This is a genomic window from Candidatus Ozemobacteraceae bacterium, assembly GCA_035373905.1.
Taxonomy (GTDB): domain Bacteria; phylum Muiribacteriota; class Ozemobacteria; order Ozemobacterales; family Ozemobacteraceae; genus MWAR01.
Genome location: DAOSOK010000004.1, coordinates 115,343 through 173,013, shown reverse-complemented (window position 1 = coordinate 173,013; position 57,671 = coordinate 115,343). Strand labels below are relative to the sequence as shown.

The 57,671-nt window shown below is 61.9% G+C and carries 52 protein-coding genes (2 of these 52 running past the window's edge); 32 read left to right on the top strand and 20 right to left on the bottom strand.

The window, feature by feature from the left end:
• From hfq to PLU72_03200, 3 genes are all read left to right on the top strand, one after another.
• Nucleotides 1–225, top strand: the 3' portion of a protein-coding gene (gene hfq / locus PLU72_03210) for an RNA chaperone Hfq (protein ID HOT27172.1). It extends 3 nt beyond the left edge of the window; 225 of the gene's 228 nt are visible here — the last part of the coding sequence; its start codon lies off the left edge, out of view; the stop codon is at nucleotides 223–225.
• Between the two features lie 376 nt (nucleotides 226–601).
• Nucleotides 602–1,654: a polysaccharide deacetylase family protein gene (locus PLU72_03205; GenBank protein HOT27171.1), complete on the top strand. Its 1,053-nt coding sequence runs from the start codon at nucleotides 602–604 to the stop codon at nucleotides 1,652–1,654.
• Complete coding sequence (locus PLU72_03200; GenBank protein ID HOT27170.1) at nucleotides 1,654–2,028, top strand: hypothetical protein; 375 nt, start codon at nucleotides 1,654–1,656, stop codon at nucleotides 2,026–2,028. The genes PLU72_03205 and PLU72_03200 overlap by 1 nt, the downstream gene beginning before the upstream one ends.
• 15 nt (nucleotides 2,029–2,043) lie before the next feature.
• On the opposite strand, the gene PLU72_03195 is transcribed toward PLU72_03200, so the two are convergent.
• Genes PLU72_03195 through PLU72_03185 form a run of 3 tightly spaced genes read right to left on the bottom strand, consistent with a single transcriptional unit; the run spans nucleotide 2,044 to nucleotide 5,586 of the window.
• The gene (locus PLU72_03195) at nucleotides 2,044–4,338 is read right to left on the bottom strand and encodes a hypothetical protein (protein HOT27169.1); all 2,295 of its coding nucleotides are present in this window, start codon (nucleotides 4,336–4,338) and stop codon (nucleotides 2,044–2,046) included.
• Nucleotides 4,335–5,081: a prepilin-type N-terminal cleavage/methylation domain-containing protein gene (locus PLU72_03190; protein ID HOT27168.1), complete on the bottom strand. Its 747-nt coding sequence runs from the start codon at nucleotides 5,079–5,081 to the stop codon at nucleotides 4,335–4,337. Before PLU72_03190 ends, PLU72_03195 begins: the two co-directional genes overlap by 4 nt.
• Nucleotides 5,082–5,088: 7 nt before the next feature.
• A complete protein-coding gene (locus PLU72_03185; GenBank protein ID HOT27167.1) occupies nucleotides 5,089–5,586 on the bottom strand; it encodes a prepilin-type N-terminal cleavage/methylation domain-containing protein in 498 nt (165 codons plus the stop codon).
• A gap of 195 nt (nucleotides 5,587–5,781) precedes the next feature.
• On the opposite strand from PLU72_03185, the gene PLU72_03180 reads away from it, so the two are divergent.
• Together PLU72_03180 and PLU72_03175 are read left to right on the top strand one after the other, a co-directional pair.
• Nucleotides 5,782–6,546: a DUF2087 domain-containing protein gene (locus tag PLU72_03180; protein ID HOT27166.1), complete on the top strand. Its 765-nt coding sequence runs from the start codon at nucleotides 5,782–5,784 to the stop codon at nucleotides 6,544–6,546.
• Between the two features lie 11 nt (nucleotides 6,547–6,557).
• Nucleotides 6,558–6,932 (top strand): GIY-YIG nuclease family protein, encoded by a 375-nt coding sequence (locus tag PLU72_03175; protein HOT27165.1) that lies wholly within the window; start codon nucleotides 6,558–6,560, stop codon nucleotides 6,930–6,932.
• On the opposite strand, the gene PLU72_03170 is transcribed toward PLU72_03175, so the two are convergent.
• On the bottom strand, nucleotides 6,933–7,661 hold the full coding sequence (locus PLU72_03170) for a SagB/ThcOx family dehydrogenase (GenBank protein HOT27164.1): 729 nt from the start codon (nucleotides 7,659–7,661) through the stop codon (nucleotides 6,933–6,935). It lies immediately after the preceding gene.
• A 171-nt stretch (nucleotides 7,662–7,832) separates the two neighbouring features.
• Nucleotides 7,833–8,732: a carbohydrate kinase family protein gene (locus tag PLU72_03165; GenBank protein HOT27163.1), complete on the bottom strand. Its 900-nt coding sequence runs from the start codon at nucleotides 8,730–8,732 to the stop codon at nucleotides 7,833–7,835.
• 203 nt (nucleotides 8,733–8,935) lie between these two features.
• Here PLU72_03165 and PLU72_03160 point away from each other — a divergent pair, with 203 nt between their 5' ends.
• From PLU72_03160 to PLU72_03115, 10 genes are all read left to right on the top strand, one after another.
• On the top strand, nucleotides 8,936–9,484 hold the full coding sequence (locus tag PLU72_03160) for a rhodanese-like domain-containing protein (protein HOT27162.1): 549 nt from the start codon (nucleotides 8,936–8,938) through the stop codon (nucleotides 9,482–9,484).
• A 161-nt stretch (nucleotides 9,485–9,645) separates the two neighbouring features.
• Complete coding sequence (locus PLU72_03155) at nucleotides 9,646–10,893, top strand: metallophosphoesterase (protein HOT27161.1); 1,248 nt, start codon at nucleotides 9,646–9,648, stop codon at nucleotides 10,891–10,893.
• 150 nt (nucleotides 10,894–11,043) lie between these two features.
• Complete coding sequence (locus tag PLU72_03150; GenBank protein HOT27160.1) at nucleotides 11,044–12,378, top strand: M28 family peptidase; 1,335 nt, start codon at nucleotides 11,044–11,046, stop codon at nucleotides 12,376–12,378.
• A 199-nt stretch (nucleotides 12,379–12,577) separates the two neighbouring features.
• Nucleotides 12,578–12,901 (top strand): nucleotide pyrophosphohydrolase, encoded by a 324-nt coding sequence (locus PLU72_03145; GenBank protein ID HOT27159.1) that lies wholly within the window; start codon nucleotides 12,578–12,580, stop codon nucleotides 12,899–12,901.
• 9 nt (nucleotides 12,902–12,910) lie between these two features.
• Entirely contained in the window at nucleotides 12,911–13,279 is a 369-nt protein-coding gene (locus PLU72_03140; GenBank protein ID HOT27158.1) for a hypothetical protein, read from the top strand.
• Nucleotides 13,280–13,328: 49 nt separating this feature from the next.
• On the top strand, nucleotides 13,329–14,459 hold the full coding sequence (locus tag PLU72_03135; GenBank protein HOT27157.1) for an ABC transporter substrate-binding protein: 1,131 nt from the start codon (nucleotides 13,329–13,331) through the stop codon (nucleotides 14,457–14,459).
• Nucleotides 14,460–14,475: 16 nt separating this feature from the next.
• Nucleotides 14,476–15,705 carry a hypothetical protein gene (locus PLU72_03130; protein HOT27156.1) on the top strand — a complete coding sequence of 410 codons (1,230 nt, stop codon included), beginning with the start codon at nucleotides 14,476–14,478 and terminating at the stop codon, nucleotides 15,703–15,705.
• Between the two features lie 13 nt (nucleotides 15,706–15,718).
• Nucleotides 15,719–17,773, top strand: a complete 2,055-nt coding sequence (gene ligA, locus PLU72_03125) for an NAD-dependent DNA ligase LigA (GenBank protein HOT27155.1) — start codon at nucleotides 15,719–15,721, stop codon at nucleotides 17,771–17,773.
• Nucleotides 17,766–18,515 (top strand): 7-carboxy-7-deazaguanine synthase QueE, encoded by a 750-nt coding sequence (locus PLU72_03120; protein HOT27154.1) that lies wholly within the window; start codon nucleotides 17,766–17,768, stop codon nucleotides 18,513–18,515. The genes ligA and PLU72_03120 overlap by 8 nt, the downstream gene beginning before the upstream one ends.
• A 61-nt stretch (nucleotides 18,516–18,576) precedes the next feature.
• On the top strand, nucleotides 18,577–19,578 hold the full coding sequence (locus PLU72_03115; protein ID HOT27153.1) for a DUF2225 domain-containing protein: 1,002 nt from the start codon (nucleotides 18,577–18,579) through the stop codon (nucleotides 19,576–19,578).
• 14 nt (nucleotides 19,579–19,592) lie between these two features.
• Here the strand turns inward: PLU72_03115 and PLU72_03110 are convergent, their stop codons facing one another.
• Nucleotides 19,593–21,587: a hypothetical protein gene (locus PLU72_03110; protein ID HOT27152.1), complete on the bottom strand. Its 1,995-nt coding sequence runs from the start codon at nucleotides 21,585–21,587 to the stop codon at nucleotides 19,593–19,595.
• A 121-nt stretch (nucleotides 21,588–21,708) separates the two neighbouring features.
• On the opposite strand from PLU72_03110, the gene PLU72_03105 reads away from it, so the two are divergent.
• The 11 genes from PLU72_03105 to PLU72_03055 all read left to right on the top strand — a co-directional run bounded on the left by PLU72_03105 (nucleotide 21,709) and on the right by PLU72_03055 (nucleotide 36,897).
• Entirely contained in the window at nucleotides 21,709–22,461 is a 753-nt protein-coding gene (locus PLU72_03105) for a hypothetical protein (GenBank protein HOT27151.1), read from the top strand.
• The gene (locus PLU72_03100; GenBank protein ID HOT27150.1) at nucleotides 22,458–23,270 is read left to right on the top strand and encodes a hypothetical protein; all 813 of its coding nucleotides are present in this window, start codon (nucleotides 22,458–22,460) and stop codon (nucleotides 23,268–23,270) included. Before PLU72_03105 ends, PLU72_03100 begins: the two co-directional genes overlap by 4 nt.
• The gene (locus tag PLU72_03095) at nucleotides 23,231–23,647 is read left to right on the top strand and encodes a helix-hairpin-helix domain-containing protein (GenBank protein ID HOT27149.1); all 417 of its coding nucleotides are present in this window, start codon (nucleotides 23,231–23,233) and stop codon (nucleotides 23,645–23,647) included. The genes PLU72_03100 and PLU72_03095 overlap by 40 nt, the downstream gene beginning before the upstream one ends.
• Nucleotides 23,644–25,866, top strand: a complete 2,223-nt coding sequence (locus tag PLU72_03090) for a ComEC/Rec2 family competence protein (GenBank protein ID HOT27148.1) — start codon at nucleotides 23,644–23,646, stop codon at nucleotides 25,864–25,866. The genes PLU72_03095 and PLU72_03090 overlap by 4 nt, the downstream gene beginning before the upstream one ends.
• Entirely contained in the window at nucleotides 25,856–26,677 is an 822-nt protein-coding gene (locus PLU72_03085; protein ID HOT27147.1) for an ElyC/SanA/YdcF family protein, read from the top strand. The genes PLU72_03090 and PLU72_03085 overlap by 11 nt, the downstream gene beginning before the upstream one ends.
• Nucleotides 26,678–26,776: 99 nt before the next feature.
• Nucleotides 26,777–27,172, top strand: coding sequence for a single-stranded DNA-binding protein (locus PLU72_03080; GenBank protein HOT27146.1), 396 nt, complete (start codon nucleotides 26,777–26,779; stop codon nucleotides 27,170–27,172).
• 47 nt (nucleotides 27,173–27,219) lie between these two features.
• On the top strand, nucleotides 27,220–30,177 hold the full coding sequence (locus tag PLU72_03075) for an adenylate/guanylate cyclase domain-containing protein (GenBank protein HOT27145.1): 2,958 nt from the start codon (nucleotides 27,220–27,222) through the stop codon (nucleotides 30,175–30,177).
• Nucleotides 30,174–33,152: an adenylate/guanylate cyclase domain-containing protein gene (locus tag PLU72_03070; protein HOT27144.1), complete on the top strand. Its 2,979-nt coding sequence runs from the start codon at nucleotides 30,174–30,176 to the stop codon at nucleotides 33,150–33,152. Before PLU72_03075 ends, PLU72_03070 begins: the two co-directional genes overlap by 4 nt.
• Before the next feature lie 168 nt (nucleotides 33,153–33,320).
• Entirely contained in the window at nucleotides 33,321–34,208 is an 888-nt protein-coding gene (locus PLU72_03065; protein HOT27143.1) for a M48 family metalloprotease, read from the top strand.
• A gap of 137 nt (nucleotides 34,209–34,345) precedes the next feature.
• On the top strand, nucleotides 34,346–35,635 hold the full coding sequence (locus PLU72_03060; GenBank protein HOT27142.1) for a cyclic nucleotide-binding domain-containing protein: 1,290 nt from the start codon (nucleotides 34,346–34,348) through the stop codon (nucleotides 35,633–35,635).
• The gene (locus tag PLU72_03055; protein ID HOT27141.1) at nucleotides 35,632–36,897 is read left to right on the top strand and encodes an HD domain-containing protein; all 1,266 of its coding nucleotides are present in this window, start codon (nucleotides 35,632–35,634) and stop codon (nucleotides 36,895–36,897) included. The genes PLU72_03060 and PLU72_03055 overlap by 4 nt, the downstream gene beginning before the upstream one ends.
• A 126-nt stretch (nucleotides 36,898–37,023) precedes the next feature.
• Here the strand turns inward: PLU72_03055 and PLU72_03050 are convergent, their stop codons facing one another.
• The 7 genes from PLU72_03050 to PLU72_03020 form a co-directional block, all read right to left on the bottom strand.
• On the bottom strand, nucleotides 37,024–38,346 hold the full coding sequence (locus PLU72_03050) for a M20/M25/M40 family metallo-hydrolase (protein HOT27140.1): 1,323 nt from the start codon (nucleotides 38,344–38,346) through the stop codon (nucleotides 37,024–37,026).
• 193 nt (nucleotides 38,347–38,539) lie between these two features.
• A complete protein-coding gene (locus PLU72_03045; GenBank protein HOT27139.1) occupies nucleotides 38,540–38,785 on the bottom strand; it encodes a DUF2442 domain-containing protein in 246 nt (81 codons plus the stop codon).
• A 1-nt stretch (nucleotide 38,786) separates the two neighbouring features.
• Complete coding sequence (locus tag PLU72_03040) at nucleotides 38,787–39,056, bottom strand: DUF4160 domain-containing protein (GenBank protein ID HOT27138.1); 270 nt, start codon at nucleotides 39,054–39,056, stop codon at nucleotides 38,787–38,789.
• 98 nt (nucleotides 39,057–39,154) lie between these two features.
• On the bottom strand, nucleotides 39,155–39,637 hold the full coding sequence (locus tag PLU72_03035; GenBank protein HOT27137.1) for a glutathione peroxidase: 483 nt from the start codon (nucleotides 39,635–39,637) through the stop codon (nucleotides 39,155–39,157).
• Nucleotides 39,638–40,203: 566 nt separating this feature from the next.
• Complete coding sequence (locus PLU72_03030; protein ID HOT27136.1) at nucleotides 40,204–41,025, bottom strand: hypothetical protein; 822 nt, start codon at nucleotides 41,023–41,025, stop codon at nucleotides 40,204–40,206.
• 298 nt (nucleotides 41,026–41,323) lie between these two features.
• A complete protein-coding gene (locus PLU72_03025; GenBank protein ID HOT27135.1) occupies nucleotides 41,324–41,812 on the bottom strand; it encodes a hypothetical protein in 489 nt (162 codons plus the stop codon).
• A 111-nt stretch (nucleotides 41,813–41,923) separates the two neighbouring features.
• Nucleotides 41,924–42,382 (bottom strand): hypothetical protein, encoded by a 459-nt coding sequence (locus tag PLU72_03020; protein HOT27134.1) that lies wholly within the window; start codon nucleotides 42,380–42,382, stop codon nucleotides 41,924–41,926.
• 542 nt (nucleotides 42,383–42,924) lie between these two features.
• Between PLU72_03020 and PLU72_03015 the strand changes: the two genes are divergently transcribed.
• Both PLU72_03015 and PLU72_03010 read left to right on the top strand, forming a co-directional pair.
• On the top strand, nucleotides 42,925–43,989 hold the full coding sequence (locus PLU72_03015) for a class I SAM-dependent methyltransferase (protein HOT27133.1): 1,065 nt from the start codon (nucleotides 42,925–42,927) through the stop codon (nucleotides 43,987–43,989).
• Between the two features lie 5 nt (nucleotides 43,990–43,994).
• A complete protein-coding gene (locus PLU72_03010) occupies nucleotides 43,995–44,996 on the top strand; it encodes a DUF1848 domain-containing protein (protein HOT27132.1) in 1,002 nt (333 codons plus the stop codon).
• Between the two features lie 28 nt (nucleotides 44,997–45,024).
• Here the strand turns inward: PLU72_03010 and PLU72_03005 are convergent, their stop codons facing one another.
• Nucleotides 45,025–45,921, bottom strand: a complete 897-nt coding sequence (locus tag PLU72_03005; protein ID HOT27131.1) for a hypothetical protein — start codon at nucleotides 45,919–45,921, stop codon at nucleotides 45,025–45,027.
• On the bottom strand, nucleotides 45,918–46,364 hold the full coding sequence (locus PLU72_03000) for a hypothetical protein (protein ID HOT27130.1): 447 nt from the start codon (nucleotides 46,362–46,364) through the stop codon (nucleotides 45,918–45,920). The genes PLU72_03005 and PLU72_03000 overlap by 4 nt, the downstream gene beginning before the upstream one ends.
• A gap of 213 nt (nucleotides 46,365–46,577) precedes the next feature.
• On the opposite strand from PLU72_03000, the gene PLU72_02995 reads away from it, so the two are divergent.
• Nucleotides 46,578–48,161: a sigma-54 dependent transcriptional regulator gene (locus tag PLU72_02995; protein ID HOT27129.1), complete on the top strand. Its 1,584-nt coding sequence runs from the start codon at nucleotides 46,578–46,580 to the stop codon at nucleotides 48,159–48,161.
• Nucleotides 48,162–48,310: 149 nt separating this feature from the next.
• On the opposite strand, the gene PLU72_02990 is transcribed toward PLU72_02995, so the two are convergent.
• The 3 genes from PLU72_02990 to PLU72_02980 form a co-directional block, all read right to left on the bottom strand.
• Nucleotides 48,311–49,204 (bottom strand): hypothetical protein, encoded by an 894-nt coding sequence (locus PLU72_02990; GenBank protein HOT27128.1) that lies wholly within the window; start codon nucleotides 49,202–49,204, stop codon nucleotides 48,311–48,313.
• Nucleotides 49,205–49,301: 97 nt separating this feature from the next.
• Entirely contained in the window at nucleotides 49,302–50,678 is a 1,377-nt protein-coding gene (locus PLU72_02985) for a hypothetical protein (GenBank protein HOT27127.1), read from the bottom strand.
• Between the two features lie 233 nt (nucleotides 50,679–50,911).
• Entirely contained in the window at nucleotides 50,912–51,685 is a 774-nt protein-coding gene (locus PLU72_02980) for an outer membrane lipoprotein-sorting protein (GenBank protein HOT27126.1), read from the bottom strand.
• A gap of 190 nt (nucleotides 51,686–51,875) precedes the next feature.
• On the opposite strand from PLU72_02980, the gene PLU72_02975 reads away from it, so the two are divergent.
• Together PLU72_02975 and PLU72_02970 are read left to right on the top strand one after the other, a co-directional pair.
• Nucleotides 51,876–52,604: a hypothetical protein gene (locus PLU72_02975; protein ID HOT27125.1), complete on the top strand. Its 729-nt coding sequence runs from the start codon at nucleotides 51,876–51,878 to the stop codon at nucleotides 52,602–52,604.
• A gap of 15 nt (nucleotides 52,605–52,619) precedes the next feature.
• A complete protein-coding gene (locus PLU72_02970) occupies nucleotides 52,620–52,976 on the top strand; it encodes an NfeD family protein (protein HOT27124.1) in 357 nt (118 codons plus the stop codon).
• Nucleotides 52,977–53,032: 56 nt separating this feature from the next.
• On the opposite strand, the gene PLU72_02965 is transcribed toward PLU72_02970, so the two are convergent.
• Together PLU72_02965 and PLU72_02960 are read right to left on the bottom strand one after the other, a co-directional pair.
• On the bottom strand, nucleotides 53,033–55,906 hold the full coding sequence (locus PLU72_02965; protein HOT27123.1) for a SpoIIE family protein phosphatase: 2,874 nt from the start codon (nucleotides 55,904–55,906) through the stop codon (nucleotides 53,033–53,035).
• 3 nt (nucleotides 55,907–55,909) lie between these two features.
• Nucleotides 55,910–56,827, bottom strand: coding sequence for a hypothetical protein (locus PLU72_02960; protein ID HOT27122.1), 918 nt, complete (start codon nucleotides 56,825–56,827; stop codon nucleotides 55,910–55,912).
• A gap of 289 nt (nucleotides 56,828–57,116) precedes the next feature.
• On the opposite strand from PLU72_02960, the gene PLU72_02955 reads away from it, so the two are divergent.
• A protein-coding gene (locus PLU72_02955) for a hypothetical protein (protein HOT27121.1) crosses the window boundary here: on the top strand, nucleotides 57,117–57,671 show its 5' portion. Its footprint extends 177 nt past the window's final position; only the first 555 of its 732 coding nucleotides appear in the window; its start codon is at nucleotides 57,117–57,119; the stop codon falls past the right edge of the window.

The window sequence follows — 57,671 nt, the reverse complement described above, 5'->3', positions numbered from 1 at the left end:
CCGGCCATCAACATCCAGGACACCATTCTCCAGGTACTGAAGAAGCGCGCTGAACCCGTCAAAATCTTCCTGATGAAGGGCTTCCAGATTCAAGGAACGGTTCTCGATTTCGATACGTTCGTTATCCTGCTCGAAGCCGAAGGCAAGCGGCAGTTGATCTATAAGCACGCCGTTTCCACCATCCAGTTGCCTGACGATTTCGTGATGCCCCACGCGGAGGCCTGATCTCTTCCGGCATGATCGCCCGGAATCAAACCCGTATTGTGGTGAAAACACCCCGGTGTGGTATGCACCGGGGTGTTTTCTTCCTCGGCCGGGCTTCCCGCGCTGAGCAGGATTTGCACACCACCGACGCAGGAGTGTTGATTTTTTTTGCATCATCCCCTGCAACAGGCCGCCAATGACCACATTTTTGGCACTTTTCCCCAAAAAACACATGGCACAAGGCTTGCTTTCTATATATGTGAGCACTGAACGATCTTTCGTCAGTTGTCTTCAATCATTCCTTTCCTTGATTGAGCTGCATGCAAATGCAGCTTTTTTTTTGCCCGTCATAATCCATGGTATACATGAATATCTGAACGAACGGATGGATCGGTTCATGTGCAACATGTTCACTCGCTTTCGCCCCTTTCTCACGATGTGCCGGATCGCCTTGATTGTTCTTCTGGCGACGGTCGCCCCGACGGCCGAAGGCCTCTCGATTCCGGCCCTCTGCTACCATCAGGTCAGGCCTGGCGCGAACGGACAGTTCGAACTGACCCCGGAGGCGTTCCGCGAACAACTCGGCATCCTGAAGGCCCAGGGCTATCAAAGCCTCTCGTCGGCCGAACTGCTGGCCATTCTCGCCTCAGGCACGGTTCCGGCGAAGCGTTCGATCGTGCTTTCCTTCGATGACGGGTATGCCTCGGTCTATGATTACGCCTTCCCGATCATGAAGGAAATGGGCTTCACCGGCATCGCCTGCATCTACCCGCGGTTCATCGGGGCCGGCAACGCGATGTCCTGGGACCAGCTCCGCGAACTGGCCTCCGCGGGCTGGTCGATCGAGTCGCACTCGATGAGCCACGCGAACCTCGCGACCGGACACGGCACGCCGGCGTATGCGAAGATGCTCGAACTCGAGATCAAGGGTTCCCGCACCCTGCTCGAGAAACAGCTCGGCCTCCCCGTGAAATTCATGGTCTGGCCCTACGGCATCTACACCGAACAGGCTGAGCAGGTCGCGCGCGACGCCGGGTATGCCGGCGCGATGACCGTCGACGGCGGCGCAAATTACGCCGGCCTCGACCCGTTCCGCGTCAAGCGCCAGGTGGTGTATCGCAGCGATACCCGGGAAAAGTTCCTGATCCGGCTCGGCATGGCCTCAATCGAGGTGACCGACCAGCAGCCGCGGCCGGGCGAGGTGCTCTCCGCCCTCGCGACGGTCAGCTGCCGGCTGCCGGCTCTCGCCGACTACTCGCCCGAAACCCACGTCCTGAACGTGAAAGCCACGGACGGCAGCCTCGAGTTCCGGTTCGATCCGGCAACGCGGACCGTGCATGCCCGGCCGAAGGGCGCCCTCAAGCCGGGCCACCGGTTCATCGACGTTTACCTGCGCGACAAGCGCACCGGCATCACCGCGCAACACGGCTGGCTGTTCACCCTGCAGTGATGAGCGATCGGAAAAGCCCGGAGTTATCGCACGATCCTCCGCCGCCCCGCATCGATCCGTTCTGGATCATCCTCGCTCTTCCACTGGCTGCCGTCGTTCTGGCCTGCGTTCTTCATCCGGAATACGTACGCCCCATGGGACCGAGAGGCAACCGTGCCGTGACGGATCTTCTCGTCATTTCCCTGGGAGCACTTGGAATCTATAGCATCTCGTATTGCACCTGGTTCAGCGCGCTGCTCAGCATGAGCTCGATGACCGGGAGACAATCTGATGATACCCAGGCGGGATGCGCCGTCCAGATGATTCGCGCCGCCTGCGTTCTGACGCTGTATCTTCTCGCTTTTTCGGCACTGACCGGTCGAATGGCCCCCTGAACAAGGGGCGTAACGTCAGAACGAGTCGAAGGCGTCTTTCGAGATCGTCGATTCGGAATAGGTCAGCAGGTTGAAGGCTTCGGGCATCTCTTCGGTGCGGTAATCGGCCGAATACAGGCTCGTATCCCACAGGCGGCGGCGGAGAACGGCGTCGCCCGTGTATTTTCCGTCGATGAAGTAGCGGGGCTCGGTGCTCGCGAGCCGGATTTCCGAGCCGTAGACGCGCTGGATGAGGAAGCGAGGCTTTTTCAGATACTGCACGATCCCGTCGCTCTCGCCGCCGGGCGCGTTGCCGATCTCGTCGAACACCTTCGGGAGCGCCATGCCGACGCGCCATTTCGAGGCCCGCCGGGTCGAACTGACCAGCATCGCGTTGATCGTGATCTCCGGCGGCCACAGGCCGTCGGTCGGGCTTTTCTTCGCCTCGTCGAACAAAAACGCCAGCATCGACATGACCCCGCAGTCCGCGGACGGCTTCGCGAACTCTTCTTTCATGGCCTGGAGCATCGCCTGGTCGACGATGTCCCGGATCTCGGAGGGGTCGATCAGGCCGTCGTCGCGGCAGTCTTCGACGATCTTCGTGATCAGCTTTTTCCGCTCGACCTCGTCACGGATGCCGAAGTGCGGTTTTCCGTCGTCGCTGCCGGAGGGCGTGAACAGGGCGATCAGGTCCTCCATCTGGGGCGCGGCAAGGGGCCCGAACGGGTCGGCGCTGGTGTTCTGGCAAAGCCAGGCGATCGCCGCGAAGAAGGGAATCGGGACGCCGGTGTTGGGGTCCGGGATCCCTTCCCCGATGATGCTTTTGGGCTTCCCGTCGGCGGGGCAGAAGTTTTCCCGCAGCAGTTTCTCCTGCTCGGCGTTCACGGGATGGAGCGCGAGGCCGATCGCGAGCCGGAGGGCGGCCGCCGCCTCGTTCCTGGCGAACAGCGTCGGCCTCGACGTATCGATCAGCACGCGTTCCCGCGACATGACCAGGGCGTTGACCTTGTGATTATCGCCTCCCGACGGGGTCTTTCCGTTCATCAGCTTCGTTTTATAGTCTTGATAATACAAATCGGGGTAATCCTGCGGCGTGGCCGGGTTCTGGTTGAAATCACCGGCGATCACGACGTCTTTCTCGCAGCAGATCGTCACAGGCCTGTCGGGGCAACCCCAAATGCGCAGCGGCACCTTCGAATAGATGATGTATTTCCTGCCGCGCATTTTCGAGAGCGGCCCCGGGTCGTCGCACCCCTTGGGCGGCGGCGCCTGGGAGCTGTCCGTGCCGGAGGCGATCACGCCGACGTTGTAGCCGCCAAAATCCATCTCGTAGTAGTTCGACTTTTTGTCATAGGGGTTTTTCCAGGTGCTGAGCGGGAAGGTCTTCTCGTCGACGACCAGGCCGCCGCTCTTGAGCTCGGCCGCCTCATTTTTGATGCGCTCCATCTGCAGGTGCGTCAACTTGATCGGGTGCGCCCCGTGAGCCCCGTCGAGCACGTAGCCGTCCCAGGGCTTGAACTTCGAGAACGCCATCGAGTCGTTCGTGCGATCGATCGTCGTCTTCTTCTTGTCGACGAAGGTCACCTCGGTCGGCACGATCGAGCGGATCATGCCCGGCGTCTCGATCTTCTCCATCTCGGTCAGAACGCTTCCGCGATCGGCGCCCCCCGTCGTGTTCAGCACGATCCACTGGTAGCCGTACACCCTGCCGCGGCGCAGCTCGTTCGGCCTGTCGACGTAGGGGCCGTATGCCGTGTCGAGCATCTCGCCGTCGAACAGGATATGTTCGGCGGTCGGGAACCGGCGCTCGATGAGCCCGGTGATGCGGCGGTATGAGTTGTTTTCGGCCTTGGCGTCGGCCCCGGCCCGGGCGACCACGTCGTACTGGACGTAGATATTCTGTTCCTCGAGCGTGTCGGTGTCCCTGAAGCCCTTCGAGCCGCGGAACGGGGCGCACTTCAGCTTGAACTCGCCGAGCGGGGTCCGCCCCGTGTAGACGCCGGCGGAGATCCCGTCGAGATCGATTTCGCCGACTTCGCCGATGCCGCTCGCCCGGCTTTTGACGGGCGACTTCCAGCCCTTCTCCAGGTCCTTCAGCTTTCCGTCGTAATACCAATGAGTATAATACGTTCTATTATAATTGAGCTCGGCGATGACGCAGTTGAGCCCCGCCTCGGCGATCGTGGTCGCGACGTAGTCGCGCGCCGACTTCGACCGGAGCGTCTCGGCGCCCGAGCGGAGGCGCCCAATCGTGACGAAGAACAACGCCATCAGCAGAATCAGGATGGCAACGATCAGGAGGCCGGACCCGGCACGCGTTCTGAGGTTCACGGGTGCCTCCAGATTTCCTTGCCCCGTTTGTAGAAGCAGGTCTGCATCGGGAACCGAAACACCTCGCCGCGCTCGCCGCCCATACGCGTCCGCTCGAGAGTGACGCGCAGGTGCACCACGTCGTTTCCCGTGCCCTGGACCGATGCCGACTGCGGCTGGACGAGCCGGTCGCCGAGGGCGTCGACGTTGTGGGGCGGGAGGGGTTTCCTGATGGTCCGGAAGACGACCAGGTCGCGGACGTCGTCGCAGATAACGTGCCGTTGGGTCGATTCGCCGGACCGCCCATGTTCATCGATGGACTCGATACGCACGAGTCGGAATCTGGGAACCGAGGGCTCGAGGGGGTTGGGGTTGTCCTCGAGCTCGTAGACGATCGTGCGTCTTACGGCGATCTGACCGAGGCTGTCTTCGCGATCGAGCGTCGGGTCCTGTTCTTCCTTGGCGATGCGCATCAGGAGGCCGGCCTTGGTGGCGAGCGTCCGGGCATCCTCGAGGCGGATCGGCGCGGGTTCGTCGATACGGGTCGACTCGCGCACATCGTTTCCCATGAAGGCCAGGATTTTCCGGAAATCGTCGTTCACCTTGATCTCCTCGAGCGACTGGCGGACCATGCGGGTCTGCTGGAAAAACACCTTGTACGAGGCGAAGAGAATCAGGGAGACGAGGAACAGAACGATCAACAACTCCACGAAGGTGAAGGCCTTCGCGGTTCTCATCGCCTGCGGTGTTCCGGCTGCGCTCACGGTCGCCTCAGTTCAGATCGGATATAGCTGTAGATATAACATACGGATCGGGCTCCTCGCCCTCCGGCGTCTTCCACTTGACGGTCACCTTGACAAACTTGATCTTGAGCGGCGTGCCGAGGGGGCCGCCCGGAGAGGGGACGCCCGTCACTTCGACCTTCCGCTCGTAGGTGCTGCCGCCGGCCTTGAACACGGGCTCGTACAGATCTGCAACCCCGCCCGGGGCCCCGGAGGTGTTGAAGTCGGTCTCGGCGCTGAATTCACCGGCATCCTCGTCGTCAAGCGTGCCGAAGGGAACCGCCCGGAGGCCGTCGATCGCCTGCTGAGCGAGCCCGATCGCGGTTTCGTAATCCTTCACTTTGCGGGTCTGCCGCATGCCCATCGAGAAGACGATGCCCAGCGAAAACAGGATCGACAGCAGGAGAATCGTGATGAGAATCTCGGGCAAGGTAAACGCCCGGCGTTCCCCGCCGTTCAGCCGACCGAAACCTGGAGATCGTCTCACACGCCCCTCACAAATCTGGGATTCATTGTCAGCAGACATTTCAAGGATATCATGGTTCCCCTTCATACGCCAGAGAAGGTCTGCAGCGACTCCAAGAACATCGCCGATGAGAGCGCCGAACGAACACCCTTGCATTTTACTAGATTATTGCTTATTATGTTTATATTATAAATAAACATTCATCGGAGTTGTCGCATGAGCAATATCAACGAACTATTCTGGAACGCCTCGCTCACGGAGATCAAACAGGGATACGTCTACCGGGAGACGGATGAAGCATACACCTGCCTGATCTGCGGAAAGCGCTTTGCCTGCGGTATCATCCATCCCATGAACGGGACGCTGTATGAGTCGCGCAAGGCTGTCGAACGGCATATCGTCGACGGTCACGGCTCGGTGTTCGCATTTCTGCTGCCGCTCGAAAAGAAGCTGACCGGATTGACCGATCATCAGAAGAACCTCCTGGAATCCTTTCATGCGGGCAGAAGCGACGCAGATACGGCAAAGGCATTGGGCACAAGCACGTCGACGATCCGGAACCATCGTTTTCAGCTACGCGAGAGGCAGAAGCAGGCGAAAATATTTCTCGCCCTGATGGAGCTTCTGCAGGAAAAGAACCGGTCGCACGGCGACTTCATCACGATTCCACGGACGGCCCGCCAGGTCGACGAGCGGTTCGCCATCACCGAACAGGAGAACGCGGATATTCTCAGGGAGTATTTTCCGCAAGGGCCCGAAGGGCCTCTCCGAAACCTTCCTGTCAAAGAAAAACGGCGAGTCGCGATCCTCAGGCATCTCGTCGCGTTTTTCGACCCTGAAGTCAGATATACGGAACAACAGGTCAACGAGATCCTCAAGCGGTTTCATCCCGACTGCGCGATGCTGCGCAGGAATCTCATCGAGTACGGCTTTCTCGACCGCGTTGCCGACGGGAGCGCCTACTGGGTCAAAATGGCATGAAAGAGGACATCATGGACGCTCAAAAACGCAAGGAACTGAAGAAAGTCGCGAAAGAAGCGGTTCCGGCCATGGGAATCTACCGGATCACGAATACCGTCACCGGCAGATGCCTGCTCGGATCGAGCATGAACCTGGGCGGCACCGCCAACAGCTACCAGCACAAGATCGAGTTTTTCAGCCATCACGATGCACGGCTGAAAGTCGACCTGGAACGTTGCGGCATGGCGGCCTTCACGTTCGAGGTGCTCGAAACGATCGATCCTGCCGGCCTCGCCCCGGCCGAACGGGCCGAGGCCGTGCGAGAGCTCGAGAAAAAGTGGCGGGCGGAGTTTTCCACGAATGGCGGAACCGGCTACGACACCCCGGGAAACCCGGCGACCTCCTGATCAGGTCGGGCGGCCGACGGACGACATATAGACGACGCTCTCGAGGTTCCCGTCGAGACCGAGCAGGGCGTTCACCTCGTCGTCGAAGAGGGCGGCCATCTGGCAGGTGCCGAGGCCGAGCGAGGTCGCCGCGACCGCGAGGGCGTGGGCGACGTGCCCCGCGTCGAGATAGACGTAGCGGTAACTGCGCTGGCCGTATTTCCAGACGGTTCTCCCGAAGACGGCCGACCAGACGAACACGACGGGGGCCTCTCGGCACTGGTTCTGCTCGAGGGCGGCATGGGCGAGGGCATCCCCGAACCGCCCATCGGCAAGCCGCTCGAGGGAATGGGTGCGAACCGAGTAGTGGTACACGCCGGTTTCGAGACCGTCGACCGCGTTGACGACCACGTAGGTCTCGATCGGGTACAGCCCGCCCGCCGACGGCACCGTGCGACGCAGGAGTCCCGATTCGCGGCCACGCGCCCCGCCCGACGCCCAAAGCAGGAAGGAAAGCTGGGCGATCGTGATCGGCTTCGGCGCGTATGCGCGCACGCTGCGCCGTTTCTGAAATGCCTGTTTCAGCGAACAGGGTCTGACGCCGCCGGGTTCGGGCAAGGCGACGACGGGCTTGTCAGGATATTCCTTGAAGGGGGCCGGCATCTTCGAAAATTCCGGCGCACCGCGCATGGCCTCTCTGCGATACTTCGTCTCGCACTGGAACGCCTCTCCGATGTGCTCTTTCATCATCCTCACCTCGATCACACACAATACTATATTTTCATATATTGTCTCAGAAGTTAGACCGACAATCAATGGTACACTTCCGGATGGATCCTGTCAAAAGCCTCCCAGGAGGCAGTGGGAGCGGTGGATCTCGCTCCGCCCGGTTTCGCAGCCGGCAGGATGCGCATGCCCCCGTCAGGGGCGTCCGTAGAGGGAATCGAGTTCGGCGGCGGTCATCAACCCGGCGGCCCCGCCGCTCTCGCCGATCTTCCAGCCCGCGTAATACACGGCGCGAGCCAGGGCGGCGGAGGCGTCACCGTATCGCAGCCATCCGTCGAGAAACGCCGCGAAGAGGGCGTCGCCAGCTCCGATCGTGTTGACGACGGGACGCGGCGTGACGGCCGGGACGCGTTTCGGGGGCCGACCGCGCTCGGCGAGAAGAGCGCCCTCGCTTCCGAGACCGATCACGAGGAAGCGCGCGGGGAACCGTCCGAGGAGCTCCGGCGCGAACGCCTCGGGCGGGCAGGAAAGCCCTTCGTGGCTCATGAACAGGATGTCCGCCTTTTCGAGCCAGTCGCGGTTGTACTCGTCTTCGAGCGAGCCCAGCGCATGAAGATCCGCCGCGATCATCTTCCCGAGCTTTTTCGCCTCGCACAACAGCGGCCGCGCAAAGTTGATGTTGCACAAAACCGCGATCCCGGCGTCCCGCACGGCGGCAGCGAATCGATCGACGGGAAACGTCTGCTCCTGCATCTTCCGGAGGTCGAGGTTGATCTGCCGCCTGCCCACGCCATCGACGAGGATCGTCGAATGCGCGGTTCCTCCGTCGCTGGAGATGATATCGACGTCGTCGATGCCGGCGGCGCGGATTTCCTCCCGACAGATGCGGCCGGCGGGATCGTCACCGAGGATCGAGAGAAACCGGACGCCGTTTCCGAGCACGTGCAGGGCTCTCGCGACGTTGAAGCCGACCCCGGAACACGTGGCGCGAACGCCGTTTTCGACGTAACGCACCGGAACATACCCGATGGGGAACCCATCCACCCGGACGGTCATTTCGAGATTCGTCAACCCGCACACGAGCAGATTCGGCATAAGACTCTCCACGTAAGGCCCAGATTCGGACGCCGGCGGCATCACCGATACGATACCTCATTCCGGTTGTGAAAAAAATACTATTTGCCAAACCGGCGATTTTCACGTATATTCAAACTAGGTTAGATGAAGCTAATATTTGTTGTGTTGATTAACATTTATATATACATCTAATACTTCAGTTCATCCGAGGAGGCAACCCGATGAGAGCACTTATCGTATCGCTCATCATCTTCACCGTCGCCCTGTTCGTCATCCCCATCGCGAACGCAGGATCGGGATCGTGCGGCGATTGCACGTGCTGCGCACGCTGCGTATCCTCGCCCTCCCCCACCGCGAAAAGTTCCGACTGTCCCGGCGGCGTCTGCGCCGTCGAACCTTCCAAGACCGTCGAGGTGAAACCGCACGCGACGAGCGGTTCGATCATCACCACCGAGGGCCTGAAGGCGCTGCTGTCCTCCGGCGTCCCCCTTCACATCCTTGACGCCCGCAGCGGCAAATACGACGACGGCCGCAGGATCCCCGGCGCGAAGTCGCTGAACGCCGAAAGCAAGGTCAGCACCATTCTCAGGATGCTTCCCGAGAAGGAGGCGCTGATTGTGACATACTGCTCCAATCTCAAATGCCCAGCCAGCGGCAAGCTGTTCGAGCACCTGAAGTCTCTCGGATACAAGAACCTCATCGAGTATCCCGAGGGCATCCAGGGCTGGCTGAGCGCAGGCCACGAGGTCGAAACCATCCGCAGCGAGTGATTCCCTGAACCCCTCCTTCCTCATATTCTCCTCCTGATCAACGAAACCGCGTTTCTCTCCCGGGCTCCGCCCGGGAGTTTTTTTTGCCCGGAATCGCGGCGATGTAACTCTTCCCGGAAATTCCGGTAATATTGCAAGAACGCAGAGCAGAGGAGGAAGCCATGAAAACGCATCGGATCTGGCCGGCCATCATCATCGTCCTGACAATCAGCCTTGTATTTCCCCTCGGCGGTCTCGCACAAGACCCTCTCGAAATCCTCCAGGAACACGACGTCACGACGAGCGTCAATGAAGTCCCCGGAATGGGGGCCTCGCTGAACGTCGGTGATGATGCGGCTCCCGCTGCGACGGCGGCAATCCCAAAGACGGGTGATGCATACACGATCGGGGTTCTCAGCGATCTGCACATCCGGAAAGACAATCTCGACGGTCTCGAGAGCGCGATCAGGGCGATCAACGGCCTTGCGGGGATGAACGCCGTCGCCATCACCGGCGACCTCGATTCGAAAGTCGCCAGTCCCGACGAATTCGACCTTGTCCGGAAAAAGCTCGGAGAGTTCAACGTTCCTGTGTTCGCCGTCACCGGGAATCACGATTATATCTATGACGATACGATCGACAAGGACGGAAAGAAGAGTCGCGCGACCAAGAAGATCAGACGAGAAAAACTCGAGCGGTTCCGTTCCCACCTGAACCAGAAGGGAATCCGCTATTCCGTGAAAGCGGGCGGCCATCTCCTGGTCTTCCTCCCGCTCGACGCCCTCGAGGGAAAGCCTCTCGCCCAACTGTCGGACACGAGCATGGAATTTCTGAAGAAAACGCTCGCGGAGAACCCGAGGCTGCCGACGGTGATTTTCTGCCACGCCCCGCTCACGGGAAGTTACGAGCGGAAAACCGACCTGGGCCCGATTCACGGGAACATCCAGCCGGCCGACAAGATTCGCGGCCTGCTGAAGCAGAACCCCCAGGTGTTTCTCTGGGTGGCCGGCCACCTGCACATCCGGCCCGGATCGAAGGATTTCTCCTCGAAGTCGAACAAGGTCGACGGCGTCACCGTCATCCATGTCCCCAACATCATGCCGAAGGAAGCCTGGATCCAGACCATCAGGCTGTCCCCGGAGGCGGCCGTCGTTCGCACCTACAGCACCCGGGCGAAAAAGTTCCTCCCCGCCCACGACCGGATCTTCCGTCATACGAGGGCCACCACTTCTCCTCAGATTCCCCCGAAAGGCGGCGACACCCCGGAAAATGGCGCGGATAACGGCGGCAAGAAGGATGAAATCGGAAACCCCGCTTCCCCGCAGACGCTCGAGCAGAAGTTTCTGGTTCTCGTCCAGCGCATCGTCGACCGGTTGAAAACCCTTCTGAAGAAGATCCACACCCTGCTGGACAAGCTTCACAAAAAATAACGGCGCGGCGCCGGCTTCCATGCGTATTTCCCGCTTCGGCCGCACGGCCGAAGCGTTTTCATTTTCCTTCCTGTCCGGTACTGTTCGCCGGGAGACGGATTCTGGTATCATGGAAGCATACGAACCGATCGAACCTCGAGGGAGGGAAGCATGAATTCTCGCAAGACCGCATTCCTGGCAGGGGCTCTGGTTGCCGCGTTTCTGGGCTTTGCCGCCGTCGATGCCGCGGAGACCGAAAACCGCTGGGCGATCGGGTTGCCCACCGAGACCGCGAAATCCGTCATCAAGAAGGCCGACGGTTCCCAGATCGCCTGGACGACGATCGGGGCACAGACCGTCTTCGTCTGCAGAGGCCGTTTTGCGGAAAGCCTGGTCCGCCGCCACCCCGAAGCCACGGCGGTTCCCTTCCGGCCCGGCGAGGAAGCTTGGCTGCTGTCCACGAAAGACCCGGCGCTTCGCGGGCGCGTTTTTCCGGGCGTCCGAACGATCATGAGCAGGCAGGGTTATCATGTCATTCTGGCTGGCGAAACGGCTCGGATGGGGCTTTCTCGCTGGCTTTCGGAGTTCACCCGGCTCGACCCACTGCCGGAAGACACAGTCGTTCTGACCCCGCCGAGCAGGCCGGGGAGAACCGAGCCCGCACCGGAAGATCCGGTCGCGCTCTTCCTGAACGGGCTCGATCGAAGCGCCTTTGCCGCCGACTTGAAAGCGCTCGCCGACCTTCAGACGCGCTACACATACGCCGCGGGCGGCGCGAAAGCCCTCGATTACTGCGAAGCCTCGCTGCGTGGCATGGGCCTGACGGTCCGCCGGCAGGCGTTCGGAAGCGCGGGGGCGCCCAGCGCGAACATCGAAGCGGTCCAACCGGGATTCGACCCGGCGAACGCGGGCGAGGTCGTCATCCTCGGTCACCTCGACAGCACGTCGCCGAAGGCCTCGACGCTGGCTCCCGGCGCCGACGACAACGGGTCCGGCGCTGCCGGCGTGCTCGCCCTGGCGCGGCTGATGCAGGGTCGCAAGGGTCGGGCGACGGTCCGATACGTCGTCGTGATGGGCGAAGAGCAGGGGCTCCTCGGTTCGAAAGCTTACGTGGCCGGGCTCTCGCCGGCCGAGATCGCCGGCATGCGGGCGGTCATCAACATGGACATGATCGGCTTCGACGCGAAACCGCCCCTCTCGGCTGTTCTCGAGACGGCCGCGTTCAACCGGCAGATGGCCGAGCGGATGGCCGAACTCGCGGCCGCCTACACCACGCTTTCGACGCAGATCAGCACGAATCCATGGGGCTCGGACCACGTGCCCTTCCTGAAGAAGCAGATTCCGACGATGCTGACGATCGAATCCGAGTATGACGACAACCCGACGTATCACCAGGTCACCGACACGTTCGACCGCGTGAACCTCGATCTCGCGCACCAGATCCTCCGACTCAACGCGGCGATGCTTGCGGAGTCCGCATCGGTCGAACGCATGCCGCGCCCCTGACCGCCGCATCCCCTTCACAGCCATGCCGAAAAGAATCCCCGCCCACGCAGCTCCGAAAAAGAAATCCGCCCGAACGTCCGATGCCAAGCCGCGCAGGCAGGCGGCACCGAAGATCGTGACGTCGCGGCCAGCTCCGTCCCGAACCGCATCCGACGGGGAAGACGCGGCGTTTTCCGATTGCGTCACGACGGTCGAAGCGCTGAAAGACCTCGTTCGCGGCTTCATCAGCGAGCGGGAGTGGGCCCCGTATCACACGCCGAAGAACGTGGCCGCTTCGGTCGCGATCGAGGCGGCCGAGCTTCTGGAGCACTTCCAGTGGGAGCACCCGACCCCGGCCCAGCTTTCCCGGACCAAGCGCGGGGAAGTGGCCGACGAGATGGCCGACGTACTCGCGTATCTGCTGAGCCTCGCGAACGTGCTCCAGATCGACCTCTCGGATGCCCTGCACCGGAAGATGGCGAAGAACCGCAAGAAATACCCGGCCGACCGCTTCCGCGGGACGTGGGAAAAGGTCAGGTCCTGAGGCCGGCGCATGAAGGACTTTCTCTGGGCATGGCTGTTCTGGGCGGCGACGATTTTCTGCACGCTTCTCGCCGTGAGCCTGATAGCCGCGTGGCTGCTGTTTTCGACGGCGCCGCACCATCAGCACACCTGGATTTTCTCGGCCGGCTTCGGCTTCGCGTTCGGGTTCATCGGCATCGGCTCGCTCACGCTGTTTATTTTCGACCGGTTTTCCCGCAAGTTCCGGGAGAAGGAGGAAGTCGAGGGCGAGTTGTTCCGGAAAATCGTCCGCGAGACGCCGTTTTTCTTCTTCACCCTGTTTTTCTTCTTCGCGATGGCGCTCTACACCGGCATCCTACTCCTGATGCTCCCGTATATCAGGACGGCGGCTGGCGGTTGACGCGTCTCGACGAACGTATCCGAAAGCATATATCTGGGAGGAACCTGCGATGACCCGTTCGTTCGGCCTGCCGCAGTTCGTCGCCCTCGCGGTGCTCGTCGCCATCATCTGGGCGGGTTTCGGCATCGGCGGCAATACGCTCAGGATCGGCGTGATCGCGCCGCTTACCGGCCCAACCTCGATCTACGGCATCTCGATGCGGAACGGCATCCGCCTCGCGGCCGACGCCGTCAATGCGGAAGGCGGCATCGCCGGCCAGCGGCTCGAGCTCGTCTTCGCCGACGATGCGAACGACAAGATCGCGGCGGCGGAAGCCGCCAAGAACCTGATCTATCGCGACAACGTGAAACTGGTGATCGGAACGGTGAGTTCCGATGCGACGATGAACGTCCAGCGCGTCTGCGAGAAAGCGCGCATCCCGATGCTCACTTCGGTGAGCACAAACCCCTTCATCACCCGCGTCGGGTTCCGGTATTCGTTCCGTTGCCTGACGGACGACACGGTCCAGGCGTCGGAGCTGGCGTCGTTCGCGGTTCGCACGCTCCAACTCCGCCGCGTCGCGATTCTTCACGACTCGAACAAATACGGCTCGATGGGAGCGCGCGTGTATGCGGCCCGGGCGGCCGAGCTCGGCCAGTCGATCGTCGCGAACGCGGCGTTCGACGGCGGCACCGTGAACTTCACGAAGCATCTCGAAAGCATCAGGCCCCTGAATCCCGACGGTCTGCTGATCTGGGGCCTCGCGCAGGAATCCGGGCTGATCGTTCGGCAGGCACGCGAGCTTGGCATGCGCATGCCCGTCCTGGGCGGCGACGGCATGGCTCCGGCCGGCTTTCTCGACATCGCGGGCCCGGCCGCCGAGGGGGCCGTCGTCACGATGCCGTTCAATCCCGCGAAGGGCGGCCAGGCGGCCCGGGCGTTCATGGAACGCTACCGCGGCGCGTTCGGAAGCGATCCCGACTCGTTCGCGGCGCACGGTTTCGACGCCCTTCACCTGGCGGCCACCGCCCTCCGCTCCTCGGTGGAGCGCGGCATCCCCGTCCGGGACGCCCTCGCCGCGATCGCCTCATACGACGGTGTGACCGGGAAGGGCGGGTTCGACGCGAGCGGGAACGAGACCCGGCCCGTCGAACTCGCCCGCATCGAGGGCGGCCGGTTCGTGCCGGCGACGGGCCAGTGAGCACGGGAGGAGCATCATGAGTCCACGACACCCGCTGGCCCGAGACCCGAACGGCTCGAATCTTGCGTTCTGGGCCGGAATCATCCTGGTATTGACATTGATATATAGCATTCGTTTCACGCCGCCCCAGGCGGGCCGGACGCAGAGTATTCCTGCGGTTCTACCCATGCCGCAGGGTGCGGTCGCGCCTCCGCCGCTCCCCGCGAATGCCCCGATTCCGCGCACCGAGGAGCGTCTCCCCGTCGTGACGCCCGACGAGAAACCGCCGGTCGTGTCGCCGACGGAGCTTTCAGGTGCGGGCGCCGCCATCGCCCGGACCGTCCCGGCCTGGTGGCAGGTCGCGACGCCGCTTCCGCCGGTGAACGCGGTTCTCGTCGCTCCGGACGGCCTCGTCTGGGCGGCGACGGAAGGCGGCCTGGCACGGATCACGGCGGGGCAGGCCCTCCTGATGACGCCGGACGAAGGCAGTTTTCCTGCAAAACCGGCTACGGCCCTCGCGCACGACGGCACGTCGCTCTGGATCGGCAGTTTCGACGGCCTGTTCCGGAGTCAGGATGGCAGGCGGTTCCAGCGGTATACTGCGGCGGACGGCCTGGCCCACGACATGATCTGGTCTCTCCACTGGGACGGCGCCGTTTTGTGGGTCGGCACCCAGAACGGCATTTCGTTCCTGCTTCCAAACGGCCGGTTCGAGACGGTTACGAAGCGGATCTCGAACGGCGGCCTGGCGGATCTCTGGATCGGCTCAATCGGCAAGCTCGGCCACTATGCGCTGTGCGGGAACGACGACGGCCTGAGCATCTGGGACACCCGGCTGCCGGCGGCGAATCCCTCCGCCTGGTCGACGATCGACATGTTTGCGACGAATCTCGCGCACAACTGGATTCTTTCGCTGGCCGTCTCGCCGGAGGGAACGGTCTGGGCGGCCACGCCGGGCGGACTGTGCCGGCTCCGCACCCCCGTCGAGCGGGTCATGAGCGGCGCAACGGCGGACTGGGAAGTGTTCAACCAGTCGCGGGGGTTGCCGGCGGATCGGATCGACGCCGTCCTGCCGGTCGGCAACGACGTTTGGGCTGGCTGCACGGGCGGCCTGGCGCGAATCCGCAACGGATCGACGCGCGTCATCACCCCGGCCGACGGGCTTCTCGCCTCGGACGTTCGGTCTCTTGCGGCCGGCTCTGGAACGGTCTGGATCGGAACGTCGGGCGGCGTTCAGGCCTTGGCGCTCGACCTGTTCGACCGCTGACGAAGGGCGCAGGATGACGACGACCGACCCCGCCGCCCGCATCGAAGAGCTTCGTCGGCGCATCAGGCGTCACGAATGGCTGTATTACGTCAAGGGCGAACCGGAGATTCCCGATTCGGAGTTCGACCGGCTCATGGCCGAGCTCCGCAACCTGGAAGAGGCTCACCCCGAGCTGATTTCCCCCGATTCGCCGACCCGGCGCGTCGGCGGAGCCGCGAATTCGTTCGATACCGAGCGGCATCGCGTTCCGATGATGAGCCTCGACAACGCCTACGGCACGGGCGACCTCCGCGAATGGATCGCCCGGATGCAGAAGATCGCCGGGGAACACGTTTTCCCGATCGTGGCGGAACTGAAGATCGACGGGCTGTCCATCTCGCTGACCTACCGGGACGGACGGCTCGAGGCAGGCGTCACGCGAGGCGACGGCCGCGTCGGCGACGTGGTGACCGGGAACATCCGCACCGTCCGCTCGCTGCCGCTGACGATCGAGAGTCGATTCGACATGGACATCCGCGGCGAGGCGTGGGTCCCCCGCTCGAAGCTGGCCGAGCTCAACCACGAGCGGCTTGCGGCCGGCGAGGAGCCCTTCAAGAACTGTCGGAACCTCGCCTCGGGCTCGCTGAAGAACCTCGACCCGTCCGTCACGGCGGGACGCGGCCTGCGCGTCACGGTGTATGACATCGCCCAGGCGCGCGAACTCGGCTTCACCAGTCATTGGGAGTCGCTCGAGTTTCTGGGCCGCCAGGGGTTCGTCGTCAACGCGCCGGCCAGGCTGTGCCGAAGTTTCGAAGATATCGAAGAGTATATTTCAACCGCCGACCGGCTGAGGAAGGAACTCGACTTCGACACCGACGGCGTCGTTCTGAAGGTCGACTCGCTCGCGCTGCGGCGCGAACTGGGCGTGACCGCGAAGGCTCCCCGGTGGGCGATCGCGTACAAGTTCGCCCAGGAGCAGGCCGTCACGCGCCTCCAGTCGGTCGTCTGGCAGGTCGGGCGGATGCAGATCACGCCGGTCGCCGTGCTGGAACCGGTCGAACTCGGCGGCACCACTGTCTCGCGCGCCTCTCTCCACAACATCGACCAGATCAGGGAAAAGGACATCCGCGTCGGCGACCTCGTCGTCGTCGAGAAGGCCGGTTTCATTATCCCCTACGTCGTCGAGGCGCGGCGGGACGAGCGAACTGGCACGGAGACCACGATCGAGCCCCCGGAAGCCTGCCCGGCCTGCGGCGGTCCCACCCGGGTCTGCCGGGAGGCGGAGGAAGGCATTCCCGGCGCGGGCGAATCGACCGTCGTCCATTGCACGAACGCGGCGTGCCAGGGCATGCTCGCGCGGCGGGTGACCTACTTCGTGACCATGATGGAGATCGAGAACGTCGGGCCCCAGCTCGTCGAGCGGCTCGTCTCGGCCGGCCTGGTCGCCGAGCCCGTCGACCTGTTCCGCCTGCGCCGCGAGGACCTTCTCAGCGTCGAGCGGATGGGGGAAAAACTGGCCGAGAAAATTCTTGCAAATATAGCGAAAGCGCGGGCGAGGCCGCTGGCGAAGGTCATCGCGGCGCTCGGCATCCCGAACGTGGGGGCGGTATCGGCGGAGGACCTGGCGCACCGGTTCCCCACTTTTGCGGCGTTCAGGGCCGCCTCGGCCGATCAGCTTCTCACCGTTCCCGGCATCGGGGACAAGGTTGCCCAGTGCATCACCGGATTCCTGGCCGAGCCGGCGAACGTCGCCTGGCTCGACCGCCTCGCGGCGTGGCTGATCGAAACGCCGGCCAGCGAAGCGCCGACGCAGGCCGCACCGACTCTCGCGGGGAAAACCTTCGTCATCACCGGCGAAGCCAGCGTTCCGCGAAGCGAGCTCGAGACTCTGGTCAAGCGTCACGGTGGGCGGGTGAGCGGGTCGGTATCCGCGAAAACGAACTATCTCGTGATCGGATCCCTCGAAGGGCCCGGATACACATCCGGCAAGAAAACCAAGGCCGAATCGCTCGGCATTCCGATCATCGACGAGTTCGGTCTGCAGTCGATGGCGGAATCCGGGAACGCACCAGGAGGAGAGCATGCATGACACAGGCGCGAAGCTGATTGAAATATTTCCTTCGATCCAGGGAGAGGGCATGCAGGTCGGCCTCATGCAATTGTTCGTGAGATTCGCAGGATGCAATCTGCTCTGCCGCAACTGCGACACGCGACGCTCGTGGGATGCCGGACCGGGCTTCACGCTCTGGCCGTGGCCCGGCAGGCGTACGCAGCAGATCGCGAACCCGGTCTCCGCCGAGGTTCTGTACGACACGCTCACGAGCGAGTACCCGATGGGCGATTTTCACAGCATCTCCCTGACCGGCGGCGAGCCTCTCATGCAGGCCGAATTCATCGAAGGCTTCGCCCGGCTCTGCCGGCGGGACGGCCTGAAGATCTTTCTCGAAACGAACGGCAGCCTCGCCGCCCAGGCGGCCGGGATCGCCGAGTTCGTCGATTTCTGGAGTGTCGATCTGAAGCTGTCGAAGAACTGGGGCCTCAACGGCCGGCTGGCCGAGAAGCATCGCCGTTTCCTGAAGGCCGTGCCCCCGGAACGGTCGTATCTGAAACTGGTCATCGACGCAATCGACGACCCCGACGAGATCGTCCGGCAGCTCGAAAAGATCGACACGCACCGCTACGTCGCCGTCGTACAGCCGTTTTCGGCAAGCGCCTCGTCGATCGGCGACTGGGACAGCAGGCTGATTCTCGAATGGCTGCAGATGCTGCGCCCGCATTTCCGCGAAGTGCGCTGGATTCCGCAGGTACACAAATTGTTGCGCATCCCCTGACCGTGGTGTATCCTGCAAAGAAGCCTTTTCATTTTCAGGCGGCAGCATCAGGGGAACAGTCATGGTATTAAACGATAAACTATTTTTCCAGAAGTCGATCACCTGCCCGGTCTGCGAAAAGCCGTTCACGCGGTACACCCTGCGCAAGACGCAGTTCAGCATCGCGAAACGCGATATCGATTACCGCCCGATCTACGTCGGCCAGGTCAACCCGCGGCTATTCGCCGTGTGCGTCTGTCCCAACTGTTTCTATGCCGGCGAAGACAAGTTTTTCTGCCCCCGGATGAGCGAAGACGACCTGCGCCGCCAGGAGTATTTTCAGAGCCACAAGGCCCAGTGGGAGGCACAGAGCCGCGTCCGGGCGGCGAGTTCCGGCCAGCAGATCTGGAAGGACCTGGCCGCGGAGAAGCTGAAGACCCTCACCCCGGAAGACCTGGCGATCCTGCGGCGGATCTCCCCTCTCCTGCAGAAATCGGCGGCGGGCATCATCGCCAAAGGCAAGCCGTATAACGAACTCCAGAAGGAAGGCGATCTCGACGCGGCAATCCGGTCGTACGAACTGGCCGCCATCTGCTACAAGGCCCGCAAGGCGAACCACCGGATTCTCGGCTACACGTATCTGAACGGTGCCTGGGCGAGCCGCGATGCGACGGAGCAGTTCACCGACGAAGCCGCGCGGAAGCCCTTCAAGGAGTTCGAGAACGCGTTCCTGCGCGAAGCCATCAATTTCCTGACGATCACGAACAAGTCGACCAGCCTGGAAGACGCGTTCATGCCTGACGGCACGAAGATTCCCAAGGAGAACATGCCCGAGTCCCGCATTTTCGAGATTATGTATATTCTCGCGGGAGCGAATCGCATCGTCGGGAATCTCGAGGTCAGCAACAAGTTCATCGAGCAACTGCTGTTCGGCTCGTCTGGCGCCCAGGGCGTCATGCTGTGGTTCGCGAACCAGGCGCGCGACATGCGCAACGTCGGCGTCGGCATGGCATCCTCCTCGGCGGCGCTCGCCGCCGAAGAAGAATCCGACGAGGATGAAGAGGACGGGGACGACGAGGAGTAAGTCTCCTCTTCCACTCACGTCCCCGGCTTCAGGAGGCCCTCCAGAGCATCAAGCGTCATTCCGTGCGCGCGAAGCATTTCGGCGAGCGTTCTCGCCGATCCTGCCGGCCGGAGGGGCCCGAAGCGCGCAACCGGCGCTCCCGCCCGCGCGGCAAGCCACTCCGCGGGGCCGCCGGCCGGGAAATGGCTTTCAAGCACGATCGCGCGGCTCGCCGAGCGCGCGAGCCGCGCGATCTCCCCGTCGGGATCCGCATAGTCGAGGAAGCCGATCACCTCATACCGCCCGGCCACCGATTCCGGGCAGCCCGCAACCCACTCCAGCGCCATCGAGACCAGGTGCGGATCGGACGAGAAGAGGCGGATGCGGCCGGACTCGCTGCCGGCGCCCGTGCCATCGAACCGCCAGCGGCGCCAGCGCAGGGGCGCCTCTTCCGACGGTTTCGGCAGCTGGTCCGGGAGCGGCGTGCGATGCAGGCGGAGATACGCGGGCACCGACCGGCGGCTGGCGACCCGATCGTCGGCATACCGGTCGAGCAGGATTGCGAGAAGATTTCCGGCGTCTTCCGGCGTGAGCGGTTCGTAGACGTCGAAGCCGCCCAGGGCCCGGATCAGCCCGATATCGTTCAGTGACTGGTGCGACTTCCCGTCGGTATGATAGTCGATGCCTGCGTAATGGCCGGCGACGATGACGGGAAGCCCTTCTGCCGAGATCGCAAACAACTGGTCGAGCGCGCGCTTGTGGAATGCGGCATAGGTGTTCACAACGGCCACGCCGCCGCCGAGGGCGATGCCGGCGGCGATCGAGGCCATGTCCTGCTCGCTGATGCCCACTTCGATGAACCGGTCGGGAGAGCCGAGAGCGATGTCGGTCAGGCGGCAGGACTTCTCGAGGTCGGCATCGAGGACGAACAGCATCTTCCGGCGCGGCATCGCATCCTGTAGCGCGGCCACGAAGCCGGCGGCGGTCGGGCGGGAAGTCGCAGTCACGGCCGTCGCTGGCTCGGCGGGCGTCTCCCGCGCCGATTGGGGGGCGTGCTCGCGGCGCCATGCGGCGAACGCGTTCGTGATATCCGAATCGCCGAGCCGTTCGACGAGTTCGGCCGCCATGGCCAGATACTCGCCCCGGTCGGGGATGCGGGCGTGCCAGACGCCCCGACGACGCTCCGTTTGAGGCGTCATTCCGGTCAGCGAGGTCCCGTATCCCTTGACCGTTTCCGCGATCACGATCGCCGGGCGGCCACACTCGGCAGCGGCCTTGAGCGTCTGGTCGAGGGAGCGGACGGAATGACCGTCGCAGGTGAAGACACGCAGGCCGATTCCCGAAAACAGGCCATTCCAGTCGTGGGCATCCTTGATTTCGGCGCACCGGCTGTCGGACTGGAGGAAGTTCCGGTCAATGATGGGGATGCAGCCGGACAGTCCGAGCCGGGCGTGGGTCAGCAGGGACTCGAACACCTGGCCTTCCTGGAGCTCGCCATCGCCGAGAAGCACGTAGCAGTGATGGGAAACGCCCGCGCGGCGCCTGGCGAGAGAAAGGCCGAGCGCTTTCGACAGCCCCTGGCCGAGCGATCCGCTGTCGGTGTCGACGCCGGGAACCGACCGGTCGCAGTGGGCCGGCAAGCCGCGGATCGTCTTGTATTCGAGCAGTTTTCCGATCGGGAAGAGGCCGCAGGCCGCGAGAATCGCATACTGGGCCATCGCCGCATGGCCTTTCGAGAGGACCACCAGGTCGCGGCCGGCCCCCGGCAGCGCGGGGTCGCCGATGCGCAGGTGGTAGAGAACGGAGAGGATCTCGACCGCCGAGAAGCTTGCGCCGAGCCAGCCGTGGTTCGCGGCGAACAGCCCCGCGAGGGTGTTGATGCGATGAATCGCGCAGAGTTTGTCGAGAAAACCGTACCGGCAGTCGCCGGAGGCGTAGACGAGGGCGTCCGTGAGCCTGCCCATCATGTTTCGGTCGACGAGGAACGGGGTGAAGGAACCGGCCGCGGGCGCATCGTGAATGGTGTTCATGCTACCAGCATTACCGCACTCCGGCCCCGCGCGCAACCGGAATCGGGCGTCGCCCCCCGTTTCCCGAAAAACTCGAACTCGAGCCCCGCGGGAGTTGCAGGGAACGGGGGATGCGGCTATAATGGGGCCGATGAATCCGAACAACCCGAGAAACCTGTATTCGCCGATGTTTTCCGACTCGCGGAACCGTCGCGGTTCCATGGTTTTCATCGCCCTGATCGGCGTTCTGCTGGCCGCGGCGGCGGTGGTAACCGGCGGTCTGTATCTGCTCGGATCGAAAGCGCAGGGGCGATTCGACGGTCATCTCGAGGAAGGCCGTCTCGCCGTCGAAAAGGACCGCGGAGACCTGGCGCTCGCCGCGTTCACCAAGGCCGAGACCGAGTTCGGGATGCCTCTGAGGGTATACCGCAAAATTGCAGGACTTGCCGGCAGAACGTTCACGAGCGGAGAGGATCTCGACGCGCTAATCGTCGGCGCGGCGCTGATCCAGGCCTACGACTCGTTCTTCAATCTCAGGAAGGCCCCGGACGCCGTCGCGACGGCCGAAAAGCGCGCCGCGAAGCTGACGAGCCCGGAAGGCATCGAAATGAAGCGGGCCGCCGCAACCGCGCGAGAGGTGAACGGCCTGGTCGAGAAATTCCTGTCCCGCGCCTATACCGACGTGATGAAGGGCCTCCTCGCCGTCGAGAAGAACGCCCAGGCGAGCGACCAGGACTTCTTCATCACCGAGATCCGCCTGATGATCGCGTGCGGGAAAGCCATGAAGGAGCCGGCGATCATCGACCACGCGCGGGAGCTGCTGTTTTTCCTCGCATACGAGGCCGGCATCAAGAACAAGCGTATCGATCTCCTCTGGACACAGCTTGGCAAATGAGCCTCCGGTACAACCCGCACCGGATCGCCCGCGACGCTTTCCGTTGGTCCCCGACCTCCCGCTCGGAGGGGTCGTTTCGGGCCGATGTCCGGCAGCGCGCGCTTCAGGTCTGGAGCGGACGCGAATGCTGGCTTCCGGTCGACGTCATGCCGGTTTCCGACGTTCTGGAACTCGCCGCCGAGTATGGATATGATGCGATATGTATCGCCTCCCTGACCGCAGGCGACGCCCTTCCCGGCGAACCGTTGCTGGAATCGGCCCATCGCTGGCTTTCGATGGTGTATGAGTGTTCCGAAGCCGCCGTCGCGACGGCCCAGAAAGGCCCGGAGCGCTGCGACTGGGACGCCGCCCCCTGGTTGTCCGCGGCCTTCGCGGCGCGCGATCACCTCGTCCTGCGGGCGCATGCCTACCCCGCTCTGGCCGCGGTGCGCAAGGCCTGGAAGCGGGCGCCGGCCGGCCCCGCCGTTCCCGGTGAGGGCCTGCGGCTGATCTGGTCGCTGCTCCTGCCATTCGCGCCTCTGCTCGCCCGGTCGTTTCTCGAACGGACGGGCGGCTGGCCGGCGCCGTCCCTCGAGAAGCTCGCCGAGCCGTTTCTGCCCAGGCGTGCGGTGCGCGTGGCGCTCGAGCGGGGTGGCTGGAACTGGGTCGTCGTCGACGCACGCCGGTTCGAGACCGAACCCGGCCGGGAAATCGCCGGCATCGGCTGGATAGCGGAAGCCCTCGGAGACCGTCCCTGGACGGTCCGCAGCGAGGTGGAAGGATGGAGGGTATGTCTGAGCCGAACGCCGACGACCGCCGCCAATTCCTGATTCTCATCGTTGGCTCTCTTCTGATCAACCTCGTCGCGGCGTGGTGGTCGACGCATGCCGTCAGTCCTTCGGACGCGGTTCCCGCCGGGGAGGCCCTGATCGACACGCACGTCGATGCGAAGGGCCGTGTGTGGGGCGTTCCGATCGCCGAAACGGGGCGGCAGGCGCCGTCGAAGGTGATCGTCAACACGGCCGACCGGCCCGCGTTGCTGGCGTGCCCCGGCATCGGACCGATCATCGCCGACCGGATCATCGCCGAGCGGCGCGAGATGCCGTTCAGGAGCTGGGATGATCTGCAACGGCGGGTTCCGGGGCTCGGGCCGGCGAAGATCAATCAACTGCGCATCGACGGCGTGCGACTGGACGAGGAACCGTGAAACGACGACATCCCCCCCGGCCCCTTTCCGGAGGCGAATACGAAACCCTGCCGTTGTTCGTGGCGGGATTCATCATCGGTCTGCAGCTCGCCGACTTCGTGCCGGCAGCCGGTTCGTGGGTGTTTCTGGGGCTGGCCATCGGCGGGGCAATCCTCTCGTTCGTCCTGCCGCTCGGAGGGCGGGCGGCGTGGGCGCCGTTGCTGGGCTGTGCGATCGCCTGCGGTACGTTCGCGGGAACGGTCAGGTATGAGCCCCCCGCGACGCCCGCCGAACTGGTGCCCTTCGACGGCTCGAGCGGCCGTCTGACCGGCGTCTGCTCGGGCGATTTCAGGCCGCTGGCCCGCGGAGGCCTGTCGTTCACCATGTCCCGGCCGCTGTATGAAACGGCATCGCAGGAAATCGCCCTCTCGTGCGACGTCCGGATCGAGACCCGCCGCACCGAACTTCTGCCGGAGCCGGGGCAGCGGTATTCCGCGACCGGCACGCTGTCGTCCGGGGACGGCCGGCGTCTCGCCAGGTTCAAAGCGGCCGCTCTCGGCGAAGCCTCCGGTTCGGCCGCGCTAGCACCGACGTTCGGCTTTCTGCAGAAACACACGCGCGAGGCGATTGCCCGGCTTCTTCCGGAACGCCACCAGGGCTTCATGCAGGGGCTGCTGCTCGGCGACACGAGCCGGCTGAGCCGCGAAGACCGCCGCCTGTTCAGGGATACCGGCGTCTCCCATCTGCTCGCCGTCTCGGGTCAGCATCTCCTCGTTCTCGCATTTGTACTAACGGCTATACTTCACTGGAGCGGCATTCCGCCGGTCTCGCGGGCTCTGCTCACCGTCGCCGTCCTCGTCGGCTACGCGATGATGACGTCCGGCCAGCCGTCCGTCTGGCGAGCCGTGGTCATGTATATAGCCGTAGCTCTATCTTCTCTTCTCGAAGCCGATCCCGGCCCTATCAGGCCGATCGCGGCGGCGGCGCTGGCCGTCCTGCTGTGGGATCCCGCCTGGGTTCATCATATCGGGTTCCAGCTGAGCTTCGTCGCCGTTCTCGGGATCGTGCTCGGCCGGCCGCCGCTCGAATCCCTGTTCCTCCGCCTCCGCCTGCCCAGGGTGCCGGCGCGGTATCTGGCCGTGTCGACGGCCGCGAGCCTTTCGACGATGCCGCTGGTCGCCTGGCATTTCGGCATCGTTCCCCTGGCGGCCTTCGTCGTGAACCCGCTGGTCGTCTGGTCGTTCGATTTCATCCTGCCGATCGGGCTGCTGATGGTGGTCATGAGCGTGGTCTGGTTCCAGGCTGGCGTGTTCCTCGCCGCCGGTCTGGCGCTGGCGCTGGATGCGTTCATGGCGGCGGTCGGGGCCGGCGCCGCGCTGCCTCTCGCACTCGTCGACGTCGGAAGCGTCCCCGCGGGCGCGGTTGCCGCGGCGTATGCGGCCCTCCTGGGGATCGTCGCCTGGCATCAGCAGGTGTCGGCGGCCCGGCCAGCCGTGCGTTCCCCGGTCGTTTCGGAAGCTCCTGTCGTCGAACCCCGGGCAGGCGGGTCGACGGAGAAAAGCGTCGCCTCATCGGATGCCGCCCGTCCGGAAACGCGGAAGGATGGCCCGGCCGCTGAGCCGGTGCTGAACCCGCTCACCAGCGACAGCCTCGTGGAAGCGATCGACGCCCAGCTCGCGGTGTTTCCCAAACGGGCCCTCAAGCAGCAGCAGGGGCGCATCGAGACGATGACGTTTCCCGTACAGGCGCTGAGCCCGGAAAGCCAGAACATCTTTCACCGGATGGACGACTTGACGCTCGAAACCTTGCGCGGCCAACCGGACCGACTGCTCGAAGCGCACGTGTACTGCATGGCCCTGCTGGGGAACGAATTGCTGTCGCGCGTGGCCGTGAAGCTCGAACCGCCGCCGACGCCGGCCGACATCCAGGTGCGCAGAAAGGCGCACAACCGCTTTCTGGCGCTCGTTCTGACCTCGGAAGCGTTCTTCGACTCGCCGCTCCCCGGCCGTGCGACCCGCGCCGGGCTCGCCATGCTGATTCCGCAGGCCTACGAGCTTCACAAGGCCGGCTGCGGGATGCTGTATGCCTTTACGAAGTTGCGCGACGAGGGAAAACGGCTCGAACATTTCGAGTATCGCACGGCGGTTCTCGCCTGGTGCAGAAACCTGATTGACGCTCTCGCGGCGGACGAGAAGCGTCGCAGGCCGGCGACGAAGCAGGAAGACCCGCATGAATCCTGAAAAAGGCCGTTCCCGTTTCCTCGATGCCACCGCCGCCCTCGCCGTTCCGATTGCGACGTTCGTCGCGATCGTCGTGGTTCCCCAGTTTCGGGAGCCCGGGCGCCAGGCGTTCGCCGTCGGGATCGGCCTCATCGGCCTGTGGGCGCTCGTCGCCGCCGGCCGGAAAGCCGAGCAAAGCCTCCTCCTCTCGAAAACCCTCCAGAGCCTCGCGGCCGTCGGTACGCTCATGGTTCTCCTGACGTATCTTCCGATCGCCGGGTATCTGTGCAGACCTCTCCTGCTCCCCCACGCCGACGGAAACGCGGATGCGATCCTGGTCCTGGCCTCGGGGGTCTCGAAACAGGGCGAGTATACGTATGCCGGACTCCAGCGGGTTTTGCACGGCGTCGAACTGCTGCGGGCCGGGCGTGCTCCGCTGCTCGTCTTCAGCACGGGCGATCCCCTTCCGAACCGGCCGATTCCCGAGGCCGCCTGGGTTGCCTCGTTCGCCGCGTTTCTCGACCTGCCGCGAGGATCGTACGAAATCCTGAGCGGGGGCATCACGACGACGCGGACCGAGTCGCGGAAAATCGCGCAGGCCCTGCTTCCACGAGGCATCCGTCGTCTGCTGCTGGTCACGAACGGGCCCCACATCAGCCGCGCGGCCGCCGTGTTCGAGGCCGCCGGGTTCGAGGTGCTACCGGCGCCCGTCCAGTCGGAAAAAACGATCGACAACGCCTGCGAGAGCGACTTCAACCTGTTCTCCTACGCCATGCACGAATGGATCGGAACGATTGTGTACCGGCTTCGCGGCGATTTCTCCCGGCGCTGAGCAGGCGGCCGGAAAAAAGTTTTCCCCGACCCCGACTCCCGGATGAGGTATGGGCAGATGCGCACGCGCATCGATCACACATCCGCCGAGGAGGAACCCATGATTTCGTTGAACAAGATCGTCATTGCCGGCAATCTGACCCGCGATCCGCAGTCCCGACAGATCCGCGACGGCAGGACAAGGGTCGGGCTTTCCATCGCCGTGAACCACACCTTTCAAAACACCGACGGCCAGAGCGCCACCGAAACCAGCTTCGTCAACGTCACCACCTGGGGCACGACCGCCGACCGATGCCAGAAACATCTCCGCAAGGGTATGCCGGTGCTGGTCGAAGGCCGGCTCCGCGTTTCGAAGTTCGACGCAGGCGACGGCAAGCCGCGCTACTACACGGAAGTGGTCGCCGAGTCGGTCACGTTTCTCACCCGCCCGGACGAGACCGCCCAGCTGACCGGCGCCGGCGATTCCTCCCCGGCCGAATCGGGGATCGCCTTCTGATCGTTGGTGACCGCCGCGACGCGCGGGTGTATGATGGTTTCACGTTCATGGAAAAGAGACGACGGCATCCGCACCCGGAATCGCGCCGCGGCGCCATTCCCACCTACCTCCTGACGGCCGTTCTTGCGCTGCTGACGCTGGTTTCGATATATATCGGCAACCATCGAACGAACCAGCGTTCGATCGAAGCTCAGAAACGCCGCCAGGAGGAACAGGCCCGACGTATTCTCGACGCGATGTCCCTTCATTGGCGGCTGCGCGATCAGATATCCATCCATGCCTCACGGATCCTGGCGAAGCTCGAGGACCTCACGCGCGAGCAGAGGATGCAGATCGCCTGGCCGTCCCTGTCGTCCGAGGTGCGCCGGCGATTTCAGGGTTCGCGCGTCTGGATGTTCGACTTCCGGCATGCGCCGCCTGGAACTCCCCCGCGCATCGTCGATGCGCCAGCCGGTGGCCCCATCGGCCGACAGGCGATGCTCCAGGCGTTTCATCATATCGTCAGGCACCACGCCGGGCAGCGCGGCCCTGAGGCCGAGGAACGACGCAATGCGAAACTGCTGACCACGCTATTCGGCAACGACATGGATGTCGTCCCTCTCTCTCAGAGCCTTCGGGGAATTCCGATCAAGGTGATCACCGGACGGGTTCAGCAATATCTCGTCTGGGACATGATCGCAGACGGCACCACCCCCGTCGCCGGCTTCGTCATTCTCGTCCCTGACACGACACAAGCCGCGGCAACGGCGATGCGAATATCGGCGGCGGCCGTCAGAAGCGGAACCGTCCGATGGAACGGTTTCGTTCGCGCCCATCCGTCTCGGATCGGGGATCTGTTTCCTCGACCTCTTCCGAAGTCCCGGGCGCTTCAGGCCTGGTGTTCGAAGTATCGTGCCATCCCGTTCCGTGAACGGGAGCACGCCTTGCCGCCCTGGGGGGAATTCGTCGGCAGATACAGAATCTACACCCGAGCGATGCTCAATTCCTCGCATATTGCGGCAGTTCTGTTGCCGGTCGAGTCGCCGCCGGCGTTCCCGCTTCCGCTGAAGGCGGTCGGCCTCGCGTTCGGCGTCGGCGGGGGACTTCTCCTCGTCCGGGGGCTGCTTCTAGGAACATGGCCCGCCATACCCCTCGCATGGCGTTTCGCCGGCCTGTATTTTCTTGCCTGCGCATTTCCGCTGTCGCTGGCGATACAGACGTGCTCCGGGTATGTGGATGAACGCCGGGAGACGTTGATGCGGAGTCTGGAGCGAAGGCTTTCCTCGACGCTGTCGACGATCGATCAAAGCAAGGGCGAGCTCGAGAACAGGTATCTTGCAACGTTTCTGCGTATTCTCGCCTCCGACAAGTGGCGTAAGGCGGTCGCTCTTCACGGCATCCAGGCTCCGGGCCTCGCCGAGTGGATCGTCGGGGAGTTCGCGAACGCCTCTCCCTCCCTTCCGCTGTCGGCCATGTTTCTTTTTGACATGCAGGGAAACGAACTCGCAACTCGCAGCAGCATGCTGACCTCCGAACAGGTCGACGGGATCCATCGCTTTTACCGGATATCGCTCGTGAACGTCCTCAGGAAGCGATATCAGCTCATGTTTCACCGGCCGCCGGCCGGCGACGATCCTCTCTCGCCGCGGGACGTCCTCTTCTGGAACGCCTTCACTCAAATCACCAATTCAAATGTCATGCAGCATATGGAAATTCGGCGCAGCGTCCCCGAGTTCATCAAGGCGGGAAGCCACTGGCTGGTCAAACTTCATGAATTCGTCACGACAGACGCGGGGGGAATGATCGCGTTCGTCGTCGCCTGGCACGACAAGTTTCTGGAAAAAGAGGCTGTCAGAAGCGCGATGATCGAATTCTCCCGCATGATTCCCGACGGGATGTTTTTGGCGTACCGGAAAGAATACGATCGGCTTGTCCCGCTCACGCCGGCCTCGAGCCTTCAGCGACGCGTTCTCGAAGGCCCGGCCCGAGTCGCGATGGAGCAGGGCGGAGTGTTCGCCACATCCGCCGTCGCACGTGACGAATGGTTCGTGCTGGCTGGCCCCTCCCGTGCCATGCGGGACGTCTGGCTTGCCGCGGCGCTGCCCGTCAGACCGGAATTTGCCGCATTCGAGGCAAGGCGGAGACAGTTGCTCGGATTTCTTCTGCTCAGTCTCACGATCGTCATCTTCCTCGGCGTGGTCACGGCACGACACGTCGTCCCATCGATACAGTCCGTGAAAACCGGTCTCATGGCGGTCACCAGCGGGGACCTCGACATCCGCGTGAAACTGGACAGGCCGGATGAGCTCGGCGTTCTGACGCAGGCGTTCGATGAGATGACCGACGGGCTCAGGCAACGGCAACGGCTCTCGACCTTCGTTTCCGGGGCCGCGCTCCAGGCGATATCCGCGGGAACGACCGAGAAGCCACGACGCGGGCCGGGAATCGTCCTGGTTTCGGATATCCGCTCGTTCACCACGCTGTGCGAAAACCAGCCGGCCCCAGCCATCACGGGCATGCTGAACCGCCATTTCGACCTGATGGCCGAGATCGTTCACCGGTTCGGGGGCCGCATCGACCGGTTCATCGGGGACGCCATCCAGGCCGTCTTCGAGCCCAACTCCTCCGACGACGGGAGTCTCGAACGGCGAGCGATCATGGCAGGGCTTTCGATGCTGGAGCGGATGGACTCGATCAACGACGATCGCCGCGCCGCCGGCCTGTTCCCCTACGCCATCGGCGTCGGGCTGAGCCGGGGCGAACTGCTGTTCGGAGGCATCGGCGATCCCGCCCTCAGGTTCGAGATCTCGATAATCGGCAACGCCGTGGCGGAGGCGACCGGGCTCGAAACGCTCTCCAAATCGGCTCCCGGCCTCCCCCTCGTCATGACCCCTGAGATTGCGGAAGCAGGAGGCGCGCTCACGGCTTCGGCCGTTCCTCTTTCGGGCCATGATTCCCGCGCGTTCGTCTATCGGGGCGACGTCACGGCCCGCAGCCTCCTCCGTCCACAGGGAGGAGGCGCGTGAGCCGCTTCGTGAAGCAACTCGTTTTTATCGTCGGAACCCTTCTTCTCCTCCTGCCGCCCTGGCTGATCAATGCGACGCTTTCCGAAAGCGAAGCCCTCGAGCGGGCAAGACATCGCCAGACGACCTCGGAACTGCTCGACACATCCCTCCACCTGGCAAAGCACCAGGACCTGGGCCGCCTTCTGCTCGTCGATCAGCTCGAGGAGGAGATCCAGAGATTCACCGGGCGCGTCATCTCGAACGAACACATCGACCTCGATCGCGAACTGCGCAACGCGGTGGCCCGCCTCGAAAGGGCAGGTTCGCCGCCTCTCTTCACGATATGCGTGCTCGACAAGGCGGGGCGGGTCGCCGCCCATGGCGGATCCACGCGCGCGGAGTTCGCGTTTTTGCATCGTTTCCTTCAGATGAATGTCCGGAATCTTTTTGAGGAGCTTCCCGCCAGCGAGACGCAGGAGATCTCCGGCATCATTCCCGACATTCTCGGATCGATCCAGACCTTCGGCTATTTTCATGACGAACTCCGCGGATCCGCCGCCCAAGTCGTTTTCAGAGGGAAGGAGGCGCTTCTCTTCTGGAAGCCTCTCATCGACCGGCGCCGGGCCGACGTTCTCCTCCGGTCCCCCATACCGGACGGCTCGTTCGAACCGGGCACGTCGGCACTCGAACCGCATATACGGCGGCAGCTTGTCTGCGGAGGCATCCTGTTCCTCATGCCTTTGCCTGCCGTCGGAGAGCGCAGCATCGTTTCGACGATCCACAGGTATGCCTCCCGCGGGATTCGGCTCGCATTCGTATCTGAAGACGGGAAATCGAGATTCGCTCATCCCTCGTGGCGCAAGCCGCCTCTCAAGACATGCCTCGAAGGGGCGCCGCCGCCGCAGGGCTGGGCCGTCAGCCGCGGAACGGCGATTCTCGGCAGGCGATACACGCTGTTCGGCGCCATGAAGCAACCGGAGACGGGGCCCGGCCAGAACGGAAGCCTGGTCCGGACATGCTGCTGGGCGGCCGCCGCCATGGCTATCCTCACGTGGTTTTCGACGCTGTTCCGTGGCGGCGGCGTTTCCCGGAGCCTCGGCCTTCAGCTCGCCGCCGGTTTTCTCCTTGCGGCGCTGTTTCCCTTGTCGACCATGTTTTTGGTCATCGGGCCGTATGTCTCGGAGCGGCATGAGGTCAGGGTCCAGGAAATTCGGAACGATCTTCGGCGATCCATCGGTCTTCTCGAACTCCAGGCCTTCACGCACCGTCCACGTCTCTGGAGCCTGATCCGGCGTATGTTCGACGACCGGAGGTTCCTCGACGTCGCCAGGCGGGATGCCGGCGGTGACGATCCGGCGGCCAGGGTCGATCTCCAGAACCGGCTGAAGGATAAATTTCTTTATTTATATAACAAGCCGATCAATCTTTCCCTGCGAAAGATCGCCATAGGCGGGATGAACAACTACGTGCGCGACCAGTCGCGCCTTTTCGACCCCAGCGACGGCTCCGGGATGCTTACGGAGCTGCTGAGGTTTACGGCGAACGCTGCGATAGCCGCACGAGGCGGAGAGGCGACGCCCCAAGTGGCCATGTCTCTATCTAACGACCTAGAACGGGGATCCGTCCAGGCGACGAAAGGTGAGATGCTGTGGGATGTAGGCCGTGAAATTTTTCTCTCGGTTCTCGGCCCCGAAACGTTTTTCGATTGGCTGAACGGGAAGAACGAGCCCATTCTGCTCGAAGTCGGCATCGGCATGGCCATGCTGTATGAGATCCTTCTCCCGAACTCGACCCGACCGGAGTTCCTCGTCTCTCTCCTCATCAAGAGCGAGTTCCACGAGAACAACGCCATGGGGCGGACTGTTTCGGGACCATGGCGCGACGGGCCCGTCTTCGCCTTCCAGAGAGATCAGATCGGGAGAATGGTTCACCCGGAATCCGGCGAGCGGCACCCCTTTCTGCGTCGCATCGCCCGCCAGGTGGACGCATCGTCGAAGTCTCTCAGCCTGAGCCTGAGCGACGGAGGCACGAGGTGGCTGATCGAAGGCGCACCGGGAGCGTGTTCCAGGCAGTTCGTCTTCGTCGCGCTCGCCGACGAAGCCCCCCTCCTGGCTGAAACGGCCGCGTTCAGGCGCAGGCTGACCGCGTTGTTTCTGGTCGCTGCGCTGATAACGTTGCTGCTGGCCGCAAGCGCGACCCAGGACATCGTCTCCCCCGTCCGGAGTCTGATCGTCGGCATCCAGGCTGTGAGCGAAGAGGACTACTCCCACCGCGTGCCGGCGGATCGGTCTGACGAGCTCGGCGAACTGGCCGACGCGTTCAACAAGATGGCCCGGGGGCTGGAGGAACGGAATATCCTCAGGAAAATGGTATCAAGCTCGGCGCTGACGGCGGCGACATCGGGCGACGACGAGCGGAAAGCCCGTGAAGGAGCCCGTCGCGAGTTCATCGTCTGTTTCGTCTCCTTCACCGGCATCGAGGCCGCCATGTCATCGATGTCTCCGGAGGCGGCGCTCGAACTGCTCAACCGGCACGTCGTCGTCGTCTGCCGAATCCTGCACGCCGCCGGGGCCGACATCGACAAACTGCTCGGCCCAAAGATCCTCGCCGTCTTTCCTCCGGAGCTTGCCCTCATCGCCGTGAAAACCGCCCGGCGGCTCCAGGCCGCCCATCAGGAAGGCGCTCTCTCGTTCCGGCCCGCGGTCGGAATGACGATCGGCTCGGTCGTCACGGGCATCCTCGGCTCGGGCGGCAGACGGGACCATACCATCATCGGCGACACGGTGAACCTTGCGGCACGGGCGGCCGCGCTGGCCGAGCGATTCGATCCCGTTGCGGTCGTCCTCGACGAGGCACTCAGGCAGCGCGCGAAAGATATCGGAAGCTATGAATCTCTCGGCGAAACGCATGTCAAGGGAAAAGCGCGTCCCGTCCGGCTCGTCCGCCTCGTCGATCAGAAACGAAAGCGCCCGTTTCCCCCTCCGCTCCGCTCTTGACGGAGTCCCGCCCCGAATTTGGACGCCGGAACGCCGGATGGGGTATAGTGGGGTATGTTCATCCCGCCCGTTTCGATCGTTCGGTCGCGGTGCGGAACCTGAGCGGCGTGAGGCGGTGAAACGCCCGTCGGCGTCCCCACATCCGTCGTGGGAAAGAAGGAGCCTGATATGAAGAATCGCCTTTTCATCCTCTGCCTCGCCCTGCTTCTCGGATTCACGGAGTTCCTGCCCCTTCCCGCCAGGGCCGAAAGCGTGCTGCTCAAGGCAATCCAGCCGCGAGTCGAAGAGTCCGGCGATGCGGCGGAACGGGCGGCGCGGGACCTTCTCGAGATCCTGCCCGAGCCGGGCCCGGTGGCCGCCAACCCAACCCTCGGGGACGCGAAGCTCAAGAAGGCCTTCCGCCTGATGCACGCCTTTTACACGTCTTCGGCCCGGCGGATCCTTCCGCAGATCCCGCTCGACCTGGAGAAGAAGTTCGCCAACGAGTTCTTTGACGGGTTCTTCGCCGAAGGCGACAACCCGCCCGAACTGGTCGCAAAGATGAACGGCGTCATTGCACGACTTTCCCCGTTCATTTCGAGAAAAGATCTGAAGGCGAAGGTCGGCATTCTCGGCGGCGGCGGGATCATGGGATTCGCCAAAGGCGGGGAATGGATCGTCATCACCGACGAGATGGCCGCCTGGCCCCCCGATCAGATTGCCGGGATTCTTGCCCACGAACTCTGTCACCTGGTGAAGCGCGACTTCGTGAAGATCCTTCTGATCCCCTGCCTGAACAAGGCGCTGACCGCTCGAATTCGGGAAGACCTTCGGCCGGATTTCGGGAAACTGACGGCCTTCTTTCTCGCCCGATTCCAGCGATTTTCCGAATTCGAAACCGACGTTCAGGCCGCCCGCCTCATGAAACAGGCCGGCTTCTCTCCGCAAGGACTCGTCGAGGTTTTGCGCCGGATCGATACCGGACCTGTCGATCCCAGGCAATATCTCGTCGCCGACCATCCGACATGCCGCGATCGGATCGCCGCTCTCGAAAAATCCGGCGTGCTCGGCAACTGACCGGGTTGATGACGCCGCAAACGCCGTTTCTCGCCTTCCGGATGGGCGCATGGGATGAGAAAGAGAGAAAAGCGTGTTGGATAAATCGACCGTGCGGAGTATAGTGGCGTGAGATATAGAGGCTGCGAGGGGAATCGATGAGGCAGCTCCCGTTGATCAGCGGCAACTCATCGCTGATATCAGACGTCGAGCGCCTGCTGCCGGAAGAGAGCAGGCGAAATTTCCGCCTCAGTGTCATTCCCGATTTTCAGACGGCGCGCGAGTACATCACCCTCGAAATGCCGGAACTGATCCTGCTCGACTTTTCGCACCCCGATATCAGGCCGTTCGAGCTCCTCCAGTTCATCATGACCGACTCCTGGCTCGTCCCGGGCGGCATCATCGCGTTCCACGACAACGACGGGGAGATCCGCCGGCTCGAATCGATCCGCGAGGCGAACTTCATCGTCATCGTGCATGAGCGCAACCTCGAAGACTACCTGCCGCGCATCATGAGCATCATTACGCGCAACCGCCGGATCCTGTTCCAGCACAGTCTGGGCGGCGGCCTGCTCGCAAGCCTTTCCGGCTCGTTCACGCTCGAGAATCACGTCATCGAAGCCCGCTGCTACGCCAACCTGCTGTGCAACTTTCTCTTCTCCTGCGGCCGGATCGACCTCGAAGGGAAGAACAACCTCGCCTTCTCGATCTTCGAACTGCTCATCAACGCGATCGAACACGGCAACTGCGGCATCTCCTTCGAGGAGAAGAACGCTTGGCTTGAACAGGGCGGCTCGATGATCGACCTGATCGATCGCCGCAGCGGGGAACCCGACGTCCGCGACCGGCGGGTGACGTTCGAATACCAGATCTGCACCCCCGGCTCGAAGTTCACGATCATCGACGAGGGAAGCGGCTTCAACTGGAAACAGTTTCTCGAGCGCGGCTCCGACGAGTCCCAGTTCCGCCTGCACGGGCGCGGCATCATCCTCGCCAGCCGCTTCACCCGAAACATGTCGTACAACGAGACCGGCAACGCAGTCACCTTCGAGATCAACCACGCCGCCGACTCGGTCCCCCTGCCGCCCAGCCTGTTCCGGAACCTCGAACCGATCGCCATCCGGAAAGGGGAGTTCCTGTTTCGCGAGGACGACCCGAGCACCTACCTGTACTACATCGTGAAAGGCCGCTTCGACGTAATGAACGACGGCGTCGTGATGACGACCCTCACGCCGGACGACATCTTCCTCGGGGAACTGGCATTCCTGCTCGGGAAGAACCACTCGTCCGCGGTCCGCGCCCAGACCGACGGCGCCCTCGTCCGGATCTCGAAACGCGAATTCATCGAAGCCGTCAAGCGGCGCCCCCACTACGCCCTCCTGTTATCGCGCATTCTCGCCCAGCGCCTCCAGCGCATGAACGCCCGGCAGTCCCCCCAGACACGATGAACAAGCACACAGAGATCAACCTGTTCGACTTCCTCAACTGTCTCTCCGACGTCATGGACTGGCTCAGCCCGGCCCTCACGAGCCATCATCTCCAGGTCACCCTGCTCTCCTTCCGAATCGCCGAACAACTCGACTGGTCGCGAGACGGCCTGAATGACCTGATGATGGCGGCCATGCTGCACGACGTCGGTGCGCTGTCTCTTTCCCAAAGGATGGAGACCCTCTCGTTCGAGGACCAGACGGGCCAACGCCATGCCGTGACCGGCGCCGCCCTGCTCAGCCAGTTTGGGCCACTCTCGCAGGCTGCGGAGATCGTCAAGTTCCATCATGTTCCCTGGAACGACGGCAACGGTCTGGAGCATGGCGGCGAGAAAGTTCCGCTCGGAAGCCACGTCTTGCACCTTGCCGACCGCGTGACTCTGCTCATCGACCGGAACGGCGAAGTTCTCGGACAGACGGATTCTATATTGGGCAGAATACGAGAGCACGTCGGCACGATGTTCCATCCGGAACTCGCCGACATCCTGTTCAGGCTGGCGGCGAACGAGTATTTCTGGCTCGACCTCACCTCGCCCCTGCTCGGTAAGGTCCTCGCCCGCGCCAGCAGGCTCGGCACCATCGTCCTGAATAACGAGGAACTGCTTTCGTTCGCAAATATATTCAGGCGTATTATAGACTTCCGCAGCCCGTTCACCGCGACCCACTCGAGCGGGGTCGCGGCCAGCGCCGAACGTCTCGGGCGGCTCGCCGGCCTTTCCGCCGACGAGTGTCTCCGGATCCGCATCGCCGGGTATCTGCACGACCTCGGCAAACTGGCCATTCCCACCGAGATCATCGAGAAGAAGGGCAGCCTGACCACCGAGGAATACAACGTCATGCGCAGCCACACGTTCTGCACATACCGCACGCTCGAGCAGATCGACGGTCTGCAGGACATCAACCGCATCGGTTCGTTCCATCACGAGCGGCTCGACGGCAGCGGCTATCCTTTCCATCTCAAGGCCGATGAGATCGAGACGGCCGCCCGCATCATGGCCGTCGCCGACGTCTTCACCGCCCTGACCGAGGACCGGCCGTATCGCCGCGGCATGCCGTCCGAGAAGGTCCTCGCCATTCTGCTCGACCACGCCGCGAACGGCAAGCTCGACCCGAAGCTGGTCGAGACCGTCAGACAGAACTACGCCGACATGGACGCCGCCCGCGCCGCGGCCCAGTCAGCCTCCGTCCTCGAATACCGCAACTTCCTCGAAAATATCGGCTGACCCGCTGCACATCTTCTGTGGGGGCGGGCTTGAAACCCGCCCTTCACGGCACAACCGTGAGAATTGAATTTGAACGACCTGTTATATATAGATTACTTTATATCTGAAACCGCGATGATTCACAAATCATTTCATGAAAGGCAGTAGGCTGTAGACGACCAGCGCGTCGGCCACGTCCCGTTCCGCGACCCACTCGTCGACGATGTGACAGGCGTCTTCGCGGCCGGGCCCGTAGCCGAGGGTCGGGATCTTCTCCTCGCCGGCGCTGAGCACGCCATCGGTCGAGAACGGCCAGATCTTGTCGGGCGGAACGGCCCTGCGCACGCTCGAGGCGGCAGCCCGAAGCAGTTCGGTAAATCGATGGTCCCGCGGTGTTTCCCAGGCGAGATGGATCGAGGGCCAGTCGGCGACTTTGTTCGTGTATGACGGGCCGCGGTAGACGACGGGCTCGATCTCGACGTCGGGCCAGCCGGGCCGGCCCTTCAGGCGGGCAACGATCGACTCGTAGTCTTGACCGGCCGCGAGCCTGACTGTGACGTCGGCCGCGGCGCCATCGGGAACGCTGCTGGTCGTGAACGGCTCGGTGCGAAGCGTCGTGACGACGAGCGTCGACCGCTCCAGGACACGCTCCGGCGAAGGACCGACGCGCGTGTATTCCTCGCGGTCGAGCTCCCCGACCTCGATCGCGGCCCGGGCCAGCTTGTAGGCCGCGTTGTCGCCCACTTCGGGAACCGACGTGTGGGCCCGGCGGCCGCGGGCGCGAATGACGAACTGCATCTTTCCGCGCTGGCCGCGCGCGATCTCGAGCTGCGACGGCTCGCCGAGCAGCACCCAGTCAGGCCGAATACCAAGGTCACGAATGATCTCGGCCAGGGCCAGCCCCTCGGCGCCCTCCTCCTCGGTCACGAAACACCCGAGAATAGCCTGTTGCAGCGGGTGTGATGCCGACAGCCGCGCGCTCGCCACGAGCGAGACGGCCATCGCCGCGACCGCCCCCTTCATGTCGCACGTGCCGCGCCCGTAGAGTTTCCCGTCGCGCCGCGTCATCGTGAACGGCGGCACGCTCCAGGCGACCAGGTCGCCCGCCTCGACGACATCCATGTGGCCGTCATACGCCATCACCGGCATCCCTGCCGTTCTCGCACGTTCTACGGCCGTTTTGATCCGTTCGAGCCGCGCCGAATCGCCGCCGGCCCCCATCTCGGGCTTCATCTCCGGCGGAACGACCAGCGCCAGTACGCCGCCCCGCGGAAGCCGGCACGCCGGGATCCCCTGCCCGTCGAAATACGCGAGAAGCAGGTCCGCCTGCCCCCGTTCCCGCCCGGTGAATGACTCGATGGCGATCGAGTCCCCCAGCAGATTCAGACACTCCGGAAACAGCGTTGCCGCCTCATGCTTCACCGCGCTCGCCAGCTCCGCCGGCGGCATTCCCAAAATATTCTCACTCATATCGTATTCTCCATGACTCCGTCGATGATAACGGGATCCTTTCCCAGGGGGCCCGGACACCATCTCGATGACCGAGTGTAACTCAAACCAGGCAGAACAGGAGCAAGCGCAGAGGCCGGGGTCGATTCCCCCCTTGTCGGGTCATCGGGCAGGGCCCAACGCCAGCGATGAGCGGACGCCGAAAGGTTTTCAGCTATACAGACTTTATTGCTTTTGACTCGATATATAGTGTGTCAGGGCAGAAATCCTGTTCATGGGGCCATGAAACAGTGCCCATTTGAACAGTTGCTTTAAAAAAATAAGGTAATTCTTTTAATTCTTTAAAGACTCCAATATCCAAGTAGGGCCGACAATCAAAAACCCTCTCTTCACCATTTTCGAAAAACAGATTCAGGGTATAGTCTTGATTCGCCTTTACACTTTTTATTCTTGGATTCATACTATTTTAAGGGCTCAATTTTATATGGATTTTCGCCCCTTGAAGCGAGGTCCCAATCAGCCATTAATTCATCTTTATGAATCTCAATCCAGGCTAGGACAAGCCGCATTTTATTGTTCGGAATTTGCCCTTCAAGAATTTGCCCATCAGGAATTGAAATCACTGCCTCATCATCCTGGAACTTTACATGAATATGGGGTAATTTGTGTTTCTTGTTATCAAGAAAGTACATTGCAACGATTATGCCATAAAACATTGAAATTACCGGCATCTGCGAGGCTCTCCCATTTTTATGTTCTCTTATTTTACATTTAACTGATTGAAAACACAATCCCGATAATGAATGGGAAACGCTGACTGAGGGCTTTTTTATCGGCATAACGCCCGCTCGATGGCGCCAACGATCTCGTCGCTCTCCGGCTCGACGCGGCTGCCGAAGCGGCCGATGACCTTGCCGGCGCGATCGACGAGGAACTTGTTGAAGTTCCAGGAGATGGCCCCGCCGAAGCCCGGGTGGTGCACATCGTCGGTCAGGAAGCCGTACAACGGGTGCTGATCGGCCCCTTTGACGGAAATTTTGGCGAACACCGGGAAGGTGACCCCGTAACTCGCGCGACAGAACGAAGCGATCTCGGCGTTGGTGCCGGGCTCCTGGCCGAGAAAATCGTTGCTGGGAAAACCCAGGACGGAAAACCCGCGTGCCGCAAACCGTTCGTGCAGGCGCTGCAGGCCGGCATACTGGCCCGTGAAGCCACACCGGCTCGCAACGTTGACGACGAGCAGAATCTGCCCGGAATACGAGGCAAGCGCCACGGGCGTGCCGTCGAGCAGGGGCAGGGAAAAGGCATGCAGGGTGTCAGGCCCCGAACCGAGCGGGTGCCGTGCCGCATCGACCGTTCCCCACGACCGCCAGAGCAGGAAGCCCACCACGGCTAGGGCGAACCCACCCAGCGTCATCAGGCGTCGCATCATGATCGTCTCCTCCCCTGAACCGCGTTGAGAACCTCGAACCATCTTGCACCCAAGGTACACCACCCTGCCCTCGAAGGGAACGAAGATCATGTCAAATCGTTTTCCTCACTTTTTCGTGGAGGGCTCTTGCCTGAAGCACGGCAAACGCGAACGACGTCAAGACCTGCCGCATACTAACCGATCGTTCGCCCTGAAGTATCGAAGGGCGAGAGACACTTCGTGCTTCGATACCTCAGCACGAACGGTATCTTGTATGCGAGCACATTGTCGTGTCCCTTGTGAGATGAGGAGGAACGAGAATCAGATCGAAAGGGCGCTGTGATTCAGCGGTTGTGAAAATCGATGCGCCTGCCCTGCGGCGGCATTTGTATTCGATTCGATATGAAAAAGCATAAGAGAGCCAGGCCCAAGCCCGACTCTCTTGCGTGAGACTGTTTCGGTGAATCTTACTTTTCGAAAGGCCTCCGGGAAGCCAGGGCTTTGGCGGTGGCGAGATCGTATTTGACACTCTTTGTCTCGCCGTTCGTCATGAGAGCGCTGAGGGTGACGATGTTCGTGCCGTTGAAGGTGATGCTCGCCGTTCCCTGTCCCGAGACGTTCAGCTGAAGGGTTCCACTCAGGGGATACTGCTTGCTCGAGTTCACGACGACCTGGTTCAGATCAAGCCGCACGACCCGAGCATTGTTGGCGTTTCCTTCGGCATACCCCGTGACGGTGATCTGGGAGGGGTTCTTGATGCCCTCGAAAATATAGTTTTCGGTCAACGAAACCAGGCTTGAGCCCTCGTAATAGTTGATCATCGAGCAAGCACCGAACTTGCTTACGAGGGGCGAACTGTCCAGATACGGGTAATGATTGTAACTGTCGTCATAAAATGTGAAGACGATAATCGAACAGGCTTCCAGGTATCCGGGAATATAATAGTTCCAGTAATATCCGGTATTCGTTGCATCCCACGTCCAGGATCGAATACCCCGCGCGATACTGGCCTTCACATTGGCGGCGAATGGCGAATCGCTCGTGGCTCCCAGAAGCGGCTGGTAATTCTGGTAACTGACGACGAACTGGTCGACCTGCTTTGTGAACGGAGTCACGGCGGCGAGATCGGCGGCGGTCGTCGTTCCCGTGGTTCCAGTAGTGCCAGTCGTGTCCGTCGCGGCGACCGGGTTGGAGCCGCCGCCACCTCCTCCTCCGCCGCCACAACCGGCCAAGAGCGACGTCACGACGGCGACGAGGGCGACGAGCGCGAGACAGCGATACGTTTTCATGTATTCCTCCACGATTGAATGTATTTTGGTATAGCTTTCAGCTATATCTACGCCTTGTATTCGCGATTATTAAAAGTTCCCCTATTATTCCTTCCTCCAGTCCTCCAGGATCAGCATGGAGTCAGCGCCTGAAGGGATATCGCGCATCGCCCGTTCGTCCTGAGGTATCGAAGGGCGAACATTGGCAGCAATGGGCGAGTGCCGGTTCGTGCTTCGACACCTCAACACGAACGGAGCCAACAACCGGCTTTCGATGAACAGGAATCACCACTTTCGCTTGCGGGAGAACCGCATCTCATCATGCCTGAAGGTAGACATACCCGAACACCTGCTGGACGAGAATTTCCCGGATGCACTGGGAAAGGGGGCGTCGCCATCTTCCCGCGCAGGCTTCCAGGTCCCCGCACGTGTGCTCGGCCAGCCAGATCTTGATGTTCTCGGAGTTCTTCCCCAGTTCAGGCGTCGTCGCCCGCCCCGTGCGGGCATGAAGCGCCGACCCCGGAAAGAGGCGGCGGCGCGTCGTCCGCTTCACATGGGTGCTCTGCCCGGTCAGGGCATACGAGTATCCGTAGAGGAACCCGTGAATGAAGAACCGGATGACGCCCGACCTCGACAGCCACAGGTGGTCGCCCACCTCATCGAGCCGCTCCTTGAGAGGTTTTGGAATCCAGATCTTGATTGGAATGGTCCCGGCATCCAGCCCTGGAGAAGACTCCTTCAGCGAAAGCCTCTCGCCAAGCCAGAGAAGTTGTTTGTCCACGCTGTGCTTGTCATGTTCGTCGCTCATGTGGTTGATCCTTTCCGTGACTGCGTGCCCCGAACCAAAGCGAGAGGATGTGCGCGACAACCCGCAAAAGGTGAGCTTCAGATTCGATGTCGGGCGATGCGATGCCCGGTGTCAGTGAGTCAGCCCGACCGATACCGGAACGTCGCTGTTCACTCCCCAGCCGGCAACCGCTAGCGGCTGGAGATGGCTTTCGAAAATGACCAGACGAGCGTATAGTGCCCGGGCCTCATGACGGAGCCGATACCATTCCGCAGGAATCAGTTCTCTTCCGAGGTCGAAATCAAGACGGGTTGCTTTCGCAAGCTTTCGGGCAACCAGTCTCATCGAAGGACACTCGCAGAAATATTCTGGGTAAAATGCGATGCAGGCGTCGAGGAGAGCATCGGGGTCATCCGGTTTCGCAGGAATGACGATCCGGATATTCCCGATCGGCCGCAATCCCGAAACGTGATAGCAGGCCTCGAGCCACTGCCTGTCCGACTCCCCCTGCAGAATCAGGAACTTCACGTTGCTGATGCCGTCATAGGAACGGCTGTGGCCGACGCAAAAAACTTTCGAGAAACCAGCCATATTTTCCTCCTTGAGCGCTAGGATGACGACACATATTGCAACCTATATGCCAGGTTCCGAAACCATGGCCTGCACGCTCTGTATCCCGCTGCTGAAGCCACTCTCATGGAAGTTCAACGCGCGGCAGGGAATACGAAGGCATAACAACTCTTCTCTTTGAATAACTTTCCTTCTACATGGGCATGACACGGTCGAGAAGACGGTATCCTCATGTTTTACCCGGATATGAGCCCCCCTTCTCAGTCCCAAATACAAAATCATGAAATCGTTCATATTGTGAAAGGAGCGTTACCGAGCAGACGGCCCAAGCAATACATTTACTTATTGAGTCATGCAGAATGAAAACCAACCGTTCGCCCTGAGCCTGTCGAAGGGCGAAATGAGGAACCATCGGCAACCTGGCGAAAGACTCATAAATAATTTTATATTTCGAGCAACTATATTTATGTCGCTTTTGTCGTATTTCTCCCACATTCCCCTGCCAGCATTCATCAACAGAGCGTTTTCATGCATTGGCATTTCTCTTGCGATATATCAGCGTCATGACAAACAACAATTTGAGCAGAGAGGCCGAAACGTCGTTCCACGTGATTCCAGAGCATCTGGATCGCTTTCTCTTCGAGAAGGCGTCTGGCCTCTTTGCCCCGGATCACGAAGCGGTCCGGGCAAATCTCTATGCCGGTGCGGCAGAGGTGCAGCGCTACCTGGGCACCTACTTTCCCAGAAGTTTCATGGAAGGCCGTGTCCTGGTGGCCAGAAACCTGTCTCACCCCGCTTTCGACGCAGCTTTTCGCAGGAAAAGCCCCATTCGGATCCTGGACCTCGGCTCCGGCACGGGAGGGTTCGCGGCCGGCCTCGCGTGGGGTCTCCGGGAGCGTGGGATCACCGCTCCCATCACGATTCAGGCCGTCGATGGCAATGAGAAGGCGCTCGAGTACCAGGAGGCCATGTGGAAGACGATCCACCAGGGAGTCGCCTTTCGCCCCGTCCATTGCATCCTGCCGAAACGCGACTGGTCGCTTTCGCTGATGGATCTCGAGGGGGATTTCGATTTCGTCATCGCATCGAAGTTCCTGGTCGAAATGCTCCCAGAGCCGCTCAACAGCACGACCGGGGATTTCGAGATGGTTCCTCTCGAGTTCCTGACGCTGGCCGAACAGCTTCTCCGGTCTCCCGGGCTGGCGATCATCAACGAACTGACGATGTCCGTTCAGATCGGGGCAAGCGCCAGGCCCTTTCTCCCGGAACTGCTCAACCGCGCAGCGTATCGGCACGCCGGCCGGCAGAACTCGCAGCTTCGTATCGTCCTGCCGGTTCCATGCGCCCTCTTCGGGAGGAGTTGCGATTCGCTCGATATCTGTTTCCAGCAGGTTGCTGCGGAGGTCGTCCACTCCCGGAAACCCGGCGGCGACGTGTCGAAATCGGTTCCCCGCGTCTGGGCGACGCCGGACCTTTCGGACAAGCTGCTGAAGGGCATCGGGCCGTCAGAGCCGTTCACCGTCGCCTCGTTTCGCGACAGACGGAACATCTGTATCGGCGGCTGTCTCAGGCGGGACAAAACCTTCACCATCAAAACCCGCAACGGGTTTATACTGTCGCAAGGATGAATCCCATGAAGAGCCAGAACCGCGAGCATGTCGCCATCGAAACGCCCGAAGGGCCGCGGCAGGCAGTGGCGCCCGTCATCATCTCTGCGAGCCGGTCGACGGACCTGCCCGCCTTTTACGCGGAGTGGTTCGCCCGCCGCTTCCGGGCCGGCTGGGTCCGGTGGGTCAACCCGTTCAACCAGCAGAGCCAGTGGGTCTCCTTCGAGCGGGCCAGGGCCATCGTCTTCTGGTCGAAGAATCCGCGCCCCCTGCTCGCGCATCTCGATACCTTCGCCCACATGAGCTGGTATCTGACCTTCACGCTCAACGATTACGTCGCGGAAGGCCTCGAACCCGGCGTCCCCCCGCTGGCTGAGCGGCTGGAGACCTTTTCGAGATTCGCCGACCTCGTCGGCCCCGACCGCGTCATCTGGCGCGCCGACCCGTTACTGCTCCTCGACGGCCTCAGTATCGGCGGGCTTCTCGCCCGCGTGCGCGCCGTCGGCGAACAACTCCGGGGCAAGACCCGCCGGCTCGTCTTCAGCTTCGCCGACATCGCCGAGTATCGGAAGGTTGGAAACAACCTGAAAAAATTCGGCATTCCCTTCCGCGAATGGAACGAAGGCGACATGATCACGGCCGCGACGGGGCTCGCGGAGATCGGAAGGGACCTTGGCATCGAGGTCGTATCCTGCGCCGAAGCGATGGACCTCTCATCCGTCGGAATCCGGCACGGCCGATGCATCGATGACGAACTCCTGCATCGCCTTTTTCCCGAAGTCAGGGAGTTACAGCAATACCTCGGCTACATTCCCGCCCAGCCGACCCTCACAGGCTTCGAGAGCAACCGCCCTTCCCTGAAGGACAAAGGCCAGCGAAAAGCCTGCGGCTGCATCGTCAGCAAAGATATCGGTAGTTATAACACCTGCCCTCACGGCTGTCTGTATTGCTACGCCAATACGTCTCCCGACCACGCCCGCCGACTGGCCGCAGGCCACGATCCCGCGTCCGACTCGCTCGCGCCCTGAATATCGGCGCACGCCGGGCTTCAGCGGATCAGGGTCGCGAAAAGAGCCTGTATATCTCCCCATAATCCTTCCGATGGAGATGATAAAACGTGATCTCTTTCGGGAATTCCGCCGTCCAGTTTTGAATTTCTGACAGGATGGGTTCATAGCGGTTGTCGGCGAAGGGCGTGAAGGCGATACGTCGATACCCGTTTCGCAGGGCATCCTCGAGATACGGTGTGATCGTCGGGTCAGCAGAATGTTCGATCGGTTTCACCTTGTTAGAACCCGATGGCTTCAGATAGTGTTTCACCGCCTTGCTCAGCTCGAATGATAAGGGCCGGCGATAATCAATACATCTCACGAACGCCGCATCGAATCTGTCGATGTGGTTCCAGATCGAGTCATGGTGAAGAGTCACCTGGATTCCGCCAAGGTGCTTCGTGACCGGGACAGAAAACCCTTCAAGGATTTGCCACCCATGCATGGGCCCCAACGCATCTGAATGTCTATCAAACAGCGCGAGGTAGGCGGGAAGAGCCTTGAGCCTGGCAATAGCCTTCGGAAGCCCTGACCTGCAAGAAACGAAACTATGGTCGTAGAAATACTCGAACCCGGGCTTGATCAGGGGCATCAGACGGCCGAAGAAGCTCAGCCCACCGGCACACTCGTAGTTTCCACCTTCCGCACAGCCGTCACGCATGATCACGAGGGCATCGAGGCCAATCGATTCGGCTTTCAGGATGCCCAAGAGCTCGTTGTTGTCAAAGTCCAGGCAATAGACCTTGCCGATTTTTTCCCGATGGCGTCTGAAACAATTGGAATTCAGGATCACATTGTCGAAGGGAACATCCTGGAAATCTTCATGATACAAGCATGAAGACGGATACAGGATGGTCTTCCCCTCCCGTTTGAAATCGTGAAATATATCGTATTGTTTATTCATTTCCTCTCTCTTTGAGCGCAAGTTTTCGTAGCGGCCACTTTCCGGGAAGCAGAAGTTTTGGGCGCGGCAACCATGCCCCTCAGCAGTTTCAGCATGAGGGTGCGGCAGAAGCCGGGGATGTCCTCCCAGAGGATGTCGAAGTGGGCCGTTTCGGGGAACAGCCAGGCAGGCGCGCTGTTCGGGGCATGCGAACGGCAGCTGCAGGGGGTCTGGTTGACGCGATGGTTGACGTCGACGACGGTGTTGTCTTCGCTACACATGACATACAGCTCATAGGCGAACGCCCCGGCCTCGTGATACTTCCGGTGCTCTTCGATGTTCCGGGGCTGGAATCGGAAACCATACACGACGCCCTTTTCCTTCGTATGCCCGATGACCTTGACACCCAGGCTCTCGACATCGGTTCTGACGCGCTTTCCAATGATATCCGCTGCGGCTTTCATGGTGGTCTCCTTTCACGCCTTCCCGGCGGTTGCATTTTATAGCAAGCCTGATGCCAATGTGAACCGGGTTTCGGGAGGGCGGGTTTGAAACCCGCCCCTACGGGAGATGATAACGGGCAATGCATACCAATAGACCGGCGAGAATATCGGGAGGGGATTGGCAGGGGGATAAAATTGTGTATAGTGGGAGAAACTTTTTTCCGGGGGGTCGGGATGGGCAGTTCGAAGGAAGCGAGGCGTATTCTTTTCAGCTGGCTGGGGGAAGGGGAACTGCTCAGCGCGGACCTCAACTCATCGGGGCTTGCACGAGCCATCAAGGCCAGGAAGTTCCACGAGGTTCACCTGCTGGCGAACGTGGATACGACGCGCGAAGTGAAAAAGAACGGCACCAATTACGGCAAGGTGTACACGCGCCCCTTTTTCCAGAAGGTGAAAGAGCGACTCGAGAGCATGAAGATCGCGCGGGTGACGATCCATGAATGCCTGCTCACCAGCCCGACGCGGTTCTCCGAGATATTCCCCGCCGCGCAGGACACGGTGCGGGATGTACTCGAAGTGCAGAGCGGCCCCGTCGATCTGACCTACCATCTCAGCTCCGGAACGGCCCCGATGATCGCCGTCTGGGTGCTCATCGCCAAGACCCGCTTCAAGGGGGACCTGATTGAAACGCGGTTCCCGGAAGACGTGCGGAAGAAAAAAGAGACGACCTTCGCGGTGGAATCGGTCGACGTTCCGTTCGAGATTTCCGCCGACTTCCTGCCCGAACTGATCCGGACGACCGATCAGGCGCTCGGCGCCCGACTGATCAGCGCCCCGAGTTTCGAGGCGATCAAGCATCGCAGCCCGAAGACGAAGGAAGCGATCCGCCTAGCCCAGATGGCGGCCCAGCGTGACGCCACCGTTTTGTTATTGGGCGAGTCGGGCGTCGGGAAGGAGTTGTTTGCGCAGGCCATCTGCGACGCCAGCCAGCGAAAAAACAAGAAACTGCACCCATTCAATTGCGGCGCATTACCGGAAAATCTCGTCGAATCAGAACTGTTCGGATACAAGAAAGGCGCCTTCACAGGTGCCGATCGAGACAAACCTGGGCTGTTCAAGGATGCCGACGGGGGAACGATCTTCCTCGACGAGGTCGGGGAGTTGCCGCCGACTACTCAGACCAAACTTCTGAGGGTCTTGCAACTCGGGGAGATTCAGCCCGTGGGCAGCACGAAGACCGAAACAGTGAATGTGCGGGTCATTGCTGCAACAAATCGGAACCTGATAGACGAGGTGAAGAACGGCCGCTTCCGGGAAGACCTGTTTTACCGGCTGGCGGTGATGGTCATTCGCATTCCGCCGCTACGCGATCGCGAGGAGGATATTCTTCCGATTGCGGAGCACGTCTTCGCAAAGCTCGCCGGAAAATTCGGGATGACGAAGAAGCACCTCTCGCCCGAAGCGAAAAACGTTCTCAAATCCCATTCATGGCCGGGCAATGTGCGTGAACTCGAAAACGTCCTGACCCGCGCCATGCTCTGGACCGAACACGATCGGATCAGCGGCGAGGATCTGCGCCGGGCAATCCTGATATTCCCTGAGCGCGTTCAGGCGACCGTCCTCGACCGCCCGATCGACGGATCGTGGCAATTGGAAGCCATTCTCGACGACGTTTCACGACACTACCTCGATCGGACCATGCAGATCACGCACGGCAACAAAACCGAAGCTGCCAGACTTCTCGGTTTCAAGAATTATCAAACTCTGAACAACTGGCTCACTCGCCTCGGCATAGAAACAACCGGTCGAGATGCATAACCCGTTGCATTTCAGCAAAGGCGGGTTTGAAACCCGTCCCTCCGGCCACAGGGGTTCGGCTGCTGTCGCATAGGAGCATATCGCAATGCGCCCGGGATATGCACGGGTTCGTTCTATATCCTTTGAGATAGTAGTTTCGCCGGCGTCGGTCACCAGTCGGGGTGGCAGCGGCGGCAGACGCTTTTGTCGGTGTGGCAGGCGGCGCACTTGTCGGGGTTGGTCTGGGCGGCGATGCCGTGGCGGCGCTTGACCCAGGCGAGGGTGTGGTCGCGGGGGCGGCGGCTGTGGCAAGCGACGCAGCTTGAGTCGGTGTGGCACATGCCGCATCGCTGGGGGTCGTTGCGGTAGGCGATGCCGTGCTTTTTCTCGTAGTTGCGCACGTGGTCGGACGGCCAGGGGGTCGGGCTGTGGCACATCGTGCAGTTTTTCTTCGCGCGCAGGCCGTCGTGACACTCGAGACAGGACTCCATCGACGTCCGGCAGTGCGAGCCGTCGAGCGAGTCCCAGCCCTCGACGAGCGGGTGGCAGACGATGCAGTCGTTCTTCGCGTGAGCGGTGTGCGAGAACGAGACGCCGTGCTCGAGGCGCGTCCGGTCACGCTCGGTCCTGGCCGGTTTTCCGAGATGGCACAGGCCGCAGTCGCTTTTTTCGCGGGCCGCGAAATGGCATTTGAGGCAGACTTTCTCGGGAGGCCGGCCGAACGACGGCGGGTCCTCGGCCGCCTGGACGATCACGGGCGCCGAGCCGGGCATCGGAGGCGGCGCTCCGGGCACGATGCGCGACGGGCGCAACGGCGCGAAGCCCGACGGCACGTCGTCCGGCAGAACGGCTCCCTCGACGACGCGATGGCACCGCTCGCACCGGATCCGCTGCTCGCTATGGGTCTTGTGGGAAAAGCGCAGGCTGGCCTTTACCGGCGGCGCATCGGAAGCGGCGGAGACGACCGCCCCGCCCGGCCACGCGACGAAGACGGGCACGAGCAGGATCATCGCCAGCCACAGGCCGGCAACGGCCGTTCCGAACGATTCGCGAATGCGGTTCATGACGTCTCATACGATACGCCATTTCGCCCCGCCGTACAAGACGGATGAAAAATGCGGCCTTTCCTCTCCTGGTTCCGCGTTTTGCCCCCTTCGGGCTTCAAAAGATGATCTGGGTTTCGAGGAAGGGGGTGTTGTTCTCGTCGAACTGGCCGACGGGGCCGAGGGCGTCGGTCGATTTGCCGTTCACGTGGACGCCGCCGACGAACTTGAGGAAATCGCCGCGCTGGAGCGACATCTGCGGGGTCAGGATATATTCGCCGGTCGAGAGGTTGCCGACGCCGTTGAACTCGATGAAGAACGTCTCGCTTTTGAAGCCTTTCTTCAGCTGAAGCGCCGTCATGAACTCGGTCGGGTTCAGCTGATACGGCGTTTTCGTCTTCATGTCGGAGATGTGCGAGACGATGCCCTGCACGTTGAGATAGAGGTTGTTGCGATACGTCTTGTCGGTACCGAGCAGCATGCCGAAGAAGTTGCTCTGGAACCGCGGCCCGATGCGGCCGTCCTGCCACGATGCGAACGTCTTCGTCGGCGACCAGGCCATCTCGTAGCGCATCAGAAAATCCTTCGACAGCGTCACGTTGCCGTCGACCGCGAACGTCTCGTCGATCGGGTATTCCGAGCGCAGGGTGCCGCGCGGCGTCAGGTCGATCACTGGCAGGCGCTCCTTGAGCCAGAGGTAGTGGTATCGTATCTCGTAATTTTTGAACGCGCTGTTGAAGCCGAGGTGATACTGCTCGCGCACGCGGGTGTCGTCCTCGCGCACCAGCGGGGTGCCGAACAGGGTCATGCGGGCGGCCTCCTTCTGGAAGGCCGTCGCCCAGCGGCTGTAGATGCTCGGCAGTTCGCTAGCCTGGAACACCGGCATGTAATGGAAGTCCCAGCTCATCTTCTTGTTTATATAGTAAGTGGTTTTTATAGCGGGAACTTCTTTTTTGTCGCGGTTGTAGTCGTTGGCGAGGCCGTTATGGTAGCGGCGCGAATTGATCTTGTCGACGAACGAGACCTTGTCGCCGCTGCCGAGGGTATCGACCAGCAAGCCGCTTTTCACGTCGAAGTTGCCGGCCTTGAACTTGTAGTAACTCTCGCCGAGATACGAACTCCAGGATTTGTTGTCCTCCTCCTGGTAGTAGAGGCCGTTGATGCTGACGAGCGCCTTCTGCCCCTTCGCGCCTTCCTGCTCGAGATCGATGCGAAGCTGGTCGTAGGAAGAGAACGTGTTGTATTTCCAGGAGTGCCGGCCGGTGATCGTCGGCCGCTTCACGGGCTTTTCCTCGGGCTCGGGCGCGACCGGCGCGACGACCGTCGGGGGCGCTCCGTCGTCGCCCTTCTCGATGACGATGCGCGGCATCTGGAACACCTCGCGAGCGCCCGGCACCGTCGAAGCCATATCCGCGCCCGTGGCGGCGATTCCGGCAGAAGCGCGGATACCGACCAGCGCGGGCAGCACGACAACCAGAAGGGCGCAGAGAATCACGGCAAGCCGTTTCCCCGACCGGCGGCTACCGGAAATGGCTGCGCACCGCCGTTCCGAACGGTGCGGACCGGCGAATGGAACCAACGACACGTCGAGCGTGGTCTGCCTCCAGAGTCTTTCTCACCTCTCTCATCGGCATTTCTCCCCAGACTCCGAAATTCGCCGAAACGGACGGAAAGAAAAATCCCAACCGTGCCGTCGGGCGCGATCGGGATTGGGGGGCGGAACGGGAATCAGCTTTTCTTCATGTTGCGTTCGCTGAAGGTTTCGGCGTCAAGCTGGATGTCGTATTTGATGTCGTTGATCTTGAGCTGGGTCGAGGTGTTCTTGCGCAAGTCCTTCATCTCGACCAGCCTGGGCGTCCAGATGTCCTGGATCTTCTCGAGATTCGACGCGACCATTTCCTTGATCGCCTTTTCGGGGTTTTTCTTGTCGTACATGACGGCTTTCAGGATGACCATCTTGTCTTTCGAGACATAGAGGTTGGTCTTCGCGTAGCTGGTCTTGCCGTCTTTCTTCACGGTGTCGATGACCCAGACGGCCTCCTCGCCAAGCTTTTCCTCGCGCAGGTTCGAGCAGGCGTAGTCGGAGGCGTGGATGTCATCCATATCTTCGTAGGTGAAGTCGCTGGAAACGAAGGCCATGCCGTAATCGTCGGAAACGATGCGCCGGATGTTCTTCATCGCCGAGAGGTAGATGCGCTTTTCGCGCTGGCGGTTCTTCTCGTTCACGAGGTAGGTCGTGTCCTTGATGTCGGCCGGCGACAGGAAGTGGATGAAGTTGTCCTTGTTGTCGTTGTCGGCCTTCTGCCGGTAGATGTCGAGCTTGCGGGTCCGCTTGCCGCCGTCGGCGGAGATCAGTACCATGTCGGTGTCGGCCTTCGATGTTTTGCCGACGTACCGGTCCTCGACGCCCTGCAGCACCTCGTCGGCCGTCATGGCCCAGAGGCTTTGTCCGAAGAACATCACAGCCGCGACCAGGATTCCAGCGAACCACAACCGTTTCATACTCGCTCCTTTCAAGCGACGCGCCCGAGCGTGCGACCGGCGCCGGGCCGTTTTCACAAACGGGGCAATCCTCCTACGGATTGCCCCGGCCGACGTCTTATTGTATCAAATTCGCCGCCGCCGCTGAAGAGGCCTGTTGAGCAGGGCCAGAAAACGGTCTACAATGGCGGAACGGGGAGGAACGGCACGGATGCAGATACCATCGAACAACCAGGATCTTGACACCCTTCTCCCGAAAACGGTGAAGGTCGACCTCGACACCCCTCTCGAATCTGCCTGGACGGCCCTGGCATTCATGTCGGGCGTGGGCTGCTTCTTCATTCTCCAGATCGGCTTCATCGGCGGCAAGCACACGCCGCCCGACCCGACATTCCTGAAGTATCTGCCGACCGGGCTTCTCGCGCTCGGAGTCTTCATCGCCCTGCGCAAGTTCACCGACAACTTCTACATCGTCGATCGGCAGCGGAAGGCGGTCTTCTATCATTTCGAGCTTGCCATGATCCGCTCCGTGACCGAGTATCTCCGGTTCTCCGCCATCGACGCGGTCGTCGTCAATGGTTCGATCCATCACTCAAAACATTCGCGCTGGTATGAATACCAGATTTTGCTCGTCGACCGGGGCGGCAAGATCCATGCGTTCAGCGATTCGGTCCGGGAATCCGAACTCGCCGCTCTGAACAAGCGGGCCGAGACGCTCGCGAAGATCATTGAGTGCCGGCTGGTTCCGGGAACAGCGGAACATATTCATGACATCACGCCGGGAGTGGCAGGCAAGGTGAACATTACTTCGGCGCATCGCCCATTGAACGCCAACGCCGCGGACCTTTCGAACATTCAGATTCCGGGCTGGGTCGCCCTGCTCGTTCTCATGCTCGTGCTCGCGTTCTTCGGCTTCATCGCCTGGGCGGTTCTCAAATGATCGCGGGCTCCTGAGATGGACGGGATGTTCTGGCTCGAGGTCCTACTCGTCACGACGCTTCTGGGAAAATGCTTCACCATGTTCGTCTTTCCCCGCGTCCTGTCGCGCTGGCTTGCCCTCAATCACAAGATGACGAGCGAAGAGGGCTACGTGGCCGCTCCCGATCTGTCTTCCCTTCTGGGATGCGAAGGCGTCGCGGCCACGGACCTCCGGCCGTCAGGGAAAGCCGATTTCGATGGGCGGAAGCTGGATGTCACGACCCGACAAGGGTTTCTGAAGAAGGGCAGTCGCATCAAGGTCATCGAGTGCTGCGCAGGGAGCCTGTACGTAGAGGAAACCGGCGGTCCCGATCGGGAATCGGCCCGCCCCTGATGAAGATCGCCCCGACGCGGCGCCGCTTTTCCGCCGGGGAACTGGCGCAATGAACCTCAGGAAGCGCGTTCCGAAGAAGGGGCCGCACGCTCGAGAATGACGATGGTGAAGTCGTCGGGTTGTGCCGCGCCGGTCTTCGTGAAGGGGTGCTCCTGGAGGAGTCCCGAGCAGGCTTCGTCCAGCGGCCGCCATGCCTGACCGGCAACGAACTTCTGGAATTCGATGAACAGATCGTTGCCGACGCCGGTCCCCAGCGATTCCACAAGGCCGTCCGTGTACATCACCAGCCGTTCGCCGGGATTCAACACAACGGAAACCGGCTGAACCTTGAACGTCTGCCCCACCCCGACTGGCAATCCCTTCGCCTCGACGATCTCCGCCGTGCCGTCGGGCCGCCACAGCAGCAGAGGCGGATGCCCATGCTGGAAATAGCGGATCTCCCCGCTGGAGGTGTCCACCCAGAGAAGGCACAAGGTCATCAGCCGCTTGCGGCGCATGACCGAGGTGATGGTGGCGTTCAGCCTGGTCAGCAGGTCTTCCGGCGTCGACGTCGGGCCGGCGAACGAGGTGACGATGGCCTTGGACATGGCCATGATCAGCGCGGCCGGAATGCCGTGGCCGGTGACATCGCCGACCAGCACCAGGAGCTGGTCTTCGCTGATCTTCGCATAATCGAAGTAGTCGCCGCCAAGGTGGGTGGCCGGGCGCGAGAGGCCCGTGACGCGGAACTCGCCCAGCGTCAGGGGTGCCTTGGGGAACAGCTGTTCCTGCACCTGCTTCCCAGCGTTCATCTCCTGGAGGGTCTCCATCATCTCGTTGAAGGTATGAGACAGATCGCCCAGCTCGTCTTTCTGAAAGGTCGTGAGACGGAACTTCGTGTCCTGGGCCTTCAGCGCCAGCAGGCCGCGCCCCAGGCCTCCGATCGGGCCGAGGAAGGTGTCGGCAAGCACCCAGCCCAGCAGCAGGGTGATCACGAACGCTGCCAGCAGGCCGAGATAAATCGTGCCGCGAAGCTCCGCAAGCGTTTTCCGGATGGGCTCTTCGGGAACCAGGGCGATCAGGGAATACCCCTGAAGCTGTCTGCCCGGCTGGCCGACGGCGATCCAGGGGCGCCCCTGCCAGGTGAGCCGGTCGACTTGGACATCCTGCGCCTGGCGAACCCGCAGGGCGAGAAATCGCAGGTCTGCAGAGCTTCTCCCAGGCTCGGGACTCCAGCGGTCGCTCGCATCTTCGACGGCAAAGAGACGGATCCCACGATCTCCCGGAGACCGTGGCGTCAGGAATGTCCGCTGAAGATACCGCTGTTGCACTTTCAGCTTGGGAATGGACCCGGCGATGAAAACAGCTGGGCTGTCAGGCTCGGAATAAAAATCCCAGTACAGGAACACCTCGAACTTCGGAAAAACCAGTTCCCGCACGCCTCCGGGCGAGTTCAGGATCTCGGAAATGCCGATCTCGCTGCTTTCCGTGATCGATTCAACGATGTAATCGTTCAGGGCGGCTTTCGGCGGCTCGGCCGTCTGGATGGTCCGGTCCGGCACATACTGCTGCGCCGCATCCCGGAACATCTGGTCCATGACACGGGTCGTGATGGCATCCCTGGTCATCTGGCCGCCGGCTTCGATGAACACTTTCCCGCTCCCGTCACGCAAGGCCAGCTCCTGGAAATGCTGGCGGGCCAGGCCGATCGCGGTCAGCTGCTGGAACCGTCCAAGCGAGGCAGGCTGCCGGAACTGCTGTCGATAGACGTCCATGTACCTTCGGAATCTCTGGGGCTCATACAGAAACCCGTCATCGGCGGATTTGAGCGCATCCTCTCCCGCTTTGCGGGCATCCTCGATCATACTCCGGCGGGTTTCGAGGAACGTGCTGTAGGAGAGGGCGAGAATCACCATGAAAGGGATGGCCAAAGCATACAGAAAGAGCAGCAGCAGCTTTACGCGAATCGACACCCAGGTATCGCGCCCCAGCACGATCCACCGGATTCCCCAGAGCAACCCTGCGAACCCGGCGAGAAAGATGAACGCATGCGCCGGAAGCCGTGTGAGCGGCCCATCAAGAGGAGATTCCACGACGCCGAGAAAGTAGGTGTAATCACCGGCGGACATGCGAAGCCAGGTACGGTCGTCTAGCCGCTGGAAGGGATGATGACCGGCTGCAACCGCATGAGGCAGCAGTTCCATGGCCGCCGAGGCCGGGTCGCCCCAGAGAGGGATGAGAACCCCGTCACGGTGCTGGGCGAACAGCCGGGCTCCCGGCGGAAGATGCAGCCCGGGAAGGGCATGGCGGAGAAGAGTGATGGGCGAAGGCGGGTCCCAGCATGCGAAGAGCAACCCGCCCTCGCTGCTGAAAGGATCTATATCCCAAAATACATAACCCTGGCCGGTCTGGCCGCGAAACCGGATGAGGGTTTCGCGCTGGTGGTGCATACCGATGTATTTTTGCCCGAACAGCGCCCTGACTGCGTTCAACTGCCCCTGAATACTATTGTAGTCACCACACAATAGATACCGCCAGAATCTTGCCATGATCGTCCGGGCTTTGACCCGCATCGTCCGAGGGGTGACCAATTCGCCGTTCGCCGAATACTGGTAGACGTCCCAGGCGAATCCCCAGCGCTGCGACAATCTCCGCACGACGCGAGGCCAGGCTTCCGGCTCAAAACGGCGGCGGATGAAAAAATCGCGCAAATGGCCGAAATGGCGCCTGAGCTGGAGCGGCACGTCGGCGTACGCCGCGATCCTCGGCAGCAGGGGTTCCATGCGCTGCTGAAACGCTTCGGCCCGCGCCTTTTCCTCGCGATCGTAGTAAAACGCGGACAGCGTCCAGGCGCAGGCCAGGGGTACGCCGACGAAAACCAGGAAGAACACGAGGAACCGGAGCATCGGGGAGGTTGCAGCGGACGGTCTGCCTGGTTGCGAAGGAGTCACGACTCAGCGGGACCTCGATTCAGCAAGGATGGATTCGATCGTCTCGAGATAGTATTTTTCGACGAAAATCAGCGCCGGGAAATCGAAGGATGTTCTATGCATGTGCGAGAGAAACATCACGATCTCCTCGACCGAGGGCTGCCGCCGACATGCGCACCAGAACAGACGCCTGATGACCCGCGTATTGTCCAGGGGGAAGACGTTCATGCGCCGATATTCCCGACTTTTGATCAGGTTGCGCAACAGCGTGCGGAGCCGGAGACGTGAGTGCTGGAATGCGTCCTCCAGCGTCTGCCATTCCCACGCCGTCGGGCTCCGGCCGAGCAACCGCTGATACATGCGCTCGACCAAATCGAGCAGACGCGGCGTCGAAGCGGGTTGGTCGGCGGCCGTGAGCGGGGTTATCCTGAGGACGATCCGGCGCAAGCCCAGCGGGGCATCGGTTTCGGCATGCATCTGAAAATCGGCGTATCCGGCCAGACGGCGATGAAAGCCGACCTTGGGCAAGACATAGATCTGCTTCACATACCCGTACAGCCCGGTCGTCCGGTTCCCCCAGCTGAGAGCCAGGACCGAATCGTTCTCCTGGCCCATGCCCAGCATCGCGTCGTCGATCCGATGGAATTCGTGAAACCGCGAATCATACTGGACCCAGTTGATCGACGTCATGGTGGCGATGTATTCCATCGTCATCACGGCATCTCCGAACTCCGCCGGCCAGAGCTCCCGAGACAGGACGAACCGCCAGTTCGGGTCGGGGGTTCCGGGATGCTGCATCGTCAGGCAGGGAAGCCCGTTGATATGCACGACCCGATACACCTGCCCGTCGGCCGGCACCGGCATGATGGTCGAGGTTGCCGCCCCGGCCTCGAAGACGAATTCGATCGGGTCTGCCGGGGAAGCGGCTTGCACGGGTACCATCGCTTCGGCTCCGCCTGCATCGGCACAAAGCGGAGTTGCGAGGTTTGTCACCAAAACGAGGAGAACACAAAAAATTCCGGACAATCCTCCCGACATTCGGAGGGCAACAAATCTTCCCATGTCCTTGATACTAACGAAACAATGATTGCAAGACAAACGTTTCCCTCGCTTCCAAGCCGCGACAATGGCCCTTTCAGCCGGCAATCGATCAACTCCGTGCCGCCCGCCGGGGATTTGAGGTGGGGTGCAAAAAGGGCTAGAATGCCCTGCAACGGGAGGGAATCACCAGATGCAGACCCAATCGAACATTCCCATACACGATGCCGGCGATCTTCCCGGGACGGTGAAGATCGATCTGGATACGCCGCTGGAGCAGCTTTGGAAAGGGATGGCGTTCCTTTCCCTGATCGCCTGCATCGTCATTCTGTTCATCGGCTACATCGGAGGCGAGGATTCGCCGCCAGACCCGGAGTTTCTGCGATTTCTGCCCTGGGCGATCGGGGCGGGAATCCTTTTCCTGTTCCTGAGGCGTTTCACCAACAACTACTACCTCGCGGACACGCGCAGGAAGGCCATTTACTACCACTTCGAGTTCGGCTTCACCAGGTCGGTCAGGGAATATATGCGGTTCGCCGACGTCGATTCCGTCATCGTCAACGGCACGCTCGTCACCACCGAAGAGTCGAAGTGGTATCAATATCAACTGATATTGATAGACCGGTCCGGTCAGGTCTATCCGTTCAGCGACTCTCTTCTCGAGGAAAAACTGGGGCTCTTGAACGAGCGCGCGGCAACGCTCTCGAAGCTCATCGGCTGTCGGCTCGTCCCCGGCCAGTCCGAGCAC

Excerpts from the sequence above, each read along its gene's own strand:
- PLU72_03205 (HOT27171.1), top strand. The coding sequence starts at position 602 with ATGTGCAACATGTTCACTCGCTTTCGCCCCTTTCTCACGATGTGCCGG.
- PLU72_03200 (HOT27170.1), top strand. The coding sequence starts at position 1,654 with ATGAGCGATCGGAAAAGCCCGGAGTTATCGCACGATCCTCCGCCGCCC.
- PLU72_03180 (HOT27166.1), top strand. The coding sequence starts at position 5,782 with ATGAGCAATATCAACGAACTATTCTGGAACGCCTCGCTCACGGAGATC.
- PLU72_03175 (HOT27165.1), top strand. The coding sequence starts at position 6,558 with ATGGACGCTCAAAAACGCAAGGAACTGAAGAAAGTCGCGAAAGAAGCG.
- PLU72_03170 (HOT27164.1), bottom strand. The coding sequence starts at position 7,661 with ATGATGAAAGAGCACATCGGAGAGGCGTTCCAGTGCGAGACGAAGTAT.
- PLU72_03165 (HOT27163.1), bottom strand. The coding sequence starts at position 8,732 with ATGCCGAATCTGCTCGTGTGCGGGTTGACGAATCTCGAAATGACCGTC.
- PLU72_03160 (HOT27162.1), top strand. The coding sequence starts at position 8,936 with ATGAGAGCACTTATCGTATCGCTCATCATCTTCACCGTCGCCCTGTTC.
- PLU72_03155 (HOT27161.1), top strand. The coding sequence starts at position 9,646 with ATGAAAACGCATCGGATCTGGCCGGCCATCATCATCGTCCTGACAATC.
- PLU72_03150 (HOT27160.1), top strand. The coding sequence starts at position 11,044 with ATGAATTCTCGCAAGACCGCATTCCTGGCAGGGGCTCTGGTTGCCGCG.
- PLU72_03140 (HOT27158.1), top strand. The coding sequence starts at position 12,911 with ATGAAGGACTTTCTCTGGGCATGGCTGTTCTGGGCGGCGACGATTTTC.
- PLU72_03135 (HOT27157.1), top strand. The coding sequence starts at position 13,329 with ATGACCCGTTCGTTCGGCCTGCCGCAGTTCGTCGCCCTCGCGGTGCTC.
- PLU72_03130 (HOT27156.1), top strand. The coding sequence starts at position 14,476 with ATGAGTCCACGACACCCGCTGGCCCGAGACCCGAACGGCTCGAATCTT.
- ligA (HOT27155.1), top strand. The coding sequence starts at position 15,719 with ATGACGACGACCGACCCCGCCGCCCGCATCGAAGAGCTTCGTCGGCGC.
- PLU72_03120 (HOT27154.1), top strand. The coding sequence starts at position 17,766 with ATGCATGACACAGGCGCGAAGCTGATTGAAATATTTCCTTCGATCCAG.
- PLU72_03115 (HOT27153.1), top strand. The coding sequence starts at position 18,577 with ATGGTATTAAACGATAAACTATTTTTCCAGAAGTCGATCACCTGCCCG.
- PLU72_03110 (HOT27152.1), bottom strand. The coding sequence starts at position 21,587 with ATGAACACCATTCACGATGCGCCCGCGGCCGGTTCCTTCACCCCGTTC.
- PLU72_03105 (HOT27151.1), top strand. The coding sequence starts at position 21,709 with ATGGGGCCGATGAATCCGAACAACCCGAGAAACCTGTATTCGCCGATG.
- PLU72_03100 (HOT27150.1), top strand. The coding sequence starts at position 22,458 with ATGAGCCTCCGGTACAACCCGCACCGGATCGCCCGCGACGCTTTCCGT.
- PLU72_03095 (HOT27149.1), top strand. The coding sequence starts at position 23,231 with ATGTCTGAGCCGAACGCCGACGACCGCCGCCAATTCCTGATTCTCATC.
- PLU72_03085 (HOT27147.1), top strand. The coding sequence starts at position 25,856 with ATGAATCCTGAAAAAGGCCGTTCCCGTTTCCTCGATGCCACCGCCGCC.
- PLU72_03080 (HOT27146.1), top strand. The coding sequence starts at position 26,777 with ATGATTTCGTTGAACAAGATCGTCATTGCCGGCAATCTGACCCGCGAT.
- PLU72_03075 (HOT27145.1), top strand. The coding sequence starts at position 27,220 with ATGGAAAAGAGACGACGGCATCCGCACCCGGAATCGCGCCGCGGCGCC.
- PLU72_03065 (HOT27143.1), top strand. The coding sequence starts at position 33,321 with ATGAAGAATCGCCTTTTCATCCTCTGCCTCGCCCTGCTTCTCGGATTC.
- PLU72_03060 (HOT27142.1), top strand. The coding sequence starts at position 34,346 with ATGAGGCAGCTCCCGTTGATCAGCGGCAACTCATCGCTGATATCAGAC.
- PLU72_03055 (HOT27141.1), top strand. The coding sequence starts at position 35,632 with ATGAACAAGCACACAGAGATCAACCTGTTCGACTTCCTCAACTGTCTC.
- PLU72_03050 (HOT27140.1), bottom strand. The coding sequence starts at position 38,346 with ATGAGTGAGAATATTTTGGGAATGCCGCCGGCGGAGCTGGCGAGCGCG.
- PLU72_03045 (HOT27139.1), bottom strand. The coding sequence starts at position 38,785 with ATGAATCCAAGAATAAAAAGTGTAAAGGCGAATCAAGACTATACCCTG.
- PLU72_03040 (HOT27138.1), bottom strand. The coding sequence starts at position 39,056 with ATGCCGGTAATTTCAATGTTTTATGGCATAATCGTTGCAATGTACTTT.
- PLU72_03030 (HOT27136.1), bottom strand. The coding sequence starts at position 41,025 with ATGAAAACGTATCGCTGTCTCGCGCTCGTCGCCCTCGTCGCCGTCGTG.
- PLU72_03025 (HOT27135.1), bottom strand. The coding sequence starts at position 41,812 with ATGAGCGACGAACATGACAAGCACAGCGTGGACAAACAACTTCTCTGG.
- PLU72_03020 (HOT27134.1), bottom strand. The coding sequence starts at position 42,382 with ATGGCTGGTTTCTCGAAAGTTTTTTGCGTCGGCCACAGCCGTTCCTAT.
- PLU72_03015 (HOT27133.1), top strand. The coding sequence starts at position 42,925 with ATGACAAACAACAATTTGAGCAGAGAGGCCGAAACGTCGTTCCACGTG.
- PLU72_03010 (HOT27132.1), top strand. The coding sequence starts at position 43,995 with ATGAAGAGCCAGAACCGCGAGCATGTCGCCATCGAAACGCCCGAAGGG.
- PLU72_03005 (HOT27131.1), bottom strand. The coding sequence starts at position 45,921 with ATGAATAAACAATACGATATATTTCACGATTTCAAACGGGAGGGGAAG.
- PLU72_03000 (HOT27130.1), bottom strand. The coding sequence starts at position 46,364 with ATGAAAGCCGCAGCGGATATCATTGGAAAGCGCGTCAGAACCGATGTC.
- PLU72_02995 (HOT27129.1), top strand. The coding sequence starts at position 46,578 with ATGGGCAGTTCGAAGGAAGCGAGGCGTATTCTTTTCAGCTGGCTGGGG.
- PLU72_02990 (HOT27128.1), bottom strand. The coding sequence starts at position 49,204 with ATGAACCGCATTCGCGAATCGTTCGGAACGGCCGTTGCCGGCCTGTGG.
- PLU72_02980 (HOT27126.1), bottom strand. The coding sequence starts at position 51,685 with ATGAAACGGTTGTGGTTCGCTGGAATCCTGGTCGCGGCTGTGATGTTC.
- PLU72_02975 (HOT27125.1), top strand. The coding sequence starts at position 51,876 with ATGCAGATACCATCGAACAACCAGGATCTTGACACCCTTCTCCCGAAA.
- PLU72_02970 (HOT27124.1), top strand. The coding sequence starts at position 52,620 with ATGGACGGGATGTTCTGGCTCGAGGTCCTACTCGTCACGACGCTTCTG.
- PLU72_02960 (HOT27122.1), bottom strand. The coding sequence starts at position 56,827 with ATGGTACCCGTGCAAGCCGCTTCCCCGGCAGACCCGATCGAATTCGTC.